Origin of the sequence: Pseudomonas sp. Root329 (assembly GCF_001424925.1) — a bacterium.
Classification (GTDB): domain Bacteria; phylum Pseudomonadota; class Gammaproteobacteria; order Pseudomonadales; family Pseudomonadaceae; genus Aquipseudomonas; species Aquipseudomonas arabinosi.
In genome coordinates, this window is sequence record NZ_LMCV01000022.1 from 1 (window position 1) to 57380 (window position 57380).

General features: G+C 59.0%; 53 protein-coding genes and 4 tRNA genes (1 of these 57 running past the window's edge). 21 read left to right on the top strand and 36 right to left on the bottom strand.

Translation table 11 applies throughout. The features are described from left to right. Positions 1–341 precede the first annotated feature (341 nt). On the top strand, positions 342–584 hold the full coding sequence (locus ASC74_RS17615; protein ID WP_046048818.1) for a DUF2790 domain-containing protein: 243 nt from the start codon (positions 342–344) through the stop codon (positions 582–584). A 20-nt stretch (positions 585–604) separates the two neighbouring features. Here ASC74_RS17615 and ASC74_RS17620 read toward each other — a convergent pair whose 3' ends face one another. Genes ASC74_RS17620 through ASC74_RS17635 form a run of 4 tightly spaced genes read right to left on the bottom strand, consistent with a single transcriptional unit; the run spans position 605 to position 5116 of the window. Then, on the bottom strand, positions 605–1264 hold the full coding sequence (locus ASC74_RS17620) for a methyl-accepting chemotaxis protein (protein WP_442965795.1): 660 nt from the start codon (positions 1262–1264) through the stop codon (positions 605–607). Then, positions 1249–2514 carry an OprD family porin gene (locus ASC74_RS17625; protein ID WP_056742790.1) on the bottom strand — a complete coding sequence of 422 codons (1266 nt, stop codon included), beginning with the start codon at positions 2512–2514 and terminating at the stop codon, positions 1249–1251. Before ASC74_RS17625 ends, ASC74_RS17620 begins: the two co-directional genes overlap by 16 nt. 17 nt (positions 2515–2531) lie before the next feature. After that, positions 2532–3752, bottom strand: a complete 1221-nt coding sequence (locus ASC74_RS17630) for a benzoate/H(+) symporter BenE family transporter (protein WP_056742792.1) — start codon at positions 3750–3752, stop codon at positions 2532–2534. After that, entirely contained in the window at positions 3749–5116 is a 1368-nt protein-coding gene (locus ASC74_RS17635) for an aromatic acid/H+ symport family MFS transporter (protein ID WP_056742794.1), read from the bottom strand. The genes ASC74_RS17630 and ASC74_RS17635 overlap by 4 nt, the downstream gene beginning before the upstream one ends. A gap of 251 nt (positions 5117–5367) precedes the next feature. Here ASC74_RS17635 and ASC74_RS17640 point away from each other — a divergent pair, with 251 nt between their 5' ends. The 5 genes from ASC74_RS17640 (at position 5368) to ASC74_RS17660 (ending at position 8838) form a co-directional block, all read left to right on the top strand. Further along, the gene (locus tag ASC74_RS17640; protein ID WP_008154887.1) at positions 5368–5994 is read left to right on the top strand and encodes a DUF1780 domain-containing protein; all 627 of its coding nucleotides are present in this window, start codon (positions 5368–5370) and stop codon (positions 5992–5994) included. Next, positions 5991–6518: an MOSC domain-containing protein gene (locus ASC74_RS17645; protein WP_046048813.1), complete on the top strand. Its 528-nt coding sequence runs from the start codon at positions 5991–5993 to the stop codon at positions 6516–6518. Before ASC74_RS17640 ends, ASC74_RS17645 begins: the two co-directional genes overlap by 4 nt. A gap of 68 nt (positions 6519–6586) precedes the next feature. Further along, positions 6587–6760 carry a DUF3094 domain-containing protein gene (locus ASC74_RS17650; RefSeq protein WP_008154890.1) on the top strand — a complete coding sequence of 58 codons (174 nt, stop codon included), beginning with the start codon at positions 6587–6589 and terminating at the stop codon, positions 6758–6760. Between the two features lie 60 nt (positions 6761–6820). Beyond that, positions 6821–8119: an NAD(P)/FAD-dependent oxidoreductase gene (locus ASC74_RS17655; protein ID WP_046048812.1), complete on the top strand. Its 1299-nt coding sequence runs from the start codon at positions 6821–6823 to the stop codon at positions 8117–8119. A 320-nt stretch (positions 8120–8439) separates the two neighbouring features. Beyond that, positions 8440–8838 carry an HvfA family oxazolone/thioamide-modified RiPP metallophore gene (locus ASC74_RS17660; protein WP_046048811.1) on the top strand — a complete coding sequence of 133 codons (399 nt, stop codon included), beginning with the start codon at positions 8440–8442 and terminating at the stop codon, positions 8836–8838. Between the two features lie 62 nt (positions 8839–8900). Here the strand turns inward: ASC74_RS17660 and ASC74_RS17665 are convergent, their stop codons facing one another. The 8 genes from ASC74_RS17665 to rluD all read right to left on the bottom strand — a co-directional run bounded on the left by ASC74_RS17665 (position 8901) and on the right by rluD (position 15950). Further along, positions 8901–10526: a methyl-accepting chemotaxis protein gene (locus tag ASC74_RS17665; protein ID WP_056742795.1), complete on the bottom strand. Its 1626-nt coding sequence runs from the start codon at positions 10524–10526 to the stop codon at positions 8901–8903. 167 nt (positions 10527–10693) lie between these two features. Further along, positions 10694–10770: transfer RNA gene (locus ASC74_RS17670), tRNA-Pro, on the bottom strand. A 97-nt stretch (positions 10771–10867) separates the two neighbouring features. Next, positions 10868–10943, bottom strand: a tRNA-Lys gene (locus tag ASC74_RS17675). A gap of 5 nt (positions 10944–10948) precedes the next feature. Next, positions 10949–11025 (bottom strand) — tRNA-Pro (locus ASC74_RS17680). Positions 11026–11034: 9 nt separating this feature from the next. After that, positions 11035–11110: transfer RNA gene (locus ASC74_RS17685), tRNA-Asn, on the bottom strand. Positions 11111–11410: 300 nt separating this feature from the next. Continuing rightward, positions 11411–13975 carry an ATP-dependent chaperone ClpB gene (gene clpB / locus ASC74_RS17690; RefSeq protein ID WP_056742797.1) on the bottom strand — a complete coding sequence of 855 codons (2565 nt, stop codon included), beginning with the start codon at positions 13973–13975 and terminating at the stop codon, positions 11411–11413. Positions 13976–14271: 296 nt separating this feature from the next. Next, a complete protein-coding gene (gene pgeF / locus ASC74_RS17695) occupies positions 14272–14991 on the bottom strand; it encodes a peptidoglycan editing factor PgeF (RefSeq protein WP_056742799.1) in 720 nt (239 codons plus the stop codon). Then, positions 14988–15950 carry a 23S rRNA pseudouridine(1911/1915/1917) synthase RluD gene (gene rluD / locus ASC74_RS17700; RefSeq protein ID WP_007942311.1) on the bottom strand — a complete coding sequence of 321 codons (963 nt, stop codon included), beginning with the start codon at positions 15948–15950 and terminating at the stop codon, positions 14988–14990. The genes pgeF and rluD overlap by 4 nt, the downstream gene beginning before the upstream one ends. Positions 15951–16101: 151 nt before the next feature. Between rluD and ASC74_RS17705 the strand changes: the two genes are divergently transcribed. The 4 genes from ASC74_RS17705 to ASC74_RS17720 all read left to right on the top strand — a co-directional run bounded on the left by ASC74_RS17705 (position 16102) and on the right by ASC74_RS17720 (position 20402). Further along, a complete protein-coding gene (locus tag ASC74_RS17705; protein WP_056742801.1) occupies positions 16102–17124 on the top strand; it encodes an outer membrane protein assembly factor BamD in 1023 nt (340 codons plus the stop codon). A gap of 122 nt (positions 17125–17246) precedes the next feature. Beyond that, positions 17247–17480, top strand: a complete 234-nt coding sequence (locus ASC74_RS17710; RefSeq protein WP_046048805.1) for a PP0621 family protein — start codon at positions 17247–17249, stop codon at positions 17478–17480. Next, entirely contained in the window at positions 17470–19059 is a 1590-nt protein-coding gene (locus ASC74_RS17715) for a sensor histidine kinase (RefSeq protein WP_056742803.1), read from the top strand. Before ASC74_RS17710 ends, ASC74_RS17715 begins: the two co-directional genes overlap by 11 nt. A 2-nt stretch (positions 19060–19061) precedes the next feature. Continuing rightward, complete coding sequence (locus tag ASC74_RS17720; RefSeq protein WP_056742805.1) at positions 19062–20402, top strand: sigma-54-dependent transcriptional regulator; 1341 nt, start codon at positions 19062–19064, stop codon at positions 20400–20402. 3 nt (positions 20403–20405) lie between these two features. On the opposite strand, the gene thiO is transcribed toward ASC74_RS17720, so the two are convergent. The 7 genes from thiO to ASC74_RS17755 are packed head-to-tail and all read right to left on the bottom strand — an operon-like array spanning position 20406 to position 27143. Continuing rightward, positions 20406–21506, bottom strand: coding sequence for a glycine oxidase ThiO (gene thiO / locus ASC74_RS17725; protein ID WP_056742808.1), 1101 nt, complete (start codon positions 21504–21506; stop codon positions 20406–20408). 57 nt (positions 21507–21563) lie between these two features. Beyond that, a complete protein-coding gene (locus ASC74_RS17730; RefSeq protein ID WP_056742810.1) occupies positions 21564–21965 on the bottom strand; it encodes a type IV pilin protein in 402 nt (133 codons plus the stop codon). Positions 21966–21979: 14 nt separating this feature from the next. Then, positions 21980–25036 carry a pilus assembly protein gene (locus ASC74_RS17735; protein WP_056742811.1) on the bottom strand — a complete coding sequence of 1019 codons (3057 nt, stop codon included), beginning with the start codon at positions 25034–25036 and terminating at the stop codon, positions 21980–21982. Continuing rightward, positions 25023–25502, bottom strand: coding sequence for a pilus assembly PilX family protein (locus tag ASC74_RS17740; RefSeq protein WP_056742814.1), 480 nt, complete (start codon positions 25500–25502; stop codon positions 25023–25025). The genes ASC74_RS17735 and ASC74_RS17740 overlap by 14 nt, the downstream gene beginning before the upstream one ends. An 11-nt stretch (positions 25503–25513) precedes the next feature. Further along, the gene (locus ASC74_RS17745) at positions 25514–26227 is read right to left on the bottom strand and encodes a PilW family protein (RefSeq protein WP_056742816.1); all 714 of its coding nucleotides are present in this window, start codon (positions 26225–26227) and stop codon (positions 25514–25516) included. Then, entirely contained in the window at positions 26224–26673 is a 450-nt protein-coding gene (gene pilV, locus ASC74_RS17750; RefSeq protein WP_056742818.1) for a type IV pilus modification protein PilV, read from the bottom strand. Before pilV ends, ASC74_RS17745 begins: the two co-directional genes overlap by 4 nt. Further along, the gene (locus ASC74_RS17755; protein ID WP_056742820.1) at positions 26670–27143 is read right to left on the bottom strand and encodes a GspH/FimT family pseudopilin; all 474 of its coding nucleotides are present in this window, start codon (positions 27141–27143) and stop codon (positions 26670–26672) included. The genes pilV and ASC74_RS17755 overlap by 4 nt, the downstream gene beginning before the upstream one ends. A 131-nt stretch (positions 27144–27274) precedes the next feature. Here ASC74_RS17755 and ASC74_RS17760 point away from each other — a divergent pair, with 131 nt between their 5' ends. Next, on the top strand, positions 27275–27832 hold the full coding sequence (locus ASC74_RS17760; RefSeq protein WP_056742822.1) for a GspH/FimT family pseudopilin: 558 nt from the start codon (positions 27275–27277) through the stop codon (positions 27830–27832). On the opposite strand, the gene ispH is transcribed toward ASC74_RS17760, so the two are convergent. The 6 genes from ispH to murJ all read right to left on the bottom strand — a co-directional run bounded on the left by ispH (position 27801) and on the right by murJ (position 35316). Next, complete coding sequence (gene ispH / locus ASC74_RS17765; RefSeq protein WP_033054296.1) at positions 27801–28748, bottom strand: 4-hydroxy-3-methylbut-2-enyl diphosphate reductase; 948 nt, start codon at positions 28746–28748, stop codon at positions 27801–27803. The two genes, ASC74_RS17760 and ispH, sit on opposite strands and share 32 nt — an antisense overlap. A 167-nt stretch (positions 28749–28915) precedes the next feature. After that, positions 28916–29353 (bottom strand): FKBP-type peptidyl-prolyl cis-trans isomerase, encoded by a 438-nt coding sequence (gene fkpB / locus ASC74_RS17770; protein WP_176471593.1) that lies wholly within the window; start codon positions 29351–29353, stop codon positions 28916–28918. Between the two features lie 7 nt (positions 29354–29360). Then, positions 29361–29873, bottom strand: coding sequence for a signal peptidase II (lspA, locus tag ASC74_RS17775; protein WP_033054294.1), 513 nt, complete (start codon positions 29871–29873; stop codon positions 29361–29363). Further along, complete coding sequence (ileS, locus tag ASC74_RS17780) at positions 29866–32697, bottom strand: isoleucine--tRNA ligase (RefSeq protein WP_056742824.1); 2832 nt, start codon at positions 32695–32697, stop codon at positions 29866–29868. The genes lspA and ileS overlap by 8 nt, the downstream gene beginning before the upstream one ends. Beyond that, entirely contained in the window at positions 32698–33648 is a 951-nt protein-coding gene (gene ribF, locus ASC74_RS17785; RefSeq protein WP_056742826.1) for a bifunctional riboflavin kinase/FAD synthetase, read from the bottom strand. Positions 33649–33777: 129 nt separating this feature from the next. Next, a complete protein-coding gene (gene murJ / locus ASC74_RS17790; RefSeq protein ID WP_056742828.1) occupies positions 33778–35316 on the bottom strand; it encodes a murein biosynthesis integral membrane protein MurJ in 1539 nt (512 codons plus the stop codon). 252 nt (positions 35317–35568) lie between these two features. Between murJ and rpsT the strand changes: the two genes are divergently transcribed. Beyond that, complete coding sequence (gene rpsT / locus ASC74_RS17795; RefSeq protein WP_008154937.1) at positions 35569–35847, top strand: 30S ribosomal protein S20; 279 nt, start codon at positions 35569–35571, stop codon at positions 35845–35847. Positions 35848–35967: 120 nt separating this feature from the next. Here the strand turns inward: rpsT and ASC74_RS17800 are convergent, their stop codons facing one another. The 5 genes from ASC74_RS17800 to rplU all read right to left on the bottom strand — a co-directional run bounded on the left by ASC74_RS17800 (position 35968) and on the right by rplU (position 39743). Next, a complete protein-coding gene (locus ASC74_RS17800) occupies positions 35968–36432 on the bottom strand; it encodes a CreA family protein (RefSeq protein WP_033054290.1) in 465 nt (154 codons plus the stop codon). Between the two features lie 12 nt (positions 36433–36444). Then, a complete protein-coding gene (proB, locus tag ASC74_RS17805; RefSeq protein WP_056742830.1) occupies positions 36445–37563 on the bottom strand; it encodes a glutamate 5-kinase in 1119 nt (372 codons plus the stop codon). A gap of 137 nt (positions 37564–37700) precedes the next feature. Beyond that, positions 37701–38924, bottom strand: coding sequence for an Obg family GTPase CgtA (cgtA, locus tag ASC74_RS17810; RefSeq protein ID WP_046048789.1), 1224 nt, complete (start codon positions 38922–38924; stop codon positions 37701–37703). A gap of 194 nt (positions 38925–39118) precedes the next feature. Continuing rightward, positions 39119–39394 (bottom strand): 50S ribosomal protein L27, encoded by a 276-nt coding sequence (gene rpmA, locus ASC74_RS17815; RefSeq protein ID WP_046048788.1) that lies wholly within the window; start codon positions 39392–39394, stop codon positions 39119–39121. A 34-nt stretch (positions 39395–39428) separates the two neighbouring features. After that, on the bottom strand, positions 39429–39743 hold the full coding sequence (rplU, locus tag ASC74_RS17820) for a 50S ribosomal protein L21 (RefSeq protein ID WP_003176051.1): 315 nt from the start codon (positions 39741–39743) through the stop codon (positions 39429–39431). A gap of 240 nt (positions 39744–39983) precedes the next feature. Between rplU and ASC74_RS17825 the strand changes: the two genes are divergently transcribed. From ASC74_RS17825 to ASC74_RS17835, 3 genes are all read left to right on the top strand, one after another. Further along, positions 39984–40952, top strand: coding sequence for a polyprenyl synthetase family protein (locus ASC74_RS17825; protein WP_033054288.1), 969 nt, complete (start codon positions 39984–39986; stop codon positions 40950–40952). A 134-nt stretch (positions 40953–41086) separates the two neighbouring features. Then, positions 41087–41428, top strand: coding sequence for a zinc ribbon domain-containing protein YjdM (locus ASC74_RS17830; protein ID WP_008154270.1), 342 nt, complete (start codon positions 41087–41089; stop codon positions 41426–41428). Positions 41429–41632: 204 nt separating this feature from the next. After that, a complete protein-coding gene (locus ASC74_RS17835; RefSeq protein WP_056742832.1) occupies positions 41633–41890 on the top strand; it encodes a PA4570 family protein in 258 nt (85 codons plus the stop codon). 133 nt (positions 41891–42023) lie between these two features. Here ASC74_RS17835 and ASC74_RS17840 read toward each other — a convergent pair whose 3' ends face one another. The 3 genes from ASC74_RS17840 to ASC74_RS17850 all read right to left on the bottom strand — a co-directional run bounded on the left by ASC74_RS17840 (position 42024) and on the right by ASC74_RS17850 (position 43684). Then, the gene (locus tag ASC74_RS17840; RefSeq protein ID WP_046048787.1) at positions 42024–42641 is read right to left on the bottom strand and encodes an FKBP-type peptidyl-prolyl cis-trans isomerase; all 618 of its coding nucleotides are present in this window, start codon (positions 42639–42641) and stop codon (positions 42024–42026) included. 121 nt (positions 42642–42762) lie between these two features. After that, complete coding sequence (locus ASC74_RS17845; RefSeq protein ID WP_056742834.1) at positions 42763–43062, bottom strand: DUF6482 family protein; 300 nt, start codon at positions 43060–43062, stop codon at positions 42763–42765. Between the two features lie 133 nt (positions 43063–43195). After that, positions 43196–43684: a TIGR00645 family protein gene (locus tag ASC74_RS17850; RefSeq protein ID WP_056742836.1), complete on the bottom strand. Its 489-nt coding sequence runs from the start codon at positions 43682–43684 to the stop codon at positions 43196–43198. 159 nt (positions 43685–43843) lie between these two features. On the opposite strand from ASC74_RS17850, the gene ASC74_RS17855 reads away from it, so the two are divergent. Beyond that, positions 43844–45673 carry a hypothetical protein gene (locus ASC74_RS17855; protein ID WP_056742837.1) on the top strand — a complete coding sequence of 610 codons (1830 nt, stop codon included), beginning with the start codon at positions 43844–43846 and terminating at the stop codon, positions 45671–45673. 5 nt (positions 45674–45678) lie between these two features. On the opposite strand, the gene ASC74_RS17860 is transcribed toward ASC74_RS17855, so the two are convergent. After that, positions 45679–46020, bottom strand: coding sequence for a PA4575 family protein (locus tag ASC74_RS17860; RefSeq protein ID WP_046048783.1), 342 nt, complete (start codon positions 46018–46020; stop codon positions 45679–45681). A 324-nt stretch (positions 46021–46344) separates the two neighbouring features. Next, a complete protein-coding gene (locus ASC74_RS17865; protein ID WP_056742840.1) occupies positions 46345–48783 on the bottom strand; it encodes a Lon protease family protein in 2439 nt (812 codons plus the stop codon). Between the two features lie 275 nt (positions 48784–49058). Here ASC74_RS17865 and ASC74_RS17870 point away from each other — a divergent pair, with 275 nt between their 5' ends. The 4 genes from ASC74_RS17870 to ASC74_RS17885 all read left to right on the top strand — a co-directional run bounded on the left by ASC74_RS17870 (position 49059) and on the right by ASC74_RS17885 (position 52650). Then, a complete protein-coding gene (locus ASC74_RS17870) occupies positions 49059–49547 on the top strand; it encodes a DUF3015 domain-containing protein (protein ID WP_056742842.1) in 489 nt (162 codons plus the stop codon). Between the two features lie 104 nt (positions 49548–49651). Further along, a complete protein-coding gene (locus tag ASC74_RS17875; RefSeq protein ID WP_056742844.1) occupies positions 49652–51505 on the top strand; it encodes an Lnb N-terminal periplasmic domain-containing protein in 1854 nt (617 codons plus the stop codon). A gap of 217 nt (positions 51506–51722) precedes the next feature. After that, the gene (locus ASC74_RS17880; RefSeq protein ID WP_056742846.1) at positions 51723–52079 is read left to right on the top strand and encodes a hypothetical protein; all 357 of its coding nucleotides are present in this window, start codon (positions 51723–51725) and stop codon (positions 52077–52079) included. A 70-nt stretch (positions 52080–52149) separates the two neighbouring features. Next, positions 52150–52650, top strand: coding sequence for a GreA/GreB family elongation factor (locus ASC74_RS17885; RefSeq protein ID WP_056742848.1), 501 nt, complete (start codon positions 52150–52152; stop codon positions 52648–52650). 150 nt (positions 52651–52800) lie between these two features. On the opposite strand, the gene ettA is transcribed toward ASC74_RS17885, so the two are convergent. Next, positions 52801–54465: an energy-dependent translational throttle protein EttA gene (gene ettA / locus ASC74_RS17890; protein ID WP_056742850.1), complete on the bottom strand. Its 1665-nt coding sequence runs from the start codon at positions 54463–54465 to the stop codon at positions 52801–52803. Positions 54466–55017: 552 nt separating this feature from the next. Between ettA and ASC74_RS17895 the strand changes: the two genes are divergently transcribed. Beyond that, positions 55018–57380, top strand: the 5' portion of a protein-coding gene (locus ASC74_RS17895; protein WP_056742852.1) for a sensor domain-containing protein. 1483 nt of this gene lie beyond the right edge of the window; 2363 of the gene's 3846 nt are visible here — the first part of the coding sequence; the start codon lies at positions 55018–55020; its stop codon lies off the right edge, out of view.

The following is a 57380-nucleotide window of genomic DNA, read 5'->3' on the forward strand; positions in this document are numbered from 1 at the left end:
CCCCCGGCCATGGATGGCCGATCCCCCGGCCATGGATGGCCGATGGCGGCGGGCCCACGGAGCAGGACCGGAGCGAGGGCATGCCGAGCCTAGGCGAGGCACCGAACGACAGGGGCAGAAGCGCTTTGGTTACTTTCCGCCGGGCCGCGCAGGCTTTTCGAAAGTGACTCGCTGTAAAAGCGAAACCGCCAACCGCCCTTACCGAAAAAACGGATATGTACCCGATCAAAAACCCAGCGATTGTTACGTTTTCTGTAAGGCTGAATCAAACCCAGGCCCCTTTATCGATCGCGGGCAAAGACTAGAATTCAGACATCAGAACCCACACGGAGCACAGAAAAATGAAAACCCTGATCAGCCTGTTTCTGACCGTTGTCGCCACCTCGGCCATGGCCGCCGGCAGCGAACCCGCCGCTACCTCGTACAACCCGGCACAACCGCTGGACATCGCCGAAGTGGTTTCAGTGTCGAACACCGCGACCGCCTGCGGGGTTGTGCCGGCGGCCATGGAGTATGTCGATCATCAAGGCCAGACCCATCGCGTGACGTACGAAGTCATGGGTGACTGCACCAGCAACCTGTAATCACTGGAACATTGCACGACTCACACGATCATTCGTTTCGCCTGCAAGGCCAGATCATGCAGGCCGGCCAGGCGCACCATGATGCGTTCGACCACCTCGACCCTGGCAACCGCACCGCTTTGCAGTTCGCCCATCGAGTGCAGAGCCACTCCGGCCTTTTCCAGGCCGAGACGTGTAGAACCAGACAACTGCTGAAGACCTTGGCGTGCCTGTTCAGCGGACTGTTCCAGCCCCGTAGCGATTTGCCGGATCTGCGCACTGGAGTCCGCGGCCTGACGCGAGAGATTGCGCACCTCATCGGCCACCACCGCAAACCCTCGGCCATGGCTGCCCGCCCTCGCCGCCTCAATGGCTGCGTTCAACGCCAACAGGTTGGTCTGACGGGAAATGTCCTGGATGCTGCCGACAATCGCGCCGATGCGCATCGACTGAGTGCCGAGCTCGTCGAACACTTGATCCAGACGCTGCATGTAGAGGTTCAGATCTTCCAGCACACTGGCCGAAGACTGCATGCTCAGCGCACTCGCCTTCACCCGTTCACCTGCCGTGCGCGCCAGTTGATTGGCAAAGCGCATGTCTTCCTCAGTTTGCAGCACGGACTCGGTCAACTGCTCCAGCTTGACCTGCAAGCCGATTTTGTAAGTGGGTTGTTCTTTTTCAAGGTTCATAGCAGCGTCCATGTGTAGCTGAGGATCAAGCGGTTCTCGTCGATATCACTGCGGTAGTTGGAGCGAGCCATCGCGTTGCGCAGGCGGATCCCGAGGCCTTTGAGGCTGCCGCTCTGCAGCACATAGCCGAGATCGAGATCACGCTCGCGGTCCTTGCCCTCGAACCCTTTGCCGGTATCGACATTGTTGCCGGTGATGTAGCGCACGGTGCTGGTCAGCCCCGGCACGCCGAGGGCGGCGAAATCGTAGTCGTAACGCGCCTGCCAGGAGCGCTCATCGGTGAAGGCGAACTCGTAGGTCGGCACCTCGTTACCCAGTGGGCTGATGTTGGCAAACACCCGAGGGAAGGCACTGTCGCCGAACATGCCCTGATAGCCGACATAGAACGTGTGGCCGCCACGCTTGGCCGACAGCAAGGAGAAGAACGCCTGGTTGTCGATGTTGCCCAGCAGCTTCTTGCCATCTTCGCGCGAATCGTAATAACCAAGGTTGGCGCCCAGGATCCAGTTGCCGAGTGGCTCGCTGTGCTTGAAGCCGAGAAAACGCTGGTTGTAGATATCTTCCAGTTGCCCGAACCAGGCGCTGACCGAGCTGCGTTTATCGTTGAAAGCGTAATCGGCGCCGGCAAAGTTGAAGCCATCGCTGCTGACCTGACGCTGCGGTACATGACCGAGCATGGCTTGCATCTTTTCGTCGCCAGCCTCGTTGCGCAGGCTGGTCGAACTCAAGTGGCCACCCTGCACAGTCAGGCCATTGATCTCGTTCGAACTGATGCTCGCGCCCTGATAGCTGGGCGGCAGCAAACGGATATCGCTGAAGGCCAGCACCGGCAGGTTGGGTTGCAGTTCGCCCACCTTCAGTTCGGTTTTGGAGACACGCACCTTCAACGCGCCTTCCAGACGGCTGTAATCATTCGCCGCGCGCCCGTCACCCTGCACCGGCAGCAAACCGGTATTGACCCGGTCCGGGCTGCTGTCGAGTTTGAGGCCGAGCAGGCCAATGACATCCACACCAAAACCAACGGGGCCCTGGGTATAACCGGATTTGACGTTGAGGATGAAGCCCTGCGCCCACTCTTCGGCCTTCGACTGTTTGTTGGCCCCGACGATATCGGAGAAGTCCCGGCTGAAATAGTAATTGCGCGCTTGCAAGGTCGCCGTGGTGTCTTCGATGAAGCCACTCTCGGCCGCCATCGCACCGGCGGAGAAACTCGAGACGACAGCCATGGACAACACTGAACCGGTTGGAAGAATTTGTTTCATCGTTTTTTCTCTTATTTTTATTGATCGACAGATTGAAGTGCTTCAGCCGCAGCGGACTCGCGGCGGGGAACGGGACGACGGGCGTTTAACAACAAATGGGTGACCATGCCGAAAATCAGCCCCCAAAAAGCGGCGGACAAACCCAACAACGACATACCCGACGCGGTGGTCAGAAAGGTCATCAACGCGGCTTCGCGATCATTCGGCACAGCCATTGCGCCGGCCAACGCCCCGGCAATCGCAGCAAACAGCGCCAGCCCGGCCAAGGCTGCGATCAGTTCTTTGGGGAACGCCGAAAACAGTGAAACCAGGGTGGCGCCGAAGATCCCCAGCACCAGGTAACACAGCCCACCCACAACCCCGGCCACATAGCGTTTGCCGGGATTTTCATGGGCCTCGCGCCCGGTACAAATCGCCGCGGTGATGGCTGCCAGATTCAGCCCATGGCAACCGAACGGCGCCAACAGCGCCGTGCCCAACGCACTGCTGGCGATGATCGGGCCGGCCGGTGTTGCGTAACCGCTGGCGCGCAACACCGCCATGCCGGGAACGAACTGGCCGGTCAGCGCCACCATCACCAGCGGCAAGGCGATGTTCAGGGTCGCGCTCAGGCTGAACGCGGGCGTGATCCACACCGGCGTGGCCAACCCGATCACCAACGCTTCGCTGTGCAAATCACCGGCGAGAAAAGCCATCGAGCAACCCACCAGCAGCACCATCAACACCGCATACCGCGGCATCACCCGCTTGCAGATCAGGTACGTGGCAAACATCGCCAGCACCAGCAACGGCTTGCCCTGCAACGAGACGAACAACCCGGTGCCGAAGCTGAACAAAATTCCCGCCAGCATCGCTGCCGCAATCGCCGCCGGCAGTTTGCTGATGATCCGGTCAAACGCCCCCGACACCCCGACCAGAAAGATAATCAGGCTGCTGACCAGATAGGCGCCTACCGCTTCCGGCATGGAGATCCCCGGCAACAGTGCCACCAGCAACGCCGAACCCGGCGCCGACCACGCGATGATCACCGGGACGCGGTAACGCAGGCTCAGACCGATGCCGAGCACGGCGCTGCCAATGGAAATCGCCCAGATCCAGGAAGACAGCACCTCTCGCGAGAGGTGCGCGGTTTCGGCAGCCTGAAAGATGATCACCAACGGGCCTGCGTAGGAAATCACCGTGGCGATAAATCCGGCGACTGCCGCAGACAGGGAAAAATCCCGGACGAACGTTTTCATGAAGCTTCGCCAACAGACCCGTCGAGCGAACCATGGCGCAGGCCCGACAGCGCTTGTTTAGCACTGCGCCGACTGCTGATGGCGAACACGGTCATGGCAATCGCGGCCACCGCACCGGGCAAGGCAAAGGCCATGAAGTTCAGTTGCAGCGGCAGGCTGATCCCGAGCAACGCACCGCCCAGCAGCGGTCCGACAATGGCACCGTTGCGCCCGATACCCGACGCCCAGCCCAAACCGGTGGAGCGAATGGTCATGGAGTAGAACTGCGCAGCGCAGGCGTACAACAGAATCTGCGAGCCGATAGTGGTGGCGCCAGCAATGGCGATCAGCAGGTACAACAACGGCATCGGGCTGTTGAAACCCAGCAAGGTGATCGACACCGCAGCCACGGCGAAGAACACCGCCAATACCCGCGGCAAGTTGAGTTTGTCTCCCAGCACACCGCCGCCGACCGCGCCGAAAATGGCACCGAAGTTGAGCACCAGCAGGAACGACAGACTCGAGCCCAGGCTGTAACCGGCGTTGGCCATCAGTTTCGGCAGCCAGGAACTCAAGGCGTAGACCATCAGCAAACAGCAGAAAAACGCCAGCCACAACATCAGCGTGCGCAGCGCACGACCTTCGCGAAACAATTGTAACACCGGGGTGCCAGTGCCCTTCACTTCGCTCATGTGCAGCTGATCGCCGGTTTGCGCGACGTAAGCCGGGTCAATCCGCTGCAGGATGTTGCGCGCCTCTTCATTGCGCCCCTGACGCAGCATGAAGCCCACCGACTCGGGCAGGAAGCACATGATCAGCGGCAACAACATCAACGGCAGCACCGCCACGTAAAACACCGATTGCCAGCCAAAACTCGGAATCAGCACGATACCGAGCCCTGCCGAGAGCATGCCGCCCACCGAGTAGCCGCTGAACATGATCGCCACCAGCGTGCTGCGGATTTTCTTCGGCGCGTACTCGTTCATCAGCGCCACGACGTTGGGCATCACCCCGCCAATGCCGAGCCCGGCAATGAACCGGCACAGGCCAAACTCGGTGGGGTTGCGGGCAAAACCATTGAGCACGGTAAAACCGCTGAACAGCATCACGCAGATCGTGATGGCTTTTTTGCGGCCGATCCTGTCCGACAGCGGGCCGAAGAACAGCGCGCCGAACATCATCCCGAACAGTGCATAACTGCCCAGCGCGCCCGCTTGCAGGGGACTGAGCCCCCACTCTTTCATCAGCATCGGCAGCACTACGCCGTAGATCACTAAATCGTAACCGTCGAAAATGATGATCAGGGCACACCAGAACAGCACCATCCAGTGGAAGCGGTTGAATCGTGCGTTGTCGATAACCGCATGTACGTCGATCTTGCGCATGGCATTTATCTCTTGTTGTTATTTTTTAAGAGCGTCGGCAACACGGCTAACGTCCGTACAGCCGAGGGTAGAGGCGCCAGGCACGGGGCAATATCCGCTTTGCGCAGATCGCTATCCGTTTTGTGCAAGGCCCTGAACCGGGCGCGGGATGAGGAGTGTTGCGGGGATGGCAGGCCGCAAATCCGGCAGGTCAGACCCTCTCCGATAAACTGTCTTCTTTGCGATCGCATTTGAACGCTAAGCTTGGGCTTATGGATGACTCAGATTATTTACGCCTGCTGACCATCGCGGCCGAGCAAGCCAACGCGTTCCTGTCCAATGCCCGCAAATGGGAGCGTGAGCGTTGGGTCTGTCAGCGCCTGCTGCAAGGCCTGAACATTCCCTATCGCGCCGACGAATTCGCCCCGGCCGGGGAGCCGCCGGACGTGCTGTTTCGTGACGCCAGTTTCGAAGTGTTTTTCGTGCTCGATGAAGGCCGACGCCTCAACGACGAATGGCGCGATGAACTGCAGCGCCGACGCAGCGCGTTTTCCCTGAGTTCGCTGGTGCGCCGCGAGGCCAAGCCCCGGCGCATTCCGGCCAATGAATTCTTGCTGAGACTGGCGCCGACCTTGCGCAAAAAAGCGCACAACTACAAAGAACGCGGCATGGACCTGGGCGAACTGGACATCATCGCCTTCGCCAGCCTCAAGCGCGAAGTGCTGGACCTCAATAGCCATTTCCCGCCGCCGACCGAATACCTGCGCCAGGGCTGGCGCTCGTTGTCGCTGGTCGGCCCGACTTTCGCCCGTGTGCTGTTCGCGCACCCGGATGCGCCGGATTTCCTGCGCAGCAACCTGGGTCGCAGCATTGTTTTCGACGTCGGGATCAGCCTGTGAGTCCATTGCAGGAACTGATTGCCGAAGTGCCGCAAACGGGTCGCGTTCGCTGGATCGGCGTGCGGCCGCAGTCACGTTCTCAGATGATCGAACTCGATGCCGTGGAGGCGCGGCTTGAAGCCGGTTTGACCGGTGATCACACGCGTCCCGGCGTACGCAATGCGCGGCAGGTCACGCTGATTCAATGGGAGCATCTGGCGGTGATCAATTCGCTGATGGGCCGGCCGGCGGATCAGCCGGTGTCAGCGCAGGATTTGCGACGCAACATCGTCGTCAGCGGCATCAATCTCTTCAGTCTCAAGGGGCGGCGCTTCAGGATTGGCCAGGCGATTTTCGAAACCACCGGCTGGTGCCAACCCTGCGCTCGCCTTGAGAACAACCTCGGCCCCGGGACCTTTCAGGCCGTTCGCGGACATGGCGGAATCACCGCACGGGTGTTACAAAGTGGAATCATTCGCCTGGACGACACAGTGAGCGTCGAGCCCATTCCGGCCAGCGGCTATGCTCCGTTCAATGCGGGCTAACATGTTGCACAGCAGCCTGCTTGTAGCTTCTACACATTTAGCAACGTCTACCCCTGACGAGGCCCAATATGACCAGCCGCCTGAACCCAGACGACCAAAAGCATGTCGAAGAGTACCTGCAACTGTCCCAGCACCAAGTCGAGCGCCGGCCTTTCCGGCCGTGGATGCTCCTGGTGGTGGTGTTGGCAGTGACCATTGGTTTAGGCCTGTTGAGCCGACTTATCAGTTACCTGACGCTATGAGCTGCATCGCGCTCGCTCGGGTAATTGCACCGATTTCTTTTAGCCTTGCGAGATATCCCTATGACTCATCGTATTGTCATCGTTGGCGGCGGCGCCGGCGGTCTGGAGTTGGCTACCCGTCTGGGTAAGACTCTGGGCAAGCGCGGCACGGCCAGTGTGATGCTGGTCGACGCGAACCTGACCCACATCTGGAAACCGCTGTTGCACGAAGTGGCGGCAGGTTCCCTGAACTCTTCCGAAGACGAACTCAACTATGTTGCCCAGGCGAAATGGAACCACTTCGAGTTCCAGCTGGGGCGCATGAGCGGGCTTGATCGCGCACAGAAAAAAATCCAGCTGGCCGCCACCTACGACGAAGCCGGCGTGGAGCTGGTCCCGGCCCGTGAACTGGGTTACGACTCGCTGGTGATCTCAGTCGGCAGCACCACTAACGATTTCGGCACGCAGGGCGCGGCGCAACACTGCCTGTTCCTCGACACCCGCAAACAGGCCGAGCGCTTCCACCAGCAATTGCTCAACCACTACCTGCGCGCCCATGCCGGGCAGACCGACAAGGTCGAGCAGATCAGCGTCGCCATCGTCGGTGCCGGCGCTACCGGGGTCGAACTGGCCGCCGAATTGCACAACGCCGCGCATGAATTGGCCGCCTATGGTCTTGACCGGATCAAACCGGAAAACATGCACATCACGCTGATCGAAGCCGGGCCACGGGTGCTGCCAGCCCTGCCGGAACGTATCGGCGGGCCTGTGCATAAAACCCTGGAGAAACTCGGGGTCAACGTCATGACCAATGCCGCCGTCAGTGAAGTGACGGCCGACAGCCTGATTACCGCCGATGGCAAAGTCATCAACGCCAGCCTGAAAGTCTGGGCGGCCGGGATTCGTGCACCGGGTTTCCTCAAGGACATCGATGGCCTGGAGACCAACCGGATCAATCAGCTGCAAGTGCTGCCGACCCTGCAAACCACCCGCGACGAGAACATCTTCGCCTTCGGTGACTGCGCGGCCTGCCCGCAGCCGGGCACCGATCGCAATGTGCCGCCGCGCGCCCAGGCTGCGCATCAACAGGCTTCGTTGCTGGCCAAATCACTGAAGTTGCGGATCGAAGGCAAACCTCTGCCGGCGTACAAATACACCGACTACGGCTCGCTGATCTCGCTGTCGCGTTTTTCGGCTGTGGGTAACTTGATGGGCAACCTCACCGGCAGCGTGATGTTGGAAGGCTGGCTGGCGCGGATGTTTTACGTGTCGCTGTACCGCATGCACCAGATGGCGCTGTATGGCGCGTTTCGCACGGCGATGTTGATGTTGGGCAGCAAGATCGGGCGCGGGACTGAGCCGCGACTCAAACTGCACTGATACACATCCACTGTGGGAGCGAGCTTGCTCGCGAAGAGGGCGTGTCAGTCGACGTAAATGTTGCCTGACCCACCGCTTTCGCGAGCAAGCCCGCTCCCACATTTGTTATTCATTGCCTTGTAGATGTGTGTCTCACTGTATCTCCCCTGCCGTTTCATCCTCTTCGCTTACAAACTCCCCCCTTGCGCGACACAGTAGCGATACACCACGCCCGCTAAATGGCCACACCCGAGCAAGGCACCCCGCCCGCTACGGTTATCGCCGCACTGACGTGGCGTCCTTTATCGAACGGTTGTGTCGTGCAACCCAGGAGTATTGAAATGTCCCGTACCACCAAAAACACTATCGGTTTGCTCGGCGCTGTTCTGGCCGGTGGCATGATGTTGTCCGGCGCTGTGTTCGCCTCGCAACCTCTGACTCAGGGTTACCTGCTGGCCTCGGCCGAACAGGTCGTGAAGACGCCTGAAGGTAAATGTGGCGAAGGCAAGTGTGGCGATGCGTCGATGGCAAAAACCGACACGGATGGCGACGGCAAGGTCTCCCGTGCGGAATTCCTGAAAGTCGCGCCGAAGTCCAATTTCGACAAGATCGACACCAACCATGACGGCTTCATCGACGAGCAAGAGGCTTTCGACAACGTGAAGGCCAACTACGAAGCCAATGGCAAGAAAATGCCAAAAGGCCTGTTCGAGCACTTGAAAGACCAAGACGGCGCCTAAACTTCCTAGAACCAAGCCGCGCTTTTCCATCGAGAAGCGCGGCTTTTTTGCGTCTGGAACATTTAAAGCTGGAAGCGCCGCACCATGCCCTGCAAGGCATTAGCCAATTGAGATAGCTCATGGCTGGACGCGCTGGTCTGATCCGCCCCGGCGGCAGATCGCACCGAAAGGTCGCGAATATTCACCAGATTGCGATCCACTTCCCTTGCCACCTGCGCCTGTTCTTCGGCAGCGCTGGCGATCACCAGGTTGCGCTCGTGGATCTGATGCACCGACGCGGTGATGGTCTGCAATGCTTCGCCAGCACGCTCGGCCAAGGCCAATGTGCTGGCCGCACGGGTTGAACTGGCGTGCATGGAATCCAGCGCCTGAGTTGAGCCGTTGCGCATGCCCTGAACCATTTGCTCGATTTCCTGAGTCGATTGCTGCGTGCGATAAGCCAAAGCGCGAACTTCGTCGGCAACCACCGCGAAACCTCGACCGCTTTCCCCGGCGCGCGCCGCTTCAATGGCAGCGTTGAGGGCCAGCAAGTTGGTTTGTTCGGCAATCGCACGAATCACATCCAGAACCTTGCCGATGTCCTGAGACTGGTTGGCCAGGGACTGCACCAATCCGCCTGTGATCTGTACATCACTGGCCAGGGCGCCGATGGCCGTGACTGTTTCGCTGACCCGCTCCTGGCCGGCGTGCGCGGACTCACTGGATTGGCGCGTGGCGTCGGAGGTCGACACCGCGTTGCGAGCGACTTCCTCCACGGCGGTGGTCATTTCAGTGACAGCCGTCGCCGCTTGTTCGATCTCGTTGTTCTGCTGTTGCAGGTTCTGCGTGCTGTCGAGCGTGACCGCATTCAACTCGTCAGCCGCTGTCGCCAATTGCGCCGCCGAGCCGCTGATACCTTGCAAGGTTTCACGCAGATTGTGCTGCATGGTCGCCAACGCCTTGAGCAAGCGACTCACTTCATCGTTGCCATGGGTTTCGATGGGACGCGTCAGGTCGCCTCGTGCCACGTTTTCCGCGGCATCCAGCGCTTCGCTCAACGGTTTGATGATACTGCGGGTCAGCAGCATGGCGAGGCCGACGGTGGCCAACGCCGCCAACGCGATGAACAGGCTGACGATCATTCGCGACGTTTCGTAATGCGCTGCAGATTTCTGGCTCTCGGCGGCGACTTGTTTGGCGAACAGATCCGCCAGGTCAGTGAGCTGTTTGCCGGAACCATCGACCACGGTTTTCATGTCGATCAGCAGCAGTTTGGTCAATTCGTCATGACGCCCCTGTTCGGCCAGGGAAAAAGATTGGGCAATACCGGCACGATAAGCCGCGAAGGTGGTTTTGAACTGGTCATACAAGGCCTTGCCTTCTGCGGTGTTGACCAACTTGTCATACGCCGCAATTTTTTCGCTCAACTCTTTATCGCGGGTGTCCATCTGGCCACGGTAGACCGGAATGTTCTTCGGGTCCTGATCCAGGGCCATGCGCAGGGAAATAGTGCGGATGCGCAGCATGATTTCGCGGATCTCGTCACCACCGCGAATGCTCGGCAGCCATTGTTTCTCCACCGCGACCTCGCTGTCGCGAATGCTCGACATCTGCCCCAGGGCAAAAATCCCGAGCAACGCGACCAATACGGCAATCAGGGCAAACCCCAAGGCTGCTCGAGGAGCGATATTTAACTGACGAAGCACCATAACGAACGCCCTTTTCTTGTAGTGGCTTGGGTAAGGGGCGTTGTTTCGGCAGTACCCCGTCGCCTCGTTATCGGCAAGTTGTACGATGACTGAAGTGTTATTTCTCGAAGACAAAAAATCGAAGACAAAAAAAATCCCCGTATCTTTCGATACGAGGATTTTTAATATGGTCGGGGTAAGGGGATTCGAACTCCTGACATCCTGCTCCCAAAGCAGGCGCGCTACCGGACTGCGCTATACCCCGGTAATAAAAAGGCGACCTTTAAAAAGTCGCCTTCTTCGATCAGTGCTTTTGGCCTCTGATCTTAAGATCCGATCCCAGCGTGAACTGGTTTCAAAAATGGTGGGTCGTGTGGGATTCGAACCTACGACCAATTGGTTAAAAGCCAACTGCTCTACCAACTGAGCTAACGACCCAAAAATGGTCGGGGTAAGGGGATTCGAACTCCTGACATCCTGCTCCCAAAGCAGGCGCGCTACCGGACTGCGCTATACCCCGGCTTGAAATTGGCTCCGTGACCAGGACTCGAACCTGGGACCCAATGATTAACAGTCATTTGCTCTACCGACTGAGCTATCACGGAACTACATATTTCAATTTACAACGGTGAAGCTTTACTGCGTTCTCTTCGACCCGTTCGCATCGCTGCGTTCGTGTGTCTGAGGCGCGCTATTCTACAATCTTAAGCACCTCTGTCAACCCCCTAAATTGCTTTCAAGTTAATGATTTGCAACTTATTTCAGATTCCGGCTTGGGGAGCTGGAACCCTTCAGGGCGACTTACTGCGGGGCGCACTTTACAAGCCTTTTCCTTTCAGTTCAACAGCCTGGCGAAAAAAAGGCCTCGCAATGCGAGGCCTCTTCAATTTTGCTGCCGCCGTGAATCAGACGAAGACGATTTCGTCGTTCTCCACGACACCCTTGGCGGTATCGCCCGGCATGAAACGACCAGACAGAATCAGCTGCGCCAGCGGGTTCTCGATCCAGCGCTGGATTGCTCGTTTGAGCGGCCGTGCGCCGTAAACCGGGTCGTAACCCACCGCGATCAGCTTATCCATGGCCTCAGGGCTGAGATCAAGCTTCAACTCGCGCTCGGTCAGGCGACTGCGCAGACGACCCAACTGGATCTCGGTAATGCCCGCGATCTGATCCCGAGCCAACGGCTCGAAGATCACCACTTCATCGACCCGGTTGATGAACTCCGGCCGGAAGTGCGTGGAAATCGCATCCATCACTGCCGCACGCTGCGCCTCACGATCACCGACCAATTCCTGGATCTGCACCGAGCCCAGGTTGGATGTCATGACAATCACGGTATTTTTGAAATCCACCGTGCGGCCATGACTGTCGGTCAGTCGGCCATCTTCCAGCACTTGCAGCAAGATGTTGAAGACGTCCGGGTGGGCCTTCTCGACCTCGTCCAGGAGGATCACCGAATAAGGCTTGCGACGCACCGCCTCGGTCAGGTAACCGCCCTCTTCATAGCCTACATAGCCTGGTGGCGCACCAATCAGACGAGCCACGGAATGTTTCTCCATGAACTCGGACATGTCGATCCGCACCATCGCCTCTTCCGTATCAAAGAGGAACTCGGCCAGCGCCTTGCACAGCTCAGTTTTACCGACACCGGTCGGGCCGAGGAACATGAACGAACCACTCGGGCGATTCGGGTCGGACAACCCGGCCCGCGAACGCCGTACCGCGTTGGAGACCGCGACCACGGCTTCGTCCTGGCCGATCACACGTTGGTGCAACAGGCTTTCCATCTTCATCAGCTTGTCGCGCTCGCCCTCGAGCATTTTCGACACCGGAATACCGGTCCACTTCGAAACGACTTCAGCAATCTCTTCTTCGGTCACCTTGCTGCGCAGCAACTGGTTTTCAGTTTTGCCGTGCTGGTCGACCATTTGCAGGCTGCGCTCCAGGTCCGGGATGATCCCGTATTGCAACTCGGCCATGCGGTTCAAGTCGCCTTTTCGGCGCGCGGCTTCCAGTTCCTGACGGGACTGTTCGATTTTCTGCTGGATCTGCGCAGAGCCCTGTACTTCGGCTTTTTCCGCGTTCCAGATTTCCTCCAGGTCCGAGTACTCACGTTCGAGGCGGACGATTTCTTCCTGGAGTTTTTCCAGACGTTTTATCGCGGCTTCGTCGCTTTCTTTCTTCAGCGCCTGGGATTCCACCTTCAGCTGAATCAGACGACGCTCCAGACGATCGAGCACTTCCGGCTTGGAGTCGATCTCCATGCGGATGCGGCTGGCCGCTTCGTCGATCAGGTCGATGGCTTTGTCCGGCAGCTGACGATCAGTGATGTAGCGATGACTGAGCTTGGCCGCAGCGATGATCGCGCCGTCGGTGATCGCCACCTTGTGGTGAACCTCGTAACGCTCTTTCAGGCCACGCAGAATCGCGATGGTGTCTTCTTCGCTCGGCTCGTCCACCAGCACTTTCTGGAAGCGTCGTTCGAGGGCTGCGTCCTTCTCTATATATTGGCGGTACTCGTTGAGCGTGGTCGCGCCGACGCAGTGCAGCTCACCGCGCGCCAATGCCGGTTTGAGCATGTTGCCCGCATCCATCGAGCCTTCGCCTTTACCGGCGCCAACCATGGTGTGCAGTTCGTCGATGAACAGAATGATCTGCCCTTCCTGCTTCGACAGTTCGTTGAGCAGGGACTTGAGGCGTTCTTCGAACTCGCCACGGTACTTGGCACCGGCAATCAGCGACCCCATGTCCAGGGACAGCAGGCGTTTGCCTTTCAGTCCATCCGGGACTTCGCCGTTGATGATGCGCTGGGCCAGGCCTTCAGCGATGGCGGTTTTACCCACGCCAGGCTCACCGATCAGCACCGGGTTGTTTTTGGTGCGGCGTTGCAGGACCTGAATGGTCCGGCGAATTTCGTCGTCACGGCCGATCACCGGATCGAGCTTGCCTTCTTCGGCACGCTTGGTCAGGTCGACGGTGTATTTATCCAGCGCCTGACGCGACTCTTCGTGGTTGGCGTCATTAACGGCCTCACCACCACGCAGGTTGTTGATCGCGTTTTCCAGGGCTTTCTTGCTGACGCCCTGGCCGAGCAACAATTTGCCGAGCTTGCTGTTCTCGTCCATGGCGGCGAGCAACACCAGTTCGCTGGAGATGAACTGGTCGCCCTTCTGCTGGGCCAGACGATCGGCCTGATTGAGCAGGCGCGCCAAATCCTGCGCCATGTTCACGTCGCCGGTCGGGTTCTGGATTTTTGGCAGCTGGTCGAGCTCTTTGGTCAGCTCTTTACGCAGGCTGTTGACGTCGAAGCCAACCTGCATCAACAGGGGTTTGATCGAACCACCCTGCTGTTCAAGCATGGCTTGCATCAAATGCGCCGGTTCAATGCCCGGATGATCGAGGCCGACGGCCAGGGATTGGGCGTCGGACAAGGCTAACTGCAACTTGCTGGTTAAACGGTCGATACGCATGGGTCACCTTCCTTTTGAGCAGGCCGGACCTATAAAACATCCTGAATGAAGAAACCTGCCAGATACCGTTATAGATGCGGTCGATTCTGGGAGTTTCAAGCGTCGTGACGTTGATGCAGGTCAGCTAAGTCTAGCGTTCGTGCCCTGTCTCACGAATACGTTCCTCTTTTGACGAGTGGCTGTTGTCGTCAGGCAAGGCGCCGCGACGAGTCATAGCCCGCTATGGCGAGGAGCGGCAACGCAGCATGACGGCAACAGACACCGTCAAAAAGGAACAGTATTTGTGAGACAGGGCACTACAGCCAGATCAGGGAGGCAAACCGACCAGTGCGTGGACTGCGGCGGTAAGAAAAGAAGCGAGGATCGGTCACGGTGCAGAAACCGCCACCATAAACAGCGGTGACACCGCGAGCGGCCAGACGCAAACGCGCCAGCTCATAAATGTCAGCCATGAATTTGCCAGCATTTTGACTCGGCACAAAGGCTTTGGCGGCTTTGGGCAATTGCTCGACGAAGGTTTCGCGCACTTCAGGGCCGACTTCAAAGGCTTGCGGGCCAATAGCCGGGCCCAACCAGACGAGCACGTCTTCTGGTGGCACGGCCAGCGTGTCTAGAGTCGCTTCCAGCACACCCGCCGCCAACCCGCGCCAACCGGCATGGGCCGCCGCGACGCGAGTGCCTGCACGGTCGCAAAACAATGCCGGCAGGCAATCCGCGGTCATCGCTGTGCAGGCAATACCGGGTGTTGCCGTCCAGCTGGCATCGGCAGTGGCCGTAAGGCTTGGGTCTGCGTGAGCCACGGCAATGCCGTGAACCTGCTTTAACCAGGCCGGTTGAATAGAGAAATGATCGGTGAGGCGACGGCGGTTTTCGGCAACAGCTTCGGGGCTGTCATCGACGTGATCGCCGAGGTTGAGGCTGTCGAACGGCGCCAGACTGACGCCGCCCGCACGGGTGGTCACGCAGGCTTTCACCCCGGCAGGCGCAGGCCAGTCGGGAATCAGCCAGTCACTCATCCGATGAACGCCTCGCGGTCTTGCTTGAGCAGCGTCAGCAACCAGACGAAATCGTCCGGCAGTGGCGATTCCCAGCTCATGCGTTTACCGGTGGTCGGGTGATCCAGCTCCAGGAACCGCGCATGCAGCGCCTGACGCGGGAACGCCTTCAACGATTCGACCATGGTCACACTGGCTGCCGGCGGAATACGGAAACGACCGCCGTAGGCAGGATCTCCGACCAACGGGTAGTTGATGTGAGCCATGTGCACACGAATCTGGTGCGTACGACCGGTTTCAAGCTTCACCCGCACGTGAGTGTGGGAGCGGAAACGCTCGAGCACGCGGTAATGGCTGACGGCTTGCTTGCCACCTTCCATCACAGCCATGCGCTGGCGTTGCTGACCGTGACGACCGATCGGCGCGTTGATCTTGCCGCCGGCAGTCACCACACCGATCACGATGCACTCGTAGATCCGGCTTACGCTGCGGCTCTGCAATTGCGTGACAAGCTGTGTCTGCGCCTGAATGGTCTTGGCCACCACCATCAGACCGGTGGTGTCCTTGTCCAGGCGATGCACGATACCGGCGCGGGGCACATTGATGATGTCCGGCACGTGGTGCAGCAAGGCGTTGAGCAAGGTGCCATCAGCGTGACCGGCGGCAGGATGCACCACCAGACCCGCGGGTTTGTTGATCACCAGGATGTCGTCGTCTTCATAGACGATGTCCAGCTCGATGTCTTGAGCGATCCATTCGCCCTGAGCTTCCTGCTCGGCAGTGAGTTCAAGAATGGCACCACCATGAACGATGTCTCGCGGGCGGATAACCGCCCCATCCACAGTCAGGCGGCCGTCTTTGATCCAGGCGGAAAGGCGCGAGCGCGAGTGCTCAGCGAATAATTGTGCGGCGACTTGATCGAGGCGTTGGCCGCCCAATTCGGACGGCACCTCTGCGCGAAGTTCAATTTTATCGGACATGCTCAGACTAGGCGTCGGCACAGCCTTTGGTTTCGGCTGCGCGCTTGTGGTTAAATACGGCGTCTTTTGCCCCGAGGCTATTCAACGGGGCGCTCATCATAACAGGACGGCCCCGCCCAAGACAGCGGCCGTCATAGGGACGCAAGCCGCCATGCAAGTGAAACACCTGCTGCTGATCGCCATCCTCGCATTGACCGCTGCTTGCTCATCGAAGGAAGTCGTAGACGAAAACCTGAGCGAGGTCGAGCTGTACCAGCAGGCTCAGCACGATCTGGACAACAATAGCTACACCGCCGCCACAGCCAAGCTGAAGGCGCTGGAGTCGCGTTATCCGTTCGGTCGCTACGCCGATCAGGCTCAACTCGAGCTCATCTACGCCAACTACAAGAACACCGAGCCTGAAGCTGCGAAGTCCGCCGCCGAGCGCTTCATTCGCCTGCACCCGCAGCACCCGAACGTGGATTACGCGTATTACCTCAAGGGTCTGACTTCTTTCGACCAGGACGTCGGCCTGTTGTCGCGCTTCCTGCCGTTGGACATGACCAAGCGTGACCCGGGCGCCGCTCGCGACTCCTACAACGAGTTCGCCCAGCTGACCAGCCGCTTCCCCAACAGCCGCTACTCGCCGGACGCCAAGCAGCGCATGATCTACCTGCGCAACCTGCTGGCGGCCTACGAGATTCACGTTGCCGACTATTACCTGACCCGTCAGGCCTATGTCGCCGCCGCGAACCGTGGTCGCTACGTGGTGGAAAACTTCCAGGAAACCCCTTCGGTCGGTGACGGCCTGGCGGTGATGACAGAGGCCTACCAGCGTCTGCACCTGGACGACCTGGCCGCCACCAGCCTCGAAACCCTGAAGCTCAACTACCCGAACCACCCAAGCCTGGTCGACGGTCAGTTCCAGCCTTCGGTGGCCGAAGCCGACAACCGTTCGTGGTTGAGCAAGGCGACACTGGGCCTGATCGAATCCCGTCCACCGCTGCCGCCGGGCGAAACCCGCGCCAACCAGGACGTGCAGAAGCAGTTCCAGGACGCCAAGGACGCGATTCCGAACGATCTCAAGCCTAAAGATGAAAATGGCGACGTGATCGAAGAAGAGCAACACGAGTCCGAAGCCAACAACAGCGACCGCTCGTGGTTCAGCTACATGACCTTCGGCGTGTTTGACTGACACATCGGGTTGTACAAAAAGGAGCCTTTCGAGGCTCCTTTTTTATGGGCTCGATGATTACGCTGTGCGCTGGTCATGTCCTTGGCTAAACTGGCTCATCACTCGTCGAATAGCAGCTCATCATGCTTCGTTTACTGTTCTGGATCGCCCTGATTGCCGCTGCGGTATGGTTCTGGCGCAAGTTCAAGGGCCAGGCTTCTGTTCCCAAGTCCTCTGCCGAACTGGAAGCGGCCCCGATGGTCCGCTGCGCCCATTGCGGCGTTCACCTGCCACGCGACCGCGCGCTGAACCTTCAACAACAGTGGTATTGCAGCCAGGCTCATCTTGAGCAAGGCCCGGGCTCCAGTGATCGCTGAGACCTCCAGTCCCGGCAGCAAACAGGCCCAGCGACTGCTGCGCCTCTATCACCTTTACCGTTTGAGCATCGGCATCACCCTGGTGCTGTTGATCTCCAGCAACATGGACAACCAGTTGCTGACGTTCAGTAATGACGACCTGCTGCGCAGTGGCAGCTGGTTTTACCTGGTGCTGAATATCCTGCTGGTGGTATTCCTCGGGAACACCCGGCGCCCGGCGCAACTGTTCAGCCTGGCGCTGACCGACGTCCTGCTGCTGTGCGGTCTGTTCTACGCCGCCGGCGGTGTGGCCAGCGCCATCGGCAACTTGCTGATCGTATCGGTGGCCATCAGTAACACCTTGTTGCTAGGGCGCATCGGCCTGCTGATTGCCGCGGTTGGCGCGCTCGGCATCGTCGGGCTGAGCTTCCTCCTGAGTTTCAGCCATCCCGCCACCCCCAACGATTACCTGCAAGTCGGCACGCTCGGCGCCTTGTGTTTTGCTGCGGCATTGCTGGTGCAAGGGCTGAGCCGACGCCTGGAGGTCAGCGAAACCCTCGCCGAACAACGGGCAAGCGAAGTCGTCGGCCTCGAAGCCCTCAACGCACTGATCCTGCAACGCATGCGTACCGGCATCCTGGTACTCGACGACAAGCGGCGGGTTCAACTGGCCAACCACAGCGCCTTGAACCTGTTAGGCAGGGAAAATCTTGCAGGCCAACTGATCGACGACTACTTACCCAGCCTGGTCGAACGCCTGCAACTGTGGCTCAACAATCCGACGCTGCGCCCCCAGAGCCTGAAAGTCGCCAGTAGTGGTCTGGAGCTGCAACCGAGCTTCATTGCCCTGGACCAAAGCCCTCACCACCAGACCCTGGTCTTTCTCGAAGACCTCGCGCAAATCGCTCAACAAGCCCAGCAATTGAAGCTCGCCGCCCTCGGTCGCCTGACCGCCGGTATCGCCCATGAAATCCGCAATCCACTGGGCGCCGTTAGTCATGCCGCGCAGCTATTGCAGGAATCAGAGGAACTGAACCGCGCGGATCGACGTCTGACACAGATTATTCAAGACCACTCTCAGCGAATGAATCGGGTAATCGAAAACGTCCTGCAACTGTCCCGCCGCCAGCAAACCGTAGCGCAACGGCTTGATCTGAAGCCGTGGCTGGAACAGTTCGTCAACGAAACCCGCGAGGGGGCGACCGAACATCAGCAGATTCATCTGCGCATCGGCTCAGGGGACTTCAAAACCCTGATGGACCCAGACCAGCTGACCCAGATTCTCGACAATCTGTTGCGCAACGCCTGGCGCCATAGCACCTTGAATCACGACCTGGCACAGGCCTGGCTCGAGTTGTTCGTCGACCCGGACAGCCAGCTGCCGATCCTCGAGATCCTCGACAACGGTCCCGGCGTGGCACCGGAGCATCACGTGCACTTGTTCGAACCGTTCTTCACCAACAGCCCCCAAGGCACCGGACTGGGGCTTTATCTGTCCCGTGAGCTGTGCGAAAGCAACCAGGCCCGCCTAGACTTCAAACCACGCCAAGGCGGCGGCTGCTTTCGCATCACTTTTGCTCACGGACGGAAACAAAGTTGAACATGAGCCCACGGCAAAAAGTCCTGATCGTCGACGACGAACCGGATATCCGCGAACTCCTGGAAATCACCCTGGGCCGGATGAAACTCGACACCTTCAGTGCCCGCAACCTCGGCGAAGCCCAGGCCCTGCTCTCGCGAGAGACGTTCGACTTGTGCCTCACCGACATGCGCTTGCCGGACGGCACCGGCCTTGAGCTGGTGCAACACATCCAGCAACGCCACTCACACGTACCGGTGGCAATGATCACCGCTTATGGCAGCCTGGAAACGGCGATCAACGCCCTCAAGGCCGGCGCCTTCGACTTCCTGACCAAACCGGTGGACCTCACTCGCCTGCGGGAACTGGTCAGCAGCGCGCTTCGGTTGCCTGCGCCGGGCGGCACCGGCATCGCCATCGATCGCCGGCTGCTGGGTGATTCACCGCCCATGCGCGCCTTGCGCAAACACATCGATAAACTGGCCCGCAGCCAGGCGCCGGTGTACATCAGCGGCGAATCCGGCAGTGGCAAGGAATTGGTCGCGCGACTGATCCATGAGCAAGGCCCCCGCGCCAGCCAACCGTTTATCCCGGTCAATTGCGGAGCGATTCCGTCGGAATTGATGGAGAGCGAGTTTTTCGGGCATCGCAAAGGCAGCTTCAGCGGTGCCATCGAAGACAAGCCCGGACTGTTCCAGGCGGCCCATGGCGGCACCCTGTTCCTCGACGAAGTGGCGGATTTGCCGCTGGCGATGCAGGTCAAACTGCTACGGGCGATACAGGAAAAAGCCGTTCGCGGTGTCGGGGAACAGCAGGAAACCGTGGTCGATGTGCGTATCCTTTGCGCCACCCACAAAGACCTCGATGCCGAAGTCGCCGCCGAACGCTTTCGCCAGGATTTGTACTACCGCTTGAACGTGATCGAACTACGGGTGCCGCCCTTGCGCGAACGCCGTGACGACATCGAATCCCTCGCCAGCCATGTGCTCAAACGCCTGGCCACCAGCACTGGCCAACCCGCCGCAAAACTCCACCCCCAAGCCCTCGACGCGCTGAAAAGCTATCGCTTCCCCGGCAATGTGCGGGAACTGGAGAACGTGCTCGAACGGGCGCACACGTTGTGTGAAAACAAACAAATTGAAGCCAGCGACCTGCGACTGGCCGAAGGCAACTGCAATCCCGAAGGCGGTGTGCCGGACCTGACGCAGATCGACAACCTGGAAGACTACCTGGAAAACGTCGAACGCAACCTTATCCTCCAGGCCCTGGAAGAAACCCGCTGGAACCGCACGGCAGCGGCTCAGCGGTTGAATCTTTCATTCCGGTCGATGCGCTACAGGCTCAAGAAACTGGGACTCGATTGAGTCTCAGATCCGTCCAGCCGGTGCATACGGTGCCGGATCAATGATCGGCTCACGCCCCAGCATCACATCCGCAAACAACTGACACGACGCTGGCGCCAGTACCAGGCCGTTACGGTAATGCCCGCAATTGAGCCAAAGCCCTTCGAACCCTGGCACGCGACCGATGTAGGGAATACCTTCCGGTGAGCCCGGTCGCAACCCGGCCCAGTGCCCCACGACTTCGGCATCCACCAGTGCAGGAATCAACTCCACCGCCGACGCCTTCAGGCTCTCCAGGGCAGATTCGGTCGGTGTCTTGTCGAAGCCTTCATGCTCCAGCGTACTGCCGATCAGAATGTGCCCGTCGCGCCGGGGAATCGCATAACGTCCCTTGGCCAGAACCATGCTCGGCAGGAAATCCGCTGCGCATTTGTAGAGGATCATCTGCCCTTTCACCGGCTCGACCGGCAGGTCCAGGTCCAGGCTCTTGAGTAAATCACCGCTCCAGGCACCCGCGGTCAGAACCACCTGATCGCCATGAATCGCTCCCGCCGAGGTCTGCACCCCGACCACCGTAGCGCCTTCACGGATAAACCCGCTGACTTCACACTGCTCATGAATCGTCACGTTCGGCAGCGCCAGCAACGCAGCCTTGAGGGACTTCACCAGCCGCGGATTACGCACATTGGCCACATCGGCCATGTAGATCGCCCGGGAAAAACCGCTCCCCAACACAGGCACCGCGTCGTGAGCCGCCGAGATATCCACAGCCCGCAACGGACGGTTTTCCCGCTCGGCCCATGCCAGCGCCTCGGCCTCATCATCCAGATCCAGCCAGTACAACCCGGTGGTATGCACCTCGGGATCGACACCGGTAGCGGCAAACAGTCGCTCACCCAGCTGTGGATAAAAATCCTGGGACCAATGCGCCAACGCGGTGACCGCCGGGCTGTAGCGCCACGGGTAAAGCGGCGAAACGATACCGCCACCCGCCCAGGACGACTCCTGACCGACGTTCGAACGATCCAGCAGCACAACACTTTGCACTTCGGACGCGAGATTGAACGCTGTCAGCAGGCCAATCACGCCGCCGCCGACAATCACCACTTGCTGTTGCCTGGTCATGTTCTGATCCAACCGTTAAATAGACAGAGGGCGCAAAAAGGCGCCCGCAAAAGGAACTCAGCGCCCCCAGCAATCCTTGGCAACCAACCCGGCCGTGGCGTTGACCATGCTTCTGACGCCGGTGTTGGTGATGGTGAAATCACCGCACTTGTCAGTCTCCATGGCTTTGCCAGCCTTGCGAACTGCCGTCAGCAGGAAGGTCTGATCGGTCAGGGTCTGGGTAATGGTGTAAAAGTCATTGCCAGGACTCAGGCCTGCAACGCCGGTGTAGACATTGTTCTTCGAATAGAAACGCTCGAGGATCTGTGCCTGCTCGGAGAGCAGCCCGGCCACCTCCGTTCGACGGCCTTTTTTTACGTACTCGGTGAGGCTCGGGTAGCCAATGGTGATAACGATCCCGATGATCGCTATCACGATCATGATTTCGATCAGGGTAAAACCTCGGTTGGATCTGCGCATGCCTCAACTCTCACTTACTGTATTTGTCGCCACATGATGCGACGGCTGCCGCCGCTGCCGGGCTTTTCCACCAGGGAGCTGATGCCACCGCTGGAGTCGTTCACAATCTTGCGGGATGCATTGTTGACGATCGCGTTCAACGTCGGAATACCACCGGTAAAAATCACCCCGCTGGAAATCGAATCCTTGATGTCGACAAGCCCGTCACCATTGGTGTCGAGCACCGCGTAATTGAGCATCTTACCGCTGAATGCATCCAGCTCGACCAGTTTGCCGGTACCGAAACTGGCGCAAGGATCGGTGGTGTCCACGCTGGCCGTGGTGAACACGATCCGGCCGGCCACCAGACTGGCCTGATTGATCACCCGCTCACCGGTTAGCACGTTGTTGTACACCAGCGGCAGGTACCAGCCTTTTTTCGCCGGATAGGTCACATCGTTCTGGCTGGTGGTGATGAATTGCCCACTGCTACCCGAGAACACGCCAGTCACCGACTGTGCCTGCAAACTGGACGTTGTGATTTGTCCGGAGCCACCCTCCGCATCCCACACGGCATAGAAAGCCTGAAGGTCTTTGTTGGTCTTGTCGGCAGTCTCATTGAATTTACCGGTACCGAAAAACACTTCCTTCCCCCCCAACGAATTGTCCGCCAGCAATGGTTGCGCGGTAATCGGCTGGGTGATGCCACCTGCGGTGGTAAACAGCGGATTGCGGGAAAACGCCAGGTCCCACGATTCAGGGGCGGTGGCACTCAAATCAAACTTCCACAGCCTCCCCTTCAAATCGCCGCCATAAGCGGCCTGAACCACATTCTGCGAGTTGACCCGAAGTTTTACCGACGACAGGCCGTTGGTCGTCTCCGCACCGTCGACCACTATTTTCTTGATCAGCGTGCCGTCGCGAATGTCGACCACGTACAACGCTGCCACCCCGGAGTTGCTGCCATAACCGTTGGAAATGAATGCCGCCCATCGACCGTCGGCCAAGCGTGCCACTTCCGGTCGTGCGTAGGCATAACCCAGATCATTGAAAATGTTCGCCGTGTTTGCTGTGGCCGGTGCGCTGATCTCCCACAACGCCTTCGTTACGTTACCGGCCGATGCGTCGAACAGTTGAAGCGCATAGAAGGTCCGCCCTCCCGCCCCTGTCCCGCCCAACGCAAGGGTTTTCCAGGCACTGTTGAGCTGGGCATCGAACACGCCCACCTGGCCGTCCACTAGAAACTTGTGGCTCACCCCGTTTATGTAAGTGGAGTCGGCGATGTAGTGCAGTGACGGCAACACACTGGACGGCATAAAAGCGTAACGCCGTGTGCCGTTGGCCGTGTTGATGACGTTTACAAAGCCGTCGTTGGCGTTCACCACGAGGCTGGCGTTCATACTTGCCGCCTTGGTTGCCAGATAGGTGCTGTAAGTGGTGTCGCCTGACAGATCGGACGCGGTTTTATCCGTGGGCGACGCCAGGGCTAACGGCGAATTGATGATGTCGCCAAGCAGCACACTGCGCACTTTCAGGCCGGCCTTATTGGTGCCCTTGCTCCACTCCACCAGATCGCTGCCAGTGATGCCGGTGGGCAAACTCTGGTTGAGGGATGTTTGCTGGGCAGGGGAAAAACTGGCGTAGGCCAGCGTCACAGCCGCATTGGTCAGGGTGTTCCAGGATTGATAGGTCGGCGCCGTGGCACCGGGCACGATGGCGGTATCGGTTGTCCACAACACCGAGGCGGTGTTGACCGCACCACTGGAGGTAAATCCGTAGGACTTGATCGTGCCGCGCCAATCCTTGGGATCGTAACTGGTCTGAAAGTAACTCGAACCGCTGGCCAGAGTGGTCCCGCTGGTGACGCCACTGCCACCGGAGCCGGCCTTTGAGGTGATATCGCTCAGGGCGGACGAGAGTGCACTGTTGAGTCCTGCACTGTCGGTCGCCTGGTAATACTTGCCCTGCCCGTAAGTCGCCGCGTCCGACAACATCTGGTTCGCAGTGGCGAAACCGACGGTGTAGGTGTTCATGTTCTGCTTTGGAAAATCCGCTGCATCCCAGCTTTTGCTCGCAGAATCGGTGCCGGTCGTGCGCATGTCGATGTCGAAGGCGAACTTGGCAATGTCATCCAGGTAAAGGGTATCGCCCTCATCGTCGCCGCCGGGGCCATCGTTGTTTATACCGTCCCAATTGGGCAGTCGGGTACCGCCCAGGGGATCGGTGGTCGGGAAGGTCCGGTCAAAGGTGGGCAAGCCGTCGGTAATCACCACGCCATAGTTTTTCTGGCAGCGGTACTGGATCGGACTGGTGTAGGTGGCGGGCGTCGAGTTGTAGAACGGCGCCATGCCGCGCATGTACCGGGTCACTTCGTAATAGGTTTCCGCCAGGGGCGTGTTGGCGACCGCACTCAAGCCGTTGATCGAGGTAATCAGGGCACTGTAGTTGGCCTGGTCCGCCAGATCGCTAATGGAACGGGCGATGTAGCCACCATTGCCGGAGTTGTTGCTGTTGACAGGGTTGAACGTCGCCAGGCCAATACGCAGCCCGCGGTTGGTGGTCACCAGATCGGTGGACACCTTGCGCGCAACGTTCATCCGGTAATCGTTGGGGATGGAACCCGTGGTGAAATCGCGGTTGCTACCGTTGGCCAGCCCCACCAGGTACGAAATGTAGTCCGCAGAATATCGGGTATTTTCGTTGCCTACCGGATCGGGCAGTTTGAGGCACTGGGGCGCGAGGCTGTTGTTGTAAAACGCGTAGTAACCGTTGGAGCATCCGGACGTCGGCAAGCTGGAGAGGAAGACCGTGTCACCGGTGATGTAAGAGAAACCCAGACACAGCCCCAGCAGCGCATTGCATTGCCGGGCCGGGGTTCGGTTCACTGCCGGATCGAATCCTGCCGCGTAGATGATGTTGTTCATGCTGCCCGAATCGTCGATCAACAACATCACGTTCGGTGCGACGGCTGCAGCGCTCAATAGCGGTGAATCCGACGGTGTGAAGGCATACGCGGGCGCTGAGAGATATAAACCCAACAACACGCCGCATACCAGGCGCCACAACCCGGCGTGCCGTTCAGTACTTCGCATAGATACTCTCCACCACACTGCGCGAGTTGCCCGCGATGCCGACTGCGGTCACCCGGTACAGCGTTGTCGAGGTGTTGCTCGGCACATTCACGGCGGTCAGGGTGGTGCCGATGTTCTGCACCCCGTAAAAACCGCTGCCGGAGGCGATCCAGGTTACTCCCGAGGTGGAATTGAAACCGGCGCCGGTGATTGTCGACGACTCGGCCGGTGGCGCGCATTGGGTGGTGCCGCTGCAGACCGGCAACGAAAAGGTCTCCAGTTGCACCGCGCTTTCACCCACGCGCAACGCCGATTCGGCGCCCTGGAACGACTGATTGCGCAAGGTCACGCTGGCGGCCATTTTTTCCTGCAGGGTGGCGTTTTGCATCGATGAAAGACCGATCAATGTCAGCAACAGAAGAAACACCAGGCTGACCAGCAGCGCCATGCCCCGCTGGGCGTGAGGGGTCACGGGAGTAATACTCATCGGCCCTCCCCTCATGGCAGGCGGTTGCGCAGCGCGGCAACCACGTTGAAGGTTTGATTGCCTACCCGGTTGTTCGGGTCGGTGAGGGTCAACGTCAGGCGAACACTACGGATGCGCGCCGGATCAGTGGGATTGCTGCTGTAACTGGAGGCAGCCACATCAGTGGCGGAACTGGCGAGGCCGAAGCTCACGTTGAAGGCACTGACGTTGTTCACCAGTACCGCCTGAGCCGGCGTGCCGGTGCCGACACCCATCAGCAGTTGATTGTTGCTGAAGCTGTAGATCAAGCGCCGGATCGGAAACGCCAGCTCTCCCGACCCCGGAACTCGGGCGCCCGTGTAGGCTGTTGCATTGTTCCGACAATCGGAAACCACCGTCCAGGTCGGTACCCCACCACTGCCGCCGACATCCGCTGTCACCAGGGTCAGTTTGAGGTTGGCGTTGTCCCAACTGATCGGCGTTGTCTGGCTGGCATTGAAGTCACCTGCCGAGCTTGAATCGGTGACTGCCCCCAGACATCCGAACATGCCGACCATGCGGATTTCCTGAATCATCTTGCTCAGCACGAACCGCGCATCTTCCTGCATGGCGGCAGCGGTGTTCTGGCTGACATAGGTGTTCTTGGCCGCGATGAAAATCTGCGCCACGCCCAGGACCACGACCAAACTCAATGCCAGGGCGATCAGTAACTCGATCAGACCGAAACCTCTATTGGACCGGTTCATGGCGTCGGCACCGGGTCGATGGTGGCACGACTGGTCAGGACGAAACTGCGCCGCGAATTGGCGATATTCGCAGCCCGCGAGTCATCCCAGGTAATGGTGATGGTGTACACCCGCTGATTGAGCGTCACGCTTCCGGTGGCGGTGGCGCCGCCGAAATTGACAATGTTGGTGGTGAAGTCGTAGAGGTCCTGATCCCGCGCGACGCTCAGGTTGCCTGAGGTCGGAGGCGTGACGGTGTAGTCGGCACCGGAGTTGGCGCGAATGCGGTCCATCATGTCGTAGGCGATAAAACTCGCCTGGCTGGTCATCCGCGCGCTGTCAGTGTACTTCAGCGCATTGAGCTGAATCGCCGCAGCCCCCAACAGCCCCACCGTCAGAATCAACAACGCAACCAAGACTTCGATCAGCGTCATGCCCTCCTGTGCACGCTTGCTCCATCCCCTCATCCGCAGCTTCCACCCAATAGAATTCGTCCGTTCAAACACACATTCAGCGTCCTGCTTTGTGCCCCCAGTACATAGCTGATCACTACCGCCGTGGACGGTGCCGACAACCCGCCAAGGTTGTTGAAATCGATGGCGGTCACTCCTGAGGTTAGCGTCAGAGTCGCGCCGCTGCTCATCGCTGGAACAACCCGCAATACATTGGCCGGATTGCCAGTCCCGTCAAACACCGTTAATTCTCCGGTCCAGACGCTGCCGCCGGCCGTCGGGCGTAGCCGGGTGGTGACGCCACGGTCGATGGCCTCCAGTCGGGCGAAATTGAGTCCGCGTTGCAGATCGCCGATTTCGGTGTCGGCCTTGGTGCTTTGCACCGAACGGGTAAACGCCGGTACGGCCAGCGTGATCAGGATCAGAAACACCGCGAGCGCGATCAGCAACTCGATCAGCGTGAAACCTTTTGTACGATGATCCATCTGTGCCCTCCGTCGCCGTCGGCTATACCTGCTTCTACACGCTAGAACATTCGACCGGCGGATGTACGGTTGTTTTGCCATTACTCGCGCAGGGATCGCGCGGGCCGCAGCACTCCAGGGAGGGAGATGACATGCATCAGCGAGGTTTCAGCCTGATCGAACTGCTCATGGGACTGACAATTGTCGGGATTGTTCTACTGTTGGTCAGTCCGGCGTTTGCTGCACTGACTGAATCGAACCATCGCGAGCAGATGGCAGAGTCGCTTATCAGCGGTATACGCAACGCCAGAACCGTTGCCATCACACGCAACCAGAGCGTCGTGATTCACGGTATCAACGGCGACTGGAGTCAGGGCTGGCGGATCATTTTGGATATCAGTGGCAAAGGCGCGGAGGACAACAGCAATCCGCTGTTGGTTGAGCGCGCGAGTGGCACTCGGGTGCCGATTGTCGGCAATTGGCCGGTCAGGCGATACATACGCTTCAACAGTATTGGCGAGCCACAGATGCCCGGCCGGGCCTTTCAAGCGGGGACATTGCACATCTGCGCAGCCCGCGAACCGGTCACTCAGCTCCAGGTGGTGCTGGCCGCGACCGGCCGCGTCAGCCTGCGCAGCCATAAGGCTGAGCAGGCGCTGTGCCCAGGGGGCAAAAGCGTTAAAGCAGGGAGCGGACGCGCAACTCTTTAGGCATGGAGAAGGTAATGTTCTCCTCGCGACCGGCCAGTTCATCGGCGCCGGTAGCGCCCCACGCCTGCAACTGCTGGATCACGCCACGCACCAGCACTTCCGGTGCGGAGGCGCCAGCGGTGATGCCGATTCGCTCGACACCGTCGAACCAGCTCTTTTGCAGGTCTTCGGCGCCGTCGATCAGGTAGGCCGGGGTGGCCATGCGCTCGGCCAGTTCACGCAAGCGATTGGAGTTAGAGCTGTTCGGGCTGCCGACCACCAGTACCACGTCGCACTCGTCGGCCAGTTGCTTGACCGCATCCTGACGGTTTTGCGTGGCGTAGCAGATGTCGTCCTTGCGCGGGCCACCGATCGCCGGGAAGCGTGTACGCAGTGCGTCGATAACGCGGCTGGTATCGTCCATGGACAGGGTGGTCTGGGTCACGAACGCCAGTTTTTCAGGGTTGTTCACCTGCAAGGCGGCGACGTCTTTCTCGTCTTCGACCAGATAGATCGCGCCACCATTGCTGCCATCGTACTGGCCCATGGTGCCTTCGACTTCCGGGTGACCGGCGTGGCCGATGAGGATGCATTCACGGCCGTCGCGGCTGTAGCGTGCCACTTCGATGTGTACCTTGGTCACCAGCGGGCAAGTGGCGTCGAACACCTTCAGGCCACGACCGGCAGCTTCGGTGCGCACGGCCTGGGAAACACCGTGGGCACTGAAGATCACGATGACGTCGTCCGGCACCTGATCCAGTTCTTCGACGAAAATCGCCCCGCGAGCACGCAGGTCTTCGACGACGAATTTGTTGTGGACCACTTCGTGGCGCACGTAGATCGGCGGCCCGAAGACTTCCAGGGCGCGGTTGACGATTTCGATCGCCCGGTCCACACCGGCGCAGAAGCCACGGGGGTTGGCGAGTTTGATTTGCATGCTGTGCCTCGTGTCTTGCGCGCAAGAAATAGCGAAAACAGTAAAAAAACTTCTTACTGTGGGAGTGAGCCTGCTCGCGAAAGCGTCATCACATTCAACATCAATGTTGACTGACACACCGCTTTCGCGAGCAGGCTCACTCCCACATTTTGACCGTGTTCGGTCAGTTACAGCGATTTGACGTTGATGATCTCGACGTCAAAGGTCAATGTCTTGCCGGCCAGCGGGTGGTTGAAGTCGATGGTCACTTGTTCGTCATCGAATACCTTCACCACACCGGGCAACTCAGTATTGGCCGCATCGTTGAAGATCACCAGCAAGCCAGGCGACAGTTCCATGTCCTTGAACTGCGAGCGCGGGATGATCTGTACGTTCTGCGGGTTGGGTTGGCCAAAAGCGTTTTCCGGCTGAATCGTCAGCGTACGCTTGTCGCCAGCCTTGAAGCCGAACAGCGCAGCTTCGAACCCTGGCAACAGGTTGCCGTCACCGACCTTGAAGGTCGCCGGGGCTTTGTCGAAGGTGCTGTCGACGGTGTCGCCGTTCTCCAGGCGCAGTGCAAAGTGCAAAGTGACTTCCGTGTTCTGGCGGATGCGTTGCTCAGCCAATACCTGTTCAGTCATGAACGGCTTCTCCGGTCTTCTTACTTTTGAACATGTCCAGCGCAAGCATTACGGCACCGACAGTGATTGCACTGTCGGCAAAGTTGAACGCCGGGAAATACCAGCGGTTCTGCCAATGCACCAGAATGAAATCGATCACATGGCCCAGGGCAATGCGGTCATACAGATTACCCAGCGCGCCGCCCAGCACCAGCGCCAAAGCGACGGCCAGCCAGGTTTCGTTGCGCCCCAGACGCTTGAGCCACACTACCAGCACCGCACTGACCACGACCGCGATCAGGGCAAACAACCAGCGCTGCCAGCCGGAGCTGTCGGCCAGGAAGCTGAACGCCGCGCCCGTGTTGTAGGCCAGGGTCCAGCTGAACAAATCGGGGATCACCACGATTTGCTGGTACATCTCGAGCTTGCCTTCGAAGTAGAACTTGCTGGCCTGGTCGATGACCAGGACCAGCAAACTCAACCAGAGCCAGCTCAGCCGTCCGAAACGGCCAGCCGCATTAGGCATAGTGACGAACCTCGCCAGCGCCGCTGATGTTATCGACGCAACGACCGCAGATTTCCGGATGCTCCGGGTTCACGCCGACGTCTTCACGGCAGTGCCAGCAACGGGCGCACTTGGCGTGGCTCGACTTGACCACCTGCAGTTTCAAACCGCTGACTTCGGTGACCACGGCATCGGCCGGCGCCTGAACGAACGGTGCAACAGTAGCGGTCGAGGTGATCAGGACGAAGCGCAATTCGTTGCTCAGCTTGGCCAGGTCGGCGCTCAGCGCCTCTTCGGCGAACAGCGTCACTTCGGCTTGCAGGTTGCCACCGACGGCCTTGGCCGCGCGCTGGATTTCCATTTCCTTGTTGACTGCGACCTTCACCGCCATGATCCGCTCCCAGTAGGCGCGGTCCAGCTCGACGTTTTCCGGCAGCTCGGTCAGGCCTTCGTACCAGGTGTTGAGCATTACCGATTCGTTACGCTCGCCCGGCAGGTATTCCCACAGTTCGTCAGCGGTGAATGCCAGGATCGGCGCGATCCAGCGCACCAGCGCTTCGGAGATGTGGTACAGCGCGGTTTGCGCCGAACGGCGGGCCTTGCTGTTGGCGCCAGTGGTGTACTGACGGTCCTTGATGATGTCGAGGTAGAAACCGCCCAACTCCTGCACGCAGAAGTTGTGGATCTTGGAGTAGACGTTCCAGAAGCGGTATTCGCTGTAGTGCTCTTGCAGCTCGCGTTGCAGCAGCAGGGTGCGGTCCACGGCCCAACGGTCCAGCGCCAGCATTTCTTCGGCCGGCAGGATGTCGGTGGCCGGGTTGAAGCCGGTCAGGTTGGAGAGCAGGAAGCGCGCGGTGTTACGGATCCGCCGGTAGGCGTCCGCACTGCGTTGCAGGATCTGCTCGGAAACCGCCATTTCACCCGAGTAATCGGTGGAAGCGACCCACAGACGCATGATGTCGGCGCCCAGGGTGTCGTTGACCTTTTGCGGCGCGATCACGTTGCCCAGGGACTTGGACATCTTGCGGCCGGACTCATCGACAGTGAAGCCGTGAGTCAGCAGTTCGCGGTATGGCGCGTGGTTGTCGATGGCGCAACCGGTCAGCAACGACGAGTGGAACCAGCCACGGTGTTGGTCCGAACCTTCCAGGTACAGGTCGGCACGTGGGCCGGTTTCGTGGCCCATCGGGTGCGAACCGCGCAGAACGTGCCAGTGCGTGGTGCCCGAATCGAACCAGACGTCCAGGGTGTCGCTGATCTTGTCGTATTGCGGCGCTTCGTCACCGAGCAGCTCGGCCGCGTCCATCTTGAACCAGGCTTCGATGCCTTCGACTTCGACGCGCTTGGCGACTTCTTCCATCAGCTCGGCGGTACGTGGGTGCAGCTCGCCGCTTTCCTTGTTCAGGAAGAACGGGATCGGCACGCCCCAGTTGCGCTGACGGGAGATGCACCAGTCCGGGCGGTTGGCGATCATCGAGTGCAGGCGCGCCTGGCCCCAGGCCGGAACGAACTTGGTCTCTTCGATGGCTTTGATCGCCCGCTTGCGCAGGGTTTCGCCGGTCACAGGTTCTTTGTCCATGCCGATGAACCATTGCGCGGTGGCGCGGTAGATCAGCGGGGTCTTGTGACGCCAGCAGTGCATGTAGCTGTGTTCGATGATGCTGGTGTGCAGCAGCGCACCCACTTCGGTCAACTTGTCGACGATGGCCGGGTTGGCTTTCCAGATGAACTGGCCGCCAAAGAACTCCAGCGACGTTGCGTAAACGCCGTTGCTCTGTACCGGGTTGAGGATGTCGTCGTTGACCATGCCGTACTTCTTGCAGGTCACGAAGTCGTCCACGCCATAGGCTGGCGAGGAGTGAACCACGCCGGTGCCAGCGCCCAGTTCAACGTACTCGGCCAGGTAAACCGGCGACAGACGGTCGTAGAACGGGTGACGGAAGTTGATCAGTTCCAGCTCTTTACCGGTGGTGGTCGCAATGACCGAGCCTTCCAGGCTGTAACGGGCCAGGCACGACTCGACCAGCTCTTCAGCCAGTACCAGCAGTTTGTCGCCGACATCGACCAGGGCGTAGTTGAATTCCGGGTGAACGTTCAACGCCTGGTTGGCCGGGATGGTCCACGGGGTGGTGGTCCAGATCACGATCGAGGCAGGTTTGCCCAGCGACGGCAGACCGAAAGCGGCAGCCAGCTTGGCTTCGTCGGCAATCGGGAAGGCCACGTCGATGGTCGAGGACTTTTTGTTCTCGTACTCGACTTCTGCTTCAGCCAGGGCCGAACCGCAGTCGAAGCACCAGTTCACAGGCTTCAGGCCCTTGAACACGAAACCGCCCTTGACGATTTCTGCCAAGGCACGGATTTCACCGGCCTCGTTTTTGAAATCCATGGTCTTGTACGGGTTGGCAAAGTCGCCCAACACGCCCAGACGGATGAATTCGGACTTCTGGCCTTCGATCTGCTCGGTGGCGTAGGCACGGCACAGTTCGCGGGTTTTGTCCGCGCCCAGGTTTTTACCGTGGGTCACTTCGACTTTGTGCTCGATCGGCAGACCGTGGCAGTCCCAGCCCGGAACATAAGGCGCGTCGAAACCCGACAGGGTTTTCGAGCGGATGATCATGTCCTTGAGAATCTTGTTCAGCGCATGACCGATGTGAATCGTGCCGTTGGCGTACGGAGGACCGTCGTGAAGTACGAACTTCGGACGATCCTTGCCAATCTCGCGCAACTTACCGTACAGGCCAATGCTGTCCCAGCGCTGCAGAATCTGCGGTTCGCGCTGAGGCAGGCCGGCCTTCATTGGGAAGGCGGTGTCCGGAAGGTTTAGCGTGGCTTTATAGTCGGTCATTTAAGGCTCTTCATTAGCGATTGGCGCTAGGTGCGACAGGGCACGGGCGGCGGCAACATCCGCATTGATCGCCGTCTTAAGCGCCTCCAGAGAGGCGAAACGCTGCTCTTCACGCAGCTTGTGGTGGAAAACCACCGTCAAACGCCGGTCATACAGATCGCCGGCAAAATCTAAAAGATGCACTTCGAGGTGGGCTTTGCCATCACCTTGAACGGTTGGCCGCACGCCGATATTGGCGACGCCTGGCCAGGTCTTGCCGTCGATGTCGACGTTGACCAGGTAAACCCCGGTCAGCGGCACGCGACGACGCTTGAGTTGTATGTTGGCCGTGGGCGTACCCAACTGGCGCGCCAGCTTCTGGCCATGCAGGACCCGCCCGGCAATCCGGAACGGACGCCCGAGCAGTCGCTCGGCCAAGGCAAAATCAGCAGCAGCCAGGGCATTACGGACCTGGGTGCTGCTGACACGAATACCGTCCAGCTCGACGGTTTGCGCCGCTTCGACGGTAAAACCCTGAAGGACGCCAGCCTGTTGCAGGAAATCGAAATCCCCTACCCGGTCGCAGCCGAAACGGAAGTCGTCACCGACCTCTAGATGTTGCACACCGAGGCCGTCCACCAGAATGGTGTCGACGAATTCGCTGGCGCTGAGCTTGCTCAAGCGCTGGTTGAAGGCCAGGCACAGGACCCGGTCGACACCTTCCTCGGCCAGCAGCTGCAGTTTATCCCGCAGCCGGGCCAGACGGGCCGGCGCCGTGTCCGGCGCGAAGAACTCTCGCGGCTGCGGCTCAAAAATCACCACGCAGCTGGGCACGCCCAACTCGAGCGCGCGCTCACGGAGCCTCGCCAGGATAGCCTGGTGGCCACGGTGAACACCGTCAAAGTTGCCAATAGTGGCGACACAGCCCCGATGCTGGGGGCGCAAGTTGTGGAGGCCTCGAACCAGCTGCATAACGCGCTTCTTGCTCATAAAGTGGTCGATTATAACCACACCCGGCGGCCGACGACAGGCAACACCGTAACCCAAAGTGATCGAGCCGACAAAACCGTCGATTCGCCCGTGTTTATCGAGGTCGTGACCTCAGCTCAGCGTTTTGCGATTGAAGTCGCGCAAACGGAAGCCCATCAACAGCAACATGCCGAAATAAGCCACCACACCGGCAACGACCAATGCGCCCAGACGCAAGAACCGCTCCAGCATATGCCCCTGATCCCAGGCTGGCATGAAATGCATTCCGACCAGTAACACAGCCGACATCACCAATACTGCAATCACTAGCTTGAAACCGAACTTCGCCCAACCCGGTTGCGGCTCATACATCTGCTGCTTGCGTAGCTGATAGAACAGCAGGCTGGCGTTAATGCACGCACCGATGCTGATGGCCAGCGCCAGACCGGCGTGGGCCAGTGGGCCGATCAACACCAGGTTGAACAATTGGGTAACGATCAGGGTGAAAATCGCGATTTTTACCGGTGTGCGGATGTTTTGTTGCGCATAAAAGCCCGGCGCCAGCACTTTGATTACGATAATCCCGAGTAAACCGACCGAATAAGCGATCAGCGCCCGCTGGGTCATGGAGGCGTCAAACGCGCTGAACTGGCCGTACTGGAACAAAGAAACCGTCAGCGGCTCGGCGAGAATCCCCAGCGCCAGGGAGCACGGCAACACCAGCATGAAACACAGGCGCAGCCCCCAATCGAGGATCCGCGAGTATTCCTGGCGATCCTTGCTGGCGTAGGTCTTGGCCAGGGTCGGCAGAAGAATCGTGCCCAGCGCCACGCCCAGCACACCGGACGGTAATTCCATCAAACGGTCGGCGTAGTACATCCAGGACACGGAACCAGCGACCAGGAACGAGGCGAAAATAGTATTGATGATCAGCGAAATCTGGCTCACGGACACACCGAGAATCGCCGGCAACATTTGCTTCATGACCCGCCAGACGCCGCTCTCACGCAGGTTCAGTCGTGGCAACACCAGCAGGCCGATCTTTTTCAGGTGCGGCAGCTGATAGAGCAATTGCGCCAGACCACCCGCCAGTACTGCCCAGCCCAGCGCCATGACCGGCGGATCGAAGTACGGCGTCAGGAACACCGAAAAGATAATCATGCTGACGTTGAGCAGGGTCGGCACGAAGGCCGGCACCGAGAAGCGGTTATACGTGTTGAGGATCGCCCCGGCCAACGAAGACAGGGAGATCAGCAATATGTAAGGAAAGGTCACCCGCAACAGACTGGCCGTCAGCTCGAATTTTTCCGGCGTGTCGGTGAAGCCCGGCGCGGTCACCCAGATGACCCACGGCGCAGCGATCATGCCCAACGCGGTGACCAACGCCAGCACCAGCGTCAGCAGGCCCGAGACGTAGGCAATGAAGGTTCGCGTCGCCTCCTCGCCCTTCTGGCTTTTATATTCAGCAAGAATCGGCACGAATGCCTGGGAAAAAGCCCCTTCGGCGAAGATCCGCCGCAGCAGATTGGGCAATTTGAAGGCGATAAAGAAGGCGTCAGTCGCCATCCCGGCGCCAAATGTGCGCGCAATGAGAGTGTCACGAACGAACCCCAGAATCCGGGAAAGCATCGTGATAGAGCTGACGGCGGCCAACGATTTGAGCAGATTCATTGAAAGAGTTTGTGCCTGTCGATAAACAGCAGGCGAACAAAGCGCCTACTTATGCGATACTCCGCGCCGCAGCAGCACAGAGCCAAAGCTCGCGAGTTTACAGGTCAAGCGCCGGAAATAAATATCCCGCCTCTTTATACCTACCACTTAGCGGAACGTCTCAACCGCCCTTGACAAGACATCAACTCATCGGCATGATTCGCGGCCTATTTTGTTTGCTATTTCCTAAAAAGTCTTTCGAGGAGCTCGACGGTGGCCAACACACCTTCCGCCAAAAAACGTGCAAAACAGGCTGAGAAGCGTCGCAGCCACAACGCCAGCCTGCGTTCCATGGTTCGTACCTACATCAAGAATGTAGTTAAGGCCATCGACGCAAAAGACGCTGAAAAAGCTCAAGCTGCTTACGTTCTGGCCGTGCCAGTTATCGACCGTATGGCCGATAAAGGCATCATCCACAAGAACAAGGCTGCTCGTCATAAGAGCCGCCTGAACGGTCACGTCAAGGCTCTGAACCTTGCTGTTGCCGCATAAGCGATAAGCTTGTTAAAAAACCGACCCTAGGGTCGGTTTTTTATTGCCTGCGATTTAGCAAATCCAGCGCAAAAAAATGGGAAGGGGCAGCCCCTTCCCATACTTTTGATCTTCTTTGGATTACTGTGCCTGCGCCCACGGCAGGATAGGGATGGCGGTGACCGCATTCTGCGGACTGCCTTCGATCACACGATCGCTATAGACCAGGTACACCAGCGTATTGCGCTTCTTGTCGAGGAATCGCACCACCTGCATGGTCTTGAACACCAGTGACGTGCGCTCCTTGAACACCTCGTCACCATCCTTCAACTCGCCCTTGAAGCTGATCGGCCCGACCTGACGACAAGCGATAGACGCTTCCGCGCGATCTTCAGCCAACCCCAAACCACCCTTCACGCCACCCGTCTTGGCCCGCGACAGGTAGCAGGTCACGCCCTCAACCTTTGGATCATCAAACGCTTCGACGACGATGCGGTCATTCGGACCGACAAACTTGAACACCGTCGACACCTGACCAATCTCCTCGGCCGAGGCCAGCAGCGGCATCGCCAACAGCAGACCCAACAATCCTTTTGCCACGCGCATTCAGGTATTCCTTCAGACCAGGATCAGGTTATCGCGGTGAACCAGTTCCGGCTCTGCCATGTAACCCAACAGACCGACAATCGCCTCAGACGACTGACCGATGATTTTTTGTGCCTCCAGCGCGCTGTAGTTGGCCAGGCCTCGGGCGACTTCACGACCGTCCGGCGCCACGCAAACCACCATCTCGCCACGACGGAAGCTGCCCTGGACCAGCTTGACACCCACAGGTAGCAAACTTTTGTTGCCTTTGGACAGCGCAGTCACCGCACCGGCATCCAGCACAAGCGTGCCGCGGGTTTGCAGGTGCCCCGCCAGCCATTGCTTGCGCGCCGCCAACAGGCCGCGCTCAGGCGACAGCAAGGTGCCGATGCGCTCGCCCGCCTTGAGGCGATCCAGCACACGGTCAATACGCCCACCAACGATGATGGTATGCGCACCGGAACGAGCCGCCAGCCGCGCAGCACGCAATTTGGTCTGCATGCCGCCACGACCCAGCGCACCACCCGTACCGCCCGCCACCGCATCCAGCGCCGGATCATCGGCGCGCGCTTCGTAAATCAGGTTGGCGTTAGGGTTATTACGCGGATCGGCGTCGAACATGCCATCGCGATCCGTGAGGATCACCAACAGATCAGCCTCGACCAGGTTGGCCACCAGCGCCGCGAGCGTGTCGTTGTCGCCGAAACGTATTTCATCAGTGACTACGGTGTCGTTTTCGTTGATCACCGGAATAACTTTCAGCTCAACCAACGCGCGCAAGGTGCTGCGGGCATTCAGGTAGCGCTTGCGGTCGGACAAGTCGTCGTGAGTCAGGAGAATCTGCGCGGTATGCCGGCCATGCTCGGCAAAGCTCGACTCCCAGGCCTGCACCAGCCCCATCTGACCGATGGCGGCAGCGGCCTGCAACTCGTGCATCGCACTGGGTCGTACGGTCCAGCCCAAACGGCTCATGCCGGCCGCCACCGCCCCGGAGGACACCAGCACCAACTCGACGCCAGCCTCATGCAAAGCCACCATCTGCTCGACCCAAACACCCATTGCCGCGCGATCGAGGCCCTTGCCGTCCGCCGTCAGCAAAGCGCTGCCGATCTTCACGACCCAACGCTGCGCACCTGTCACCTTGCTCCGCATCATCTTCAACCTTAGCTTGAGGACAGCGCGACCTGGCACTGCCCGTGACGTTAATCGTGGCTATTACTGACCAACGATCGATTTCCAGATACTAAAACGCCGCTCTAGTGAGCGGCGTTTAAGTTTATCGCAACGAATCAGTCACGCACGTAAATGATTTCCGGACCGTCTTCGTCATCCACATCTTCTTCGTCCCAATCATCGTCGCCGATGTCGTGGACCGACTTCACGCCGCTACGGCGCAGGGCACGCTGGTCATCCAGGGCCTGCAGCTGAGCACGGGCTTCGTCTTCGATGCGCTGATCGAGTTCGGCCAATTCTTCTTTGTAAACCGGGTCGTTAGCCAGGCGATCAGCACGGTCTTCCATGTAACGCATGATGTCGTGGCAAAGACGCTCGGTGCCCAGCTTGGAGATAGCCGAGATCACGTAGACCGGACCGGTCCATTCCAGGCGATCAACGATTTCCTTGACGCGAGCATCGTGCTCTTCTTCAAGGATCTGGTCGCACTTGTTCAGCACCAACCAACGATCACGCTCAGCCAGGGACGGGCTGAACTTGGTCAGCTCGCTGACGATCACTTCAGCAGCATCCGGCGCGCTGGCGTCATCGAGCGGCGCCATGTCCACGAGGTGCAGCAGCAAGCGGGTACGCGACAAGTGCTTGAGGAAGCGAATCCCCAGGCCTGCGCCATCGGAAGCACCTTCGATCAGACCCGGAATGTCCGCGACCACGAAGCTTTTCCAGCGATCGACACTGACCACACCCAGGTTCGGCACCAGCGTGGTGAACGGGTAGTCGGCGACTTTCGGCTTGGCGGCCGACACCGAACGAATGAAGGTACTTTTGCCCGCGTTCGGCAAGCCCAGCAGACCGACGTCAGCCAACACTTTCATTTCCAGCTTCAGATCACGCGCCTCACCCGGCTTGCCCGGAGTGGTCTGACGCGGAGCACGGTTGGTACTGGATTTGAATCGGGTGTTACCCAGACCGTGCCAGCCGCCGTGAGCAACCAACAAACGCTGACCGGCCTTGGTCAGGTCTCCAATCACTTCCTGAGTAGCGGAGTCGATGACGGTCGTGCCGACCGGAACACGCAGGACCAACTCTTCACCTTTCTTACCGGTGCAGTCAGTGCTGCCGCCGTTGGAACCACGCTCGGCATCAAAGTGCCGGGTGTAACGGTAGTCCACCAGGGTGTTGAGGTTTTCGTCGGCGATCATGTAGACCGAGCCGCCATCACCACCGTCACCGCCGTTCGGGCCGCCGTTTTCAATGAATTTCTCGCGACGGAAGCTCATGCAACCGTTGCCGCCGTCGCCGGCCTTTACTCGAATCGATACTTCATCAACAAACTTCATAACAAAACGCCTCTCGTCATACGGACGAGCCGAAAAACACTAAGACATAAGACTCTTGCAAAAATGAGCGCAGCGACCTCAATCAACGACCGCAAATCCAGCGCTGGAGCCCATCACAAACAGCTTTGCAAGAGACTCACCCCACAAACGAAAAAGCCCCGTCGCGAGACAGGGCTTTTCCAGCAACTACGTAATTATGCCGCGACGACTGCAGTCTTCGGGACAATGCTCACGTAACGGCGGTTGAAAGCGCCTTTTACTTCAAACTTGATCACGCCGTCGATTTTAGCGAACAGAGTGTGATCTTTACCCATGCCAACACCGTAACCGGCGTGGAATTGGGTGCCGCGCTGACGCACGATGATGTTGCCCGGAATGATAACCTGGCCGCCATACATCTTCACGCCAAGGCGTTTGGCTTCTGAGTCGCGACCGTTACGGGTACTACCACCAGCTTTTTTGTGTGCCATGAGTCAATTCTCCTAGTGAGGAATTAGGCTGAAATTAAGCCTGAATACCGGTGATTTTGATCTCGGTGTACCACTGGCGGTGGCCCATACGCTTCATGTGGTGCTTACGACGACGGAACTTGATGATGCGGACTTTATCGTGACGACCTTGGGAGATCACTTCAGCCACAACGGTAGCGCCAGCAACAACTGGAGCGCCGATGTTCACGTCATCGCCATTGGCGACCAACAGAACGCGATCAAAAGTAACGGATTCGCCGGTAGCGATTTCCAGTTTTTCGATCTTCAGGTATTCACCTGGGGCGACCTTGTATTGCTTGCCACCAGTAACAATTACTGCGTACGACATGGTATTTCTCCGATAATCCTGCTCACCCAGCTCTTTATAAGAAGAGGTATTGGCTGGCATGGCTGCATTGGGCTGGAAGGCCTGTTTGCAATTGCGTAAGGCAGGTGCTGCCCAGGAAGTTCAGGGTGCGCGATTGTACGCAAGCTGCCGGGGCGATGCAAGAGGCCGTCCATCGTACCTTGACACCCGCCGACGTGGGTCCTAGCATGCCGCGCAACCCTTCTGGAGCACCTGTCGCTGATGCAACCCCAAGCTTTCTACCGCGCGGTGGCGGACGATTTTAGCGCCGTCGACGGCATCATCAAGAAGCAGCTGACTTCCCGAGTGCCGCTGGTATCGAAAATCGGCGATTACATTACCTCGGCTGGCGGTAAACGCCTGCGCCCTCTATTAGTGTTGCTGTGTGGCAAGGCTCTGGGTCGCGAAGGCGATGACCTGCGCCTGCTGGCCGCGACCATCGAGTTCCTGCACACCGCGACCCTGCTGCATGACGACGTGGTCGACATGTCCGGCATGCGCCGTGGCCGCTCGACGGCCAACGCCATGTGGGGCAACGCCCCTAGCGTGCTGGTGGGCGACTTCCTGTATTCGCGGTCCTTCGAAATGATGGTCGAACTGGGCTCCATGCCGGTGATGAAAATCCTTTCGCAAGCCACGCGCATCATCGCCGAAGGCGAAGTGTTGCAGCTGTCCAAGGTTCGTGACGCCAGCACCACCGAAGAAACCTACATGGAAGTCATCCGCGGCAAGACCGCGATGCTCTTTGAGGCCTCGACCCACAGTGCTGCAGCGCTCTGCGAAGCGACATCGGAACAGTCAGAAGCCCTGCGTACATTCGGCGATCATCTGGGCGTGGCGTTCCAATTGGTCGACGACCTGCTGGACTACAAAGGTGACGCCGAAACCCTGGGCAAGAACGTCGGTGACGATCTTGCCGAAGGCAAGCCGACCCTGCCTCTGATCTACACCATGCGCGAAGGCACGCCGGAGCAGGCTGCCCTGGTGCGCAAGGCGATCCAGAAAGGCGGCATCGAAGACCTGGAAAGCATCCGCGAAGCCGTGGAAGCGTCTGGTTCGCTGGATTACACCGCCCAGCTGGCTCGTGACTACGTGGCCCGCGCGATCAAGTGCCTCGACGCGCTGCCTGCCAGCGAGTACCGCGATGCGCTGGTCGAATTGAGCGAATTTGCGGTCGCCCGCACGCACTGATTTTTACAGCAAGATCAAAAGATCGCAGCCTGCGGCAGCTCCTACGGGGCTGCGATCTTTCGCTGTCACCCCTCTTCCGCCTAAAACCCTATATAATGTGCGACTTTTAGCGATCCTCAATCCAAGGAGCTTTAGTGAGCACGTTGCCACCCTGCCCAAAATGCAATTCCGAATACACCTACGAAGACGGCGCCCAGCTGATCTGCCCTGAGTGCGCCCACGAGTGGTCCGCCAGCGGCGAAGCCGAAGCAGTGTCCGATGACACCGTGAAAAAGGATTCGGTCGGCAACGTCCTGCAGGACGGCGACACCATCACCGTGATCAAGGACCTCAAGGTCAAAGGCACGTCGCTGGTGGTCAAGGTCGGCACCAAGGTCAAGAACATCCGCCTGTGCGATGGCGATCACGACATCGACTGCAAGATCGACGGCATCGGCCCGATGAAGCTCAAATCCGAGTTCGTCAGAAAAGTCTGAGCCTGCTGTATTCCATCCCGCGTCCCGCGTGGGATGGTGCTTCACCCTCCCCGCTTCGCCCAACAATCCCTCGCAATAGCCAAACGCCAGCCGTTTTGACCTTACGCAACCTTTACCCTTAAAAAACACAAACCGCCAATAGGTCCTTGCTATTTGATGAATAAGAATTATTCTCATTGAAACCCATCAATGGAGATGAGACCCATGACTTATTTGATCGACGCCTGGCTGGACCGCCCACACCCTTACCTCAGGATCCTGCATCGGGAAACCGGAGAAGTTTGTGCGGTGCTTGAAGAAGAAGCCTTGACCGAGCTGCAGGATCAGGGTGATCTGGACGTCAACGGCTTGAGTTCCAGCGAGCCGGTGGTGCTCAAGGAACTGGTGCGCAATCTGTTTCTGTTCTGCTATGCCCGGGCATTGCGCCCGACGCATGATCTGACGCACAAGATCGAAATATGATGCAGCGCAAAAAACTGTGGGAGCTAGCCTGCCGGCGATTGCGATCTGACAGCCAACATTGCTGCTGACTGACACACCGCTATCGCGAGCAGGCTCGCTCCCACATTAGCCCGACGTAGTATCGGGCCGGGTCTTACAGAACGTCGAGCAGTTCGACGTCGAATACCAGTACGCTGTGCGGCGGAATGCTGCCAACGCCTTGAGCGCCGTAAGCCAGTTCGCTCGGCACGTACAGACGCCATTTGCTGCCGGCGTTCATCAGTTGCAGGGCTTCGGTCCAGCCAGCGATCACGCCGCCAACCGGGAATTCTGCAGGCTGACCACGATCGTAGGAGCTGTCGAACACAGTGCCGTCGATCAGAGTGCCGTGGTAGTGAGTGCGCACTTGATCTTCACGGGTTGGCTTGGCGCCTTCACCTTGAGTCAGCACTTCGAATTGCAGGCCGGAAGCCAGGGTGGTGATGCCGTCACGCTTGGCGTTTTCAGCCAGGAATGCCAGGCCTTCGCCAGCAGCGGCTTCAGCTTTGGCAGCTGCTTCAGCTTGCATGATTTCGCGAATGACCTTGAAGCTCGCGGACATTTCTTCCTGACCCACACGGCTTTCCTTACCGGCGAAAGCGTCGGTCAGACCTGCCAGGATCGCGTCCAGGCTAACGCCCGGTGGCGGGTTGTCGCGCAGTTGATCGCCCAGCTGACGGCCAATACCGTAGCTGACGCGGGTTTCGTCGGTGGACAGATTTACTTCGGACATGACACTGCTCCGCTGTGCGGACGGCCCTGGAACTTGCCGTGCGTACACAGCGCGTCCCGGAGCGCCCGGAACCAAAAGGGCCAGCAGACTAGCACAGATGCCATTGCGTTGATGAGAGGTGTCAGTGCTGCCACGCAATCGGTACCTTCAGGCTCCCCTCGGAACTGGCACCGAGCCCACACATCTCGTCATGAACCGAAACGTGTACAAGGTTGAATGGCAAGCTGGGAAAGGCATGAAGCACTTCACGCGCATGCTCGACCGAACGTAAATGAAACATCTGGCCGTGGTTATCACTCAACGGATACGCCGCGCCATGCATCCGCGCTTCCAACAGGTAGATCCCGCCTTCCATCGAGATCAGATTGAGCTCATCAACCTTCCCGGCGATGGCATAAGCATTCAACTCTTTCAGGTCCATAAACGCACCTCACGCAATGGCGAGCCAAGATCTTTACAGGCATAGGCCTCGGCGCATCAAAGTACAAGCCACAAACGACACCGCCCGTCTGTTTCGCAACAGACGGGCGGCTGGGTATAGCGATAAAAAGCGATCAGTGCTTGGTCAGCTTATCCAGATAACCCATGGCAAACGCCGAAATCACGAAGGTCATGTGGATGACCACGTACCACTTCAAATGCTCGGGATCGACGTTCTTGGCGTCCATGAAAATCCGCAGCAGGTGGATGGAAGAAATGGCCACGATGGAAGCGGCCACCTTCATCTTCAACGAAGAGGAATCCATGGTGCCCAGCCAGTTGAGCTTTTCCTTGTCGTCATCGATATCCAGTTGGGAAACGAAGTTCTCGTAACCGGAAATCATCACCATCACCAGCAAACCGCCTACCAGCGCCATGTCGATCAGCGACAGCAACACCAGAATCAGATCCGACTCGGCCATCGAGAACACGTTAGGGATGACGTGGAAGACTTCCTGGAAGAATTTCAGCGCCAGGGCCAGCAGCCCGAGGGACAGACCGAAGTAGATCGGTGCCAGCAGCCAGCGGCTGGCGTACATTGCATTTTCGATAAAGCGTTCCATTAAATCTCACAAGGGGGCTGGAAATGGCCGCGAGTATATCAGCCACCAGTTACACCCAGAAACCGCCGGGAAATCCGCAACCTGCGAGTGTGTGACAAGGTTTTTCTGCTAGTGTCCAAAGCATTGACAGCTCAGCGACATCGGACAGGAAGACGGGAAATGGATGTGCGATTGCCTTTAACGAGCGCCGGCATTTGCCTGGCTTTGCTGATGAGCGCCTGCTCACCCAGCGATGAGAAGCGCCAGGTCAGCCTCGAGGAAAAGACTGCGCAGTTCGAGAAGTCTCTGGATGCGATTCAAGATCCGAAACTCAAGGAAGCCGTAGCTGAACTCGGCGGCTCACTGTTGTTGCTCGAGCGTGCGCAACTCAAGCTCGACAGCAAACCGGTGGAAACAGAATATGGCGAAGACGCCCTCGCCGTCCTCAAGCACTATCCGACGCCCCAAGCCTTGGTCGACACGTACATCAACGGCCTGTTCGTGCTGCACAAAGATTCCAGTTCCGACTACCTGACCGACCTGCAACCGGTGTTCCCCTTCAACTTCAACATTCCGGTCGCGTTTCTCTTTCCCCATAGTCTTGAATGGCAATCGGTGACCTTGAGCAACAAACGCGTCATCCCGTTTCAGCCGGAATGGTCAGAAACCGATCCTGGAATTCAACTGAGCCCATCGAGCTCAAACCTGACCAACCCCGACGACCTGACGGTGACCTACCCCTTCATCGATGGCCTGGACGTGGACAAAAAGAACCAGCCACAACCGGTGAGTCTGCAAGGCAAGGTGGAAGTGATCGCGCCGCGCCGACTCTACAGCTTCGACCTGACGAAAAAGGACGTTGGTCAGACTCGCACCAACGACAACCTCAGCGTCACCCTGCTGAACCTTGCAAACAACTACGCCGAAATCGAATTCAACAACAGCGCGCCACAGGCCCCCGAGGTCGGCGAAACACCGCTGAACCCGCTGATCGTCCAGGCCAAGGACAGCACCGGGCAATTTCTCTCGCGCTCAGGCTCGATCAACGAAACCTCCACACAAATAGCCTTCTATCAAAAGCAACTGGCGAAAATGCAACAGCAGAAAGCCTGGAGCGAGAGCTTCGAGAAACAGATCGATGAAGAGCAGCGCGCCTTTGAGAAGCAACAGAGCCACCATTATTCCAAGGTGTATTTCAACGGGTCGATCGACGCTCTTGAAGTCAGCGTACTGGACTTTTCAACCGCCACGGTGACCCGCAAGGACCTGAACCTGCCGGTACTTCGCTTCGACCCACACACCACGCAAAAGACCATCCAGCCACTGACGCTGCCGGTGGTGGTGTACGACGACCAGGCCCCGATATGGCTCAAGGGCGCCACGCTTGGCGAGGAACAACTGAAAAAGAGCGTCAGCATCAGTCAGTCGGTCGAAGAGCCCAGCGCCGCGCGTATCGAGTTCGATCACCCCAAAAGCTTCAATGATGAGCTGCTCGGCACCTCCTTCAGCCCCGGCGAAAGCCCGGTCAGTTTCTTTACCGAGGACGGTAACGGCAAACGCGATCAGCCAATCGAGTTGCCGCCTGAGGCTTACCAGGTCGATCCCCTGCGCGGCATCATCACCTACGACTTGAACCTGTTTCCAGAAACCCCGGCTTACGCGGTGGGCTCCATGCCGCTGTTTCTCGCCACTGTCGAAAAGAAAACCATCGACGCCCACCAGTTGCCCAAAGGGCTGGTGCTCAAAGGCAATGCGCTGGTGGTTGATCTGAAGCAGTTTCCCGCCCAGGACTGGCGTTTCTTCGCCAAGGACGACAGCGGCAATTATCTGAAGGAGATTCTTTCGGTCAGCCACGATGCGAGCGCAGAAGGCCCGGCATTATTGGGGGTGCATTACTTCTACGGGCAGCCTGCCCGCCTGGAAACCTATCAACGAACCGATCTCTCCACCGTGCAATATGGCTTCGAGGTCAAACTCGACAAGGCGGACACATCCAACCTTGCTCAATAGCCTGTTCAGTGCTCGGGCCGAAACTCGAAACCTCCAGGGTTGCGGCAGCGGCCACCATTGATTTCCCGCAGCTGAGCTTGCAGGTGCAGGCACCAGATTTGCGGATCATCGGCCAGCTCATAGCCGTGCAGGGTGAGACTTTCAACAATGGTGTCGAGGATCGACTCAGCCACAAAGGGGCCATGAAACGGGCCCTGGGCTTTGATGGCAGAAGGTTGTTCGCCGGCCATTCCAGCGGCGAAGAGTAAGGTCCACATGCCCGTATCCCCCGCCAATGGGCGGATGGCACACTCGATACGGGTCACAAGGCCCAGGCATTGACGGGTGAGGCAGAGGTTGCGCGACATGGCGGCGACCCTCGGTAGATCCGGTATTCAGCCCCCACGGGAGGGCTGTCTCGATCCAGTGATTACTGTCGATATCCTTGACCTGAGAATAGAGGAAAAGTCTGACTAGCACGTCAAGTGAGACCAGAAGGCGCCGAATGGTCATTGTGTGAATATTGACGCCAGACTGATGGCACTTTTTCGGAGTGCGCCGGATACAAATGTGGAAGCGAGCCTGCTCGCGAAAGCGGTGTGTCAGGCGACATTGACGTCAACTGGCACTCCCTCTTCGCGAGCAGGCTCGCTCCCACAGTGGATCTACCTGATCCTCAAATTGTTTCTGTATCAGGCGGGCTTGGTTTCCACCAAGGCTTCCTGCGCCATCTCTTTCTCGGCTTCCTTGAGGTCTTCTTCGCTGATCATTTCTGCGATGACCCGCAAGCGTTCCACCACCCGCGCGTTAACGCTGCCTTCAGGGAACTGACCATCGGCGTCCGGCGCACCGGCCGGCTCGCCGACCAACAGGCTCAGGGCTTCATCAGCCTGGCGCACGGCGTAGACGTGGAACTGCCCCGCGCGCACCGCCGTCAGCACTTTCTCGTCGAGCATCAGCGTGGCAACGTTGGCGTGGGGAATGATTGCGCCCTGCTCCCCGGTCAACCCGCGCGCTTCGCAGAGTCGGAAGAAGCCTTCGATCTTCTCGTTGACCCCACCCACCGCCTGCACTTCACCGAACTGGTTGATCGAGCCGGTGATCGCAAAACACTGCTTGAGCGGGGTTTTCGACAGGGCCGAAATCAAGGTGCAAGCCTCGCCCAGCGATGCACTATCACCGTCGACATAACCGTAGGACTGCTCCAGGGCGATACTCGCGGAAATCGCCAGCGGGAATTCCTGGGCGTAACGACTGCCCAGATACCCGGTGAGGATCATCACGCCTTTGGAGTGAATCGGCTGGCCAAGATTGACCTCGCGCTCGATGTCGACGATGCCGCTACCGCCTGGATACACCGTGGCGGAAATCCGCGCCGGTATACCGAAGGCCGAGTCACCGACCTCCAGCACTGTCAGCCCGTTGCACTTGCCGACCGCCGCACCTGCGGTGTCGATCAGGATGATCCCGGCCAGCATGTCATCGAGAATCCGTGCCGAGACGCGCCCGGTCCGCGTGGCCTTGGCCTTGAGCGCACGCTCGATGTGCCCGGCGTCGGTCATTTCGTCACTGGCCAGTTGGCGAATGAAATCCGCCTCGCTGACCAGTTGGAACAGATCACCGATCCGCGCCGACAAACGCCCCTGGTGTTCAGCCAGGCGAGCACTGTAAGTCGCCAGACGCGCCACCGCATCAGCGGTCAGCGGCGCCATGCCTTCTTCGGAGGTGCGGGTCTTGAGCAACTGGGCAAACTGCTCCAGGCTTTCATCGACCATCGGGATGTCTTCGTCGAAGTCCACCAGGACACGGAACATCTCCTGGAAGTCCGGATCGAGGTCCTGCAGCGTGTAGTAGAGCTGTCGGGCGCCGATGATGACCACTTTGACCTGCAACGGAATATGTTGCGGAGTAAGAGTCACGGTGGCGAAACGGCCCATCTCACCCAGCGGCGATTCCATTTTCAATTTGCGCGATTGCAGCGCGCGTTTGAGCGCATCCCACACGAACGGCTCGCTGAGCATTTTTTCCGCTTCAAGAATCAGGAAGCCGCCGTTGGCGCGGTGCAGCGCACCCGGACGCAACTGTCGATACGTGGTGTAGAGCGCGCCCTGATCGGTGGTGTACTCGATGCGGCCGAACAGGTTTTCGTAAGTCGGGTGCGGCTCAAAGACCACTGGCGCACCGCCGCTGAACGGATGACCGACCACCAGGCTCGGCGCGTATTGCTCTTCCAGCAGCTTGCGGGCGATGGCGTCCGTCTTGCTGTCGTCCACCAGTTGCTCGACCACGGTCTTGAGCAGATACACCTGCATCGCTTGCAGGTAACCGCAAACGCCGGCGTTTTCCGCGTACTTTTCCGACAGCGGCGAGAGCAAGGGTTGCAAGGCCAGGGTGATGGTTTCTTCGTTGAGCTGGCGCAGTTGATTGCTCGACTCACGCTTCCATTGCGGCAAGCTGGCGAGTTCTTCGTTCAGCCGCTCTTCCAGCCACGAAATATCCTCGTGAAAACGCTCGCGATCGACTTCCGGCAACTGGGCAAATTCGGCCTCATCCACAGCCTTGCCTTCGCTCATCGGGGTGAAGGCGATATTGGTGCTGTCGCGGTACAGCGCAACGTCCTTCTCCAGCGCCAGGCGCTCGATCACATCCAGCGCCTTGTCGTAACGCTGGTTGAAGGCGCGGTCGATGGCGCTTTTCTTTTGCTGGTAGGAGGGGTGCTCGAACACGGCCGGAAAAGTCGCCAGCAGGTTGTCGATCAAGCCGTTGATGTCATCGATAAAAGCACCGGCGGTGCCAGAGGGCAATTCCAGAGTGCGAGGTTCGCGAGGATCATCGAAATTGTTGACGTAGACCCAGTCCGCCGGGGTCTGCAGGCGTTTGCCTTCGGCTTTCAGGTAGCGTTTGACGAACGAAAACCGGCCGGTGCCGGGCTCGCCCATGACGAATACGTTGTAACCGGGGCGTGGCATTGCCACACCGAACTGCAAGGCTTCGACCGCACGTTCCTGGCCAAGCACACCGCGGAAGGGCTCCAATTCATTGGTGGTAGAGAAGCTGAACTGTTCAGCGGAAAACGGACGGGTCAGCGCTTCGGGCGCTAGACGCAAGCTGGCAGCAACAGGATCAGGCATCGGGCTTCCTTACATCAGGCGGGGCAGATAGCGGCATTCTGGCGCTGCCCATACCTCACTTGCAAGGCGCGCCTCTAGCCAAAGCATAGACAAAGCAACATCTCCAGGCGGGGCGGGCCTAAATCAATGTTTTCAACGAATGTTTCGCAAAAAATCACGGAACCCCAGGAACGTGCCTAAACTCCAAACTGCGCGGCTGGAACAATAACCGGCCCACTGGCGCCAGATCGGGCCAGACCCCTGTCCATTGGTATGCACATAAAGAGAACAAAGCTATGAAACGGATTCTTCTCGGTACTCTCTTCGCCGCTGTATCCATCAACGCCATGGCTCAGGCGCCAGGCGGCCCGGATTGCGGTTGGGGCAACATGCTGTTCGAAGGTCAGCGTGGCACCCCGGCTCACTTCCTGGCATCCACCACCAACGGCACGTCCGGCAACGCAACCTTCGGGATGACCTCGGGTACCAACGGTTGCGCGACCAATGCGTCGCTGACCTATGGCGGCAAATCCTGGATTGCCATGAATGGCATGATGAACGAGCTCTCTGAAGACATGGCTAAAGGTCAGGGCGAAGCGCTGACCACTTACGCTGTGGTACTGGGCGTGGCGCCGGAAGACCGTGCGCATTTCGCCGCCGTCACTCATGAGCACTTCCAGCAGATCTTCAGCAAGGCTGACGTGACCGCTGACGACGTGCATACCAACACCCTGGCCGTTCTGAAGAGCGATCCGCGTCTGGCCAAGTACGCTACTCAAGCTTAAGCTCGAACCGCCCGCTCCTTCTCGGGGCGGGTTTTATTTTTTGAACCTGGCCCTTTTGGCCTGCCCCTTTGGGTCTTTGTTTTTTTCGACTTAAGTTGCCCACTATGCTCAAACGCCTTGCCTGGCTGGCGCTCTGTGTCTGCGCCCCGCTGTCTGCCACGCCCAAAATCGACAATCAACGTTTGCAGCAATTGGCCAATGACCCCTTCTGGATTTCTCTGGGCCACTACGAAACCGCCAAACTCGGTGGCTGGCGCAGCTATGTCAGCGACAAGAAATTCTTCCTCGCCGCCGACGGCAATGAACATCCTGACCGTGAACTGGCGGCGACCGTGCAAGCGCTGTACGCCCCGGCCAGCGCCGGTGAAAAACATGCGCAATGCGTCTACCCGGCCCGCACCCGCTGGCTGAAGGCGCAGCTCAACCTGAGCGATCTGCCAAAGCTTCCCTGCACTGAATTCAAGCAATGGTTCAAGGATGTTTCGCCCCACAGTGCGGTGATGATTTTCCCGGCGGCGTATCTGAACAGTCCGTCATCGATGTTCGGCCATACGTTGCTGCGTATCGACCAGGCCAATGTGCAGAGCGATCAAACTGCCCTGCTCAGTTATGCAATCAACTTCGGCGCGTACATCGAAGGCTCGGACAACAGCATCCTGTATGCCTGGAAAGGCTTGATGGGCGGCTATCCCGGCTTGTTTGCGCTGGTGCCTTATCAGGAAAAACTCTCGGAGTACCGCAGTCTCGAGAACCGCGATCTGTGGGAATACCGTCTGAACCTGACCCAGGCAGAAACCGAGCGCATGGTCGAGCACGTCTGGGAGCTCAAGCAGATCCAGTTCGACTATTTTTTCTTCGACGAAAACTGCTCTTATCGTCTGCTGGAATTGCTGCAAGTGGCCCGCCCGAGCCTGCGATTGACCGAACAATTCCCGCTGACCGCGATTCCTACGGACACCGTCAAAGCGGTGAAAGAAGCCGGACTGGTGGAATCCATTCAGTATCGACCGTCTCGCGAACGTGAACTGCTGAGCCGCGCCGAGCCGTTGCCCCATGAAGAACAGGAATGGGTGCTGAAAGTCAGCGCCGACCAGAAGCAACTGCAAGAACCGGCGTTCAAGGCTCAACCCAAGGATCGTCAGGCGCTGATCATCGACGCGGCCTATCGCCTGGAGCGCTACCGCGCCAACGGCCAGGAACGCGACCCGCAACGGGCGCAGCGCAGTTTCGAACTTCTGCGGGCGATCAACCAGAACCCCGCGCCGGAACTGGACATCCCGCAACCCGGCTTGCCTGAGGATGGCCACGAATCCCGCACTTGGCAGGCAGGCATCGGCACTCGGGGCGACAAGGCGTTTGGCGAATATGGCCTGCGCATGGCGTATCACGACCTCAACGACAACGCCGAAAGCTTCCCCCTCGGCGCGCAGATTGAAATCCTGCAAATGAAACTGCGCCAGTACGAAGGCAATCACTGGCAGTTGCAGCAATTGGACCTGGCGACCATCCGCTCCCTGACCCCGCGCAATGAATTGCTGCAGCCACTCTCGTGGCAAGTCACCGGCGGCCTGGAGCGCGTGCCGGGCAAGCATGACGACGAAACCCTGGTCAGCCACGTCAATGGCGGTGGCGGCGGGACCTGGCAACTGGGCGACGACATGCTTGGATTTGCTTTGGGCACCGTGCGCGTTGAGCACAACAACGACTTCGCCGGCTTCATCGCACCGGCGGCGGGCTTCAACAGCGGTTTGCTGTGGAAAAACCCGCTGGGTAACTTCAGCCTGGAGGCCAAGGGCGACTTCTTCACCAATGGCGAAGTGCGCCGTAGTGTGAGTCTGAATCAACAGTGGGAATTGTCGCGCAATCTGGGTTTACGCCTGAGTGCCCAGCGCGAATTCAGCCACCTGGCTTCGCCCGAGAACGAAGTGATGCTTGAGGTGAAGTGGTATCACTATTAATCCCAACTCACCACAAAACCAATGTGGGAGCGGGCTTGCTCGCGAAGGCGGTATGCCAGTCGACACTTATGCTAACTGACACACCGCCTTCGCGAGCAAGCCCGCTCCCACATTTGATTTGCGTTGCCCAATAGATTTTTCACACCCCTTCCACAAACACCTCACGAATCCAGTCCTAGACTTCTCCTATAGGCCGTTGACGGCCTGGGAGTCTGAGATGTGGCGTTGCGTGGGCGTGGTGGGTTTGCTGATGTTGATCGCGGGTTGCCAGACGACTCACGAGGATCTGATCGCCAAGGGTTATCCACCGGCATTCGCCGATGGCTTCGATGACGGTTGCAGCAGTGGCCGGCAAGCGGCAGGGGCAATCACCGGAGAGTTTCGTAAAAACGTTCCACGTTACCTCAAGGACAAGCAGTACGCCGAGGGCTGGAGCGATGGCTTCCGTCAGTGTCAGGCAATGCGCGAAAGCGAGGACCGTGAGGATTATCGCAGCCACCATTGGGACGACCGGAACAAAGCCTGGCAGCAGCAGAAGGATCAGGACGCCGCTCGTGCTTTTCGCTCGCAATAAGTCGCCCACAGATATCTGTCGAAACTAAAAGCCTGCGACCATGGCCCAAACCCTATAACGGGAGAAAACCATGAGTCGTGCGTTCGTCAATGAAGATAATGCCGCCGCGCAAGCCGATCAGCCCGCCGAACGGCAAGTCAGCGCGCAGCCGAATTACGTCACGCCCACGGGGCTGGCCCAGTTGCAGGTGAAAGTCGCCGAGGTGCAAAACCTGCTCAATGAACAGAGTGCAAAGGGTGAACTGGCAGACAAACAGAGCCAGGCTGACCTTGAGCGCGACTGGCGGTATTTCAATCAACGCCTGCAAAGCGCTCAGTTAGTCGTACCGGCCTCCTCGACCAACAAAGTGCAGATTGGCGCCTGGGTGACGTTTGCCGATGAACAGGGCAAAGAGCAGCGTGTGCAGTTGGTCGGCGAGGATCAGGCGGACGCTGCCAGCGGATTGATCAATTGGGGATCGCCACTGGGGCGGGCGTTGCTCGGTGCGCAGGTCGGGGATGAAGTGCTGTGGAAGCGACCGGCGGGAGATTTGGTGATTGAGGTTGTGAGCATAGAGGTTGGTGACCATTAGGCCGCCTTCGCGGGCAAGCCTCGCTCCTACGGATATCAGTGCCTGTAGGAGCGAGGCTTGCCCGCGAATGTCGCGCCGCGGTTTACCTGAGTAACATCCATAAAAAAACGGAGCCCGAAGGCTCCGTTCTTTCGTACAACCAACCTGAAATCAGGCCAGTTTCTTGTGCCGTACACGATGCGGCTGAGTCGCGGCTTCGCCGAGGCGTTTGCGGCGATCGGCTTCGTACTCGGTGTAGTTGCCTTCGAAGAACACCGCTTGCGAGTCGTCTTCGTACGCCAGGATGTGAGTCGCGACGCGGTCAAGGAACCACCGATCGTGAGAGATCACAATCGCAGCGCCCGGGAAGTCCAACAGGGCTTCTTCCAGGGAACGCAGGGTTTCAACGTCGAGGTCGTTGGACGGTTCGTCGAGCAGCAGGACGTTGCCGCCCTCTTTCAAGGTCAGGGCCAGGTGCAAGCGACCGCGCTCACCACCGGACAGGTCCTTGACGAACTTCTGCTGATCGCCGCCCTTGAAGTTGAAGCGACCGACGTAGGTGCGCGATGGGATCTCGTAGTTGCCGATGCGGATCTGATCCGAACCGTCGGAGATTTGCTGGAACACAGTCTTGCTGCCGTCCAGGTCTTCGCGGCTTTGATCGACGCAGGCCAGTTGCACGGTTTCGCCGACTTCGATGCTGCCCGAATCCGGTGTTTCCTTGCCCATCAGCATGCGGAACAGGGTCGATTTACCGGCACCGTTACCGCCGATCACGCCAACGATGGCGCCTTTCGGCATGGAGAACGACAGGTTGTCGATCAGCACGCGATCGCCATAACCCTTGGAGACGTTCTTGAATTCGATGACCTTGTCGCCCAGGCGTGGACCGGCCGGGATGTAGATCTCGTTGGTTTCGCTGCGTTTCTGGAATTCCTGCGATTGCATTTCTTCGAAGCGTTGCAGACGAGCCTTGGATTTGGACTGGCGGGCCTTGGCGCCTTGGCGCACCCACTCCAGTTCTTCCTTCATGGCTTTTTCGTGGGCCGACTGCTGCTTGGATTCGGCAGCCAGACGATTGGACTTGGCTTCAAGCCAGCCCGAATAGTTGCCCTCGTACGGGATACCGGCGCCGCGGTCGAGTTCGAGGATCCAGCCAGCGACGTTGTCCAGGAAGTACCGGTCGTGCGTGATCGCAACCACGGTGCCCGGGAAGTCGTGCAGGAAGTGCTCCAGCCAGGCGACGGAGTCGGCGTCCAGGTGGTTGGTCGGTTCGTCGAGCAGCAGCATGTCAGGGGCAGACAGCAGCAGGCGGCACAGGGCCACACGACGCTTTTCACCACCGGACAGGAATTCGACCTTGGCATCCCACGCCGGCAGACGCAGCGCATCGGCGGCGACTTCCAGTTGGCGATCCAGGTTGTGACCGTCGCTGGCTTGCAGGATGGCTTCGAGCTTGGCTTGTTCTGCGGCCAGTTTGTCGAAGTCGGCATCTTCATCAGCGTAAGCCGCGTAGACCTCGTCCAGGCGCGCCTGGGCGTTCTTGATCACGCTGACCGCTTCCTCGACCACTTCACGCACGGTCTTGGTCGGATCCAGGATCGGTTCCTGCGGCAGGTAGCCGATGTTCAGCTCCGGCATCGGACGGGCTTCGCCCTCGAATTCGGTGTCGACGCCGGCCATGATTTTCAACAGCGTGGACTTACCTGAACCGTTGAGGCCGAGTACGCCAATCTTGGCGCCCGGGAAGAACGACAGCGAAATGTTTTTCAGGATTTCCCGCTTCGGCGGAACAACTTTGCCCAGCCGATGCATGGTGAATACGTATTGAGCCATGGAGAACCTAGGGTCAGTGAACGATGAATGATTGGGGCGCGGGCGATGCCCGGCCAGGCCGTGCGCGTCGTCCGATTGATAGCTACCAATACGTGCGCGCTGAAAAAGCCTGATTATAGGGGGCGTTCTCAATTAGTTTCCACGCCGCGTTGTCGCCTTAAAGCGGGCCAGGCAAGGCGCAGGCCGCTGGGAATGGTTGCTCCCTTTCCAAGGCCTGCAACGCAGCCTGGCCCGCTTTAAGGCACAACCCGAAGGGCCGGGCCTGCTGTTGTGCAGGGCGGCGTTGCTCGAAGCTTATTTGGAATGACCAAACCACGCTTCTCGCGCCTTGCCCTGCACAACAGCAGACCCGGCGCGGCGCGGAAACTAATTGAGAATGCCCCCTAGAGCTGGAACGCTCCCGCGTAACCGGCAAAGCTACCTGATTGACGGAAGGCAGTCCAGCCGAGCGGGACTGGCACTTTGCCACAACTCAGGGCATGCTAGCCGCCCTCCGGGCGTCCGGCTTATAGTGCACGTCGCGCCAGTCCAGCTAAACCGCAGGATTACAGTTTGTCTAATGTCACTCCCTCATCTTCCGTGAGCGCACTCAATCCTGCGACCGGCTCACCCCTGCGCGGGTCCATAAAGGGCGCGCTGGCGGCGCTCGTCCTGTTGTTGCTCGCGCTGCTGTTCTGGCTATTGCTGGATCAGCTTCGCGATACCCAAAAACACCAGCGTCAGTACACCATCGACTACACCGCCGATCTGGCCTCGCAAGTCAGCCTGAACATGGCGCTGAACGCCCAGATCGCCCTCAACCTGCTACCGATCGTCGAACAACCAAAAAGCGCCGACGAACTGCAGGTACTTCTGCGCAAACTGCAAAAATCCTTGCCTGATCTGCGTAGCCTCGCGTTGCTCAGCCCTTCCGGGAAAGTCCTCACCGACAGTGCCGACGACAGCAACGACGCCGACTACCTGAGCGAACTGGTCCGGCGCAGTCACGCCCAGGCCCATTATTTCAGCAACGCCAATGACGGCTCGATGGTGCATCTGCTCCTGCATCAAGCCAGCGGCAGCACCCGCGGCTACTGGGTTCTGCGCCTGACGCCGACATTTTTCTCATCGCTGACCAAGCAAAACGAAGCCGGTATTCGCCCGCTGTGGGTGGTGGAAAACCGCGTCAATCACCAAGTCATCAGTCGCGATGAGTCACCCTTGGCCAAGCCCGGCGAACTGACCGAGGACGATGTGGCCAACAGCGTGCTGACAGTGCCCCTGAGCAACAGCGACTGGCAACTGCGCGGGTTGTTCGACCGGCAACGGATGATCGAACAGCTGCTGCCGGCGTTCATCGGCAAATGCCTTCTGGGCCTGGCCTTCTCGCTGCTGCCGTTCATCGCCCTGCTGAACATGCGCCGCCGCCAGCGCCAGGTGCACGAAGGCCGTCGACGCTACCAGGATATTTTCGAAGGCACCGGCGTCGCCTTGTGTGTACTCGACGTGTCCGGGCTCAACAGCTTCTTCGACAAGGCTCAGCTGCACAGCAGCGAACAACTGAAGGTCTGGCTCGAGACACCGGAACAACGCCAGCACCTGCTGCAGGAACTGCGCATCACCGAGGTCAACCTGGTCGCCCTGCAACTGCTCAACGTCAACACGTGCGATCAAGCCTGGAAACTGCTGATCGACGGTAACCCGCAGGACGGCACCGCCATCGGCAATCAAGTGCTCGACGCGGTGCTCAACCAGCAGAAACAGCTTGAACTGGAAATCAAACTGCAAGACGCCAATGGCCGCGACCAGCACTTGTGGCTGGTCCTGCGTCTGCCGGAAGACCAGGACGACTATAAAGCGGTGATCCTGAGCATTACCGACATCACCAGTCGCAAGCTGGTCGAGCTGTCGCTGTTGGAGCGTGAAGGATTCTGGTCCGACGTGGTGCGCACCGTGCCGGATCATCTGTACGTGCAAGACGTCATCAGCCAGCGAATGATTTTCAGCAACCACCACCTGGGCCAGACACTCGGTTACAACCGCACCGAACTGCACCAGATGGGCGAGTATTTCTGGGAAATTCTGCTGCACCCCGAAGATGCCGACTTCTACCACCGCTCGCGCCAAACCCAGCGCCAGACCGGTTACAGACAATTGATGCAATGCCAGCTGCGCTTCCGCCACCGGGACGGTAAATGGCGGCGCTTCGACATCCGCGAACAGGCGCTGGCGCGGGACAAGCACGATCAGGTCACACGGATCATCGGCGTGGCCAAGGACATCACCGATCAGATTGAAGCCAGTGAGTCCCTGCGCGACAGCGAGCAGCGTTACCGGATGCTCGCCGAAAGCATCAGCGACGTGATTTTCTCGACCGACAGCAAGATGGCGCTCAACTACGTCAGCCCGTCGGTGCAAGCCGTGCTGGGCTACGACGCCGACTGGATTTTCCAGAACGGCTGGCAATCAACCATCGCCAACCCGCAACAGCTGACCGGCATTTACAGCCTGATGGACCGGGTCAGCAAAGCGCTGAACAAACCCGACCAACTGGCGCTGTTGCGCAGCCAGGTGCAGACCCAACTGTTTTTGTTCGACTGCCTGCGGGCCGACGGGCGCAAGATTCCTATCGAACTGCGGCTGGTGCTGGTCTGGGACGAACACGGTGCATTCGAGGGCGTGCTGGGCGTCGGTCGCGACATCAGCCAGCAACGCCGGGCCGAAAAAGACCTGCGCATGGCCGCGACCGTATTTGAGCACTCGACCTCGGCGATCCTGATCACCGACCCGGCCGGCTACATCGTCCAGGCTAACGAAGCCTTCAGCCGTGTCAGCGGTTATGCGGTGGAGCAGGTGCTCGACCAGTTGCCGAACATGCTGACCGTCGACGAGCAGCAGGAAGCGCATCTGCGTTATGTGCTCAAGCAATTGCATCA

Coding starts and splice junctions, on each gene's coding strand:
- ispH (WP_033054296.1), bottom strand. CDS start 28,748: ATGCAAATCAAACTCGCCAACCCCCGTGGCTTCTGCGCCGGTGTGGAC.
- clpB (WP_056742797.1), bottom strand. CDS start 13,975: ATGCGTATCGACCGTTTAACCAGCAAGTTGCAGTTAGCCTTGTCCGAC.
- ASC74_RS17875 (WP_056742844.1), top strand. CDS start 49,652: ATGCTCAAACGCCTTGCCTGGCTGGCGCTCTGTGTCTGCGCCCCGCTG.
- ASC74_RS17825 (WP_033054288.1), top strand. CDS start 39,984: ATGCAACCCCAAGCTTTCTACCGCGCGGTGGCGGACGATTTTAGCGCC.
- ileS (WP_056742824.1), bottom strand. CDS start 32,697: ATGACCGACTATAAAGCCACGCTAAACCTTCCGGACACCGCCTTCCCA.
- ASC74_RS17850 (WP_056742836.1), bottom strand. CDS start 43,684: ATGGAACGCTTTATCGAAAATGCAATGTACGCCAGCCGCTGGCTGCTG.
- ASC74_RS17735 (WP_056742811.1), bottom strand. CDS start 25,036: ATGCGAAGTACTGAACGGCACGCCGGGTTGTGGCGCCTGGTATGCGGC.
- ASC74_RS17615 (WP_046048818.1), top strand. CDS start 342: ATGAAAACCCTGATCAGCCTGTTTCTGACCGTTGTCGCCACCTCGGCC.
- ASC74_RS17665 (WP_056742795.1), bottom strand. CDS start 10,526: ATGGTGCTTCGTCAGTTAAATATCGCTCCTCGAGCAGCCTTGGGGTTT.
- cgtA (WP_046048789.1), bottom strand. CDS start 38,924: ATGAAGTTTGTTGATGAAGTATCGATTCGAGTAAAGGCCGGCGACGGC.
- lspA (WP_033054294.1), bottom strand. CDS start 29,873: ATGCCTAATGCGGCTGGCCGTTTCGGACGGCTGAGCTGGCTCTGGTTG.
- ASC74_RS17625 (WP_056742790.1), bottom strand. CDS start 2,514: ATGAAACAAATTCTTCCAACCGGTTCAGTGTTGTCCATGGCTGTCGTC.
- ASC74_RS17855 (WP_056742837.1), top strand. CDS start 43,844: ATGGATGTGCGATTGCCTTTAACGAGCGCCGGCATTTGCCTGGCTTTG.
- ASC74_RS17740 (WP_056742814.1), bottom strand. CDS start 25,502: ATGAGTATTACTCCCGTGACCCCTCACGCCCAGCGGGGCATGGCGCTG.
- ASC74_RS17710 (WP_046048805.1), top strand. CDS start 17,247: ATGCTTCGTTTACTGTTCTGGATCGCCCTGATTGCCGCTGCGGTATGG.
- ASC74_RS17635 (WP_056742794.1), bottom strand. CDS start 5,116: ATGCGCAAGATCGACGTACATGCGGTTATCGACAACGCACGATTCAAC.
- rluD (WP_007942311.1), bottom strand. CDS start 15,950: ATGTCCGATAAAATTGAACTTCGCGCAGAGGTGCCGTCCGAATTGGGC.
- ASC74_RS17640 (WP_008154887.1), top strand. CDS start 5,368: ATGGATGACTCAGATTATTTACGCCTGCTGACCATCGCGGCCGAGCAA.
- ASC74_RS17865 (WP_056742840.1), bottom strand. CDS start 48,783: ATGCCTGATCCTGTTGCTGCCAGCTTGCGTCTAGCGCCCGAAGCGCTG.
- ASC74_RS17650 (WP_008154890.1), top strand. CDS start 6,587: ATGACCAGCCGCCTGAACCCAGACGACCAAAAGCATGTCGAAGAGTAC.
- ASC74_RS17860 (WP_046048783.1), bottom strand. CDS start 46,020: ATGTCGCGCAACCTCTGCCTCACCCGTCAATGCCTGGGCCTTGTGACC.
- ASC74_RS17760 (WP_056742822.1), top strand. CDS start 27,275: ATGCATCAGCGAGGTTTCAGCCTGATCGAACTGCTCATGGGACTGACA.
- ASC74_RS17885 (WP_056742848.1), top strand. CDS start 52,150: ATGAGTCGTGCGTTCGTCAATGAAGATAATGCCGCCGCGCAAGCCGAT.
- pgeF (WP_056742799.1), bottom strand. CDS start 14,991: ATGAGTGACTGGCTGATTCCCGACTGGCCTGCGCCTGCCGGGGTGAAA.
- thiO (WP_056742808.1), bottom strand. CDS start 21,506: ATGACCAGGCAACAGCAAGTGGTGATTGTCGGCGGCGGCGTGATTGGC.
- ASC74_RS17660 (WP_046048811.1), top strand. CDS start 8,440: ATGTCCCGTACCACCAAAAACACTATCGGTTTGCTCGGCGCTGTTCTG.
- ASC74_RS17630 (WP_056742792.1), bottom strand. CDS start 3,752: ATGAAAACGTTCGTCCGGGATTTTTCCCTGTCTGCGGCAGTCGCCGGA.
- ribF (WP_056742826.1), bottom strand. CDS start 33,648: ATGCAGCTGGTTCGAGGCCTCCACAACTTGCGCCCCCAGCATCGGGGC.
- ASC74_RS17840 (WP_046048787.1), bottom strand. CDS start 42,641: ATGTCCGAAGTAAATCTGTCCACCGACGAAACCCGCGTCAGCTACGGT.
- pilV (WP_056742818.1), bottom strand. CDS start 26,673: ATGAGGGGATGGAGCAAGCGTGCACAGGAGGGCATGACGCTGATCGAA.
- ASC74_RS17655 (WP_046048812.1), top strand. CDS start 6,821: ATGACTCATCGTATTGTCATCGTTGGCGGCGGCGCCGGCGGTCTGGAG.
- ASC74_RS17845 (WP_056742834.1), bottom strand. CDS start 43,062: ATGGACCTGAAAGAGTTGAATGCTTATGCCATCGCCGGGAAGGTTGAT.
- ASC74_RS17705 (WP_056742801.1), top strand. CDS start 16,102: ATGCAAGTGAAACACCTGCTGCTGATCGCCATCCTCGCATTGACCGCT.
- murJ (WP_056742828.1), bottom strand. CDS start 35,316: ATGAATCTGCTCAAATCGTTGGCCGCCGTCAGCTCTATCACGATGCTT.
- ettA (WP_056742850.1), bottom strand. CDS start 54,465: ATGGCTCAATACGTATTCACCATGCATCGGCTGGGCAAAGTTGTTCCG.
- ASC74_RS17755 (WP_056742820.1), bottom strand. CDS start 27,143: ATGGATCATCGTACAAAAGGTTTCACGCTGATCGAGTTGCTGATCGCG.
- ASC74_RS17745 (WP_056742816.1), bottom strand. CDS start 26,227: ATGAACCGGTCCAATAGAGGTTTCGGTCTGATCGAGTTACTGATCGCC.
- ASC74_RS17730 (WP_056742810.1), bottom strand. CDS start 21,965: ATGCGCAGATCCAACCGAGGTTTTACCCTGATCGAAATCATGATCGTG.
- ASC74_RS17620 (WP_442965795.1), bottom strand. CDS start 1,264: ATGGACGCTGCTATGAACCTTGAAAAAGAACAACCCACTTACAAAATC.
- rpmA (WP_046048788.1), bottom strand. CDS start 39,394: ATGGCACACAAAAAAGCTGGTGGTAGTACCCGTAACGGTCGCGACTCA.
- proB (WP_056742830.1), bottom strand. CDS start 37,563: ATGCGGAGCAAGGTGACAGGTGCGCAGCGTTGGGTCGTGAAGATCGGC.
- ASC74_RS17800 (WP_033054290.1), bottom strand. CDS start 36,432: ATGCGCGTGGCAAAAGGATTGTTGGGTCTGCTGTTGGCGATGCCGCTG.
- ASC74_RS17720 (WP_056742805.1), top strand. CDS start 19,062: ATGAGCCCACGGCAAAAAGTCCTGATCGTCGACGACGAACCGGATATC.
- ASC74_RS17880 (WP_056742846.1), top strand. CDS start 51,723: ATGTGGCGTTGCGTGGGCGTGGTGGGTTTGCTGATGTTGATCGCGGGT.
- ASC74_RS17870 (WP_056742842.1), top strand. CDS start 49,059: ATGAAACGGATTCTTCTCGGTACTCTCTTCGCCGCTGTATCCATCAAC.
- ASC74_RS17835 (WP_056742832.1), top strand. CDS start 41,633: ATGACTTATTTGATCGACGCCTGGCTGGACCGCCCACACCCTTACCTC.
- rplU (WP_003176051.1), bottom strand. CDS start 39,743: ATGTCGTACGCAGTAATTGTTACTGGTGGCAAGCAATACAAGGTCGCC.